This is a genomic window from Kitasatospora sp. NPDC059462, from assembly GCF_042749955.1.
In the GTDB taxonomy this organism is placed as follows: Bacteria; Actinomycetota; Actinomycetes; order Streptomycetales; family Streptomycetaceae; genus Kitasatospora.
Genome location: NZ_JBHYUU010000029.1, coordinates 8,012 through 53,367 on the forward strand (window position 1 = coordinate 8,012; position 45,356 = coordinate 53,367).

41 protein-coding genes are annotated in these 45,356 nt (G+C 73.0%); 12 read left to right on the forward strand and 29 right to left on the reverse strand.

Annotated elements, in window-relative coordinates; all coding sequences use genetic code 11:
* Positions 1-143 precede the first annotated feature (143 nt).
* The 8 genes from ACFXAM_RS10960 to ACFXAM_RS10995 all read right to left on the reverse strand — a co-directional run bounded on the left by ACFXAM_RS10960 (position 144) and on the right by ACFXAM_RS10995 (position 11,362).
* Entirely contained in the window at positions 144-1,226 is a 1,083-nt protein-coding gene (locus ACFXAM_RS10960) for a substrate-binding domain-containing protein (RefSeq protein WP_380289680.1), read from the reverse strand.
* Between the two features lie 377 nt (positions 1,227-1,603).
* A complete protein-coding gene (locus ACFXAM_RS10965; protein WP_380289682.1) occupies positions 1,604-2,008 on the reverse strand; it encodes a hypothetical protein in 405 nt (134 codons plus the stop codon).
* Positions 1,998-2,327: a hypothetical protein gene (locus ACFXAM_RS10970; RefSeq protein WP_380289684.1), complete on the reverse strand. Its 330-nt coding sequence runs from the start codon at positions 2,325-2,327 to the stop codon at positions 1,998-2,000. The genes ACFXAM_RS10965 and ACFXAM_RS10970 overlap by 11 nt, the downstream gene beginning before the upstream one ends.
* A 325-nt stretch (positions 2,328-2,652) precedes the next feature.
* Positions 2,653-4,461: a GAF domain-containing protein gene (locus ACFXAM_RS10975; protein WP_380289686.1), complete on the reverse strand. Its 1,809-nt coding sequence runs from the start codon at positions 4,459-4,461 to the stop codon at positions 2,653-2,655.
* Positions 4,462-4,529: 68 nt separating this feature from the next.
* Complete coding sequence (gene cydD, locus ACFXAM_RS10980) at positions 4,530-8,018, reverse strand: thiol reductant ABC exporter subunit CydD (RefSeq protein ID WP_380289688.1); 3,489 nt, start codon at positions 8,016-8,018, stop codon at positions 4,530-4,532.
* 4 nt (positions 8,019-8,022) lie between these two features.
* The gene (gene cydB / locus ACFXAM_RS10985) at positions 8,023-9,048 is read right to left on the reverse strand and encodes a cytochrome d ubiquinol oxidase subunit II (RefSeq protein WP_380289690.1); all 1,026 of its coding nucleotides are present in this window, start codon (positions 9,046-9,048) and stop codon (positions 8,023-8,025) included.
* 31 nt (positions 9,049-9,079) lie between these two features.
* Complete coding sequence (locus ACFXAM_RS10990) at positions 9,080-10,624, reverse strand: cytochrome ubiquinol oxidase subunit I (RefSeq protein ID WP_380289692.1); 1,545 nt, start codon at positions 10,622-10,624, stop codon at positions 9,080-9,082.
* Positions 10,625-10,963: 339 nt separating this feature from the next.
* On the reverse strand, positions 10,964-11,362 hold the full coding sequence (locus ACFXAM_RS10995) for a VOC family protein (RefSeq protein ID WP_380289694.1): 399 nt from the start codon (positions 11,360-11,362) through the stop codon (positions 10,964-10,966).
* A 149-nt stretch (positions 11,363-11,511) separates the two neighbouring features.
* On the opposite strand from ACFXAM_RS10995, the gene ACFXAM_RS11000 reads away from it, so the two are divergent.
* Entirely contained in the window at positions 11,512-12,321 is an 810-nt protein-coding gene (locus tag ACFXAM_RS11000; protein ID WP_380289696.1) for a DUF4037 domain-containing protein, read from the forward strand.
* A 7-nt stretch (positions 12,322-12,328) separates the two neighbouring features.
* On the opposite strand, the gene ACFXAM_RS11005 is transcribed toward ACFXAM_RS11000, so the two are convergent.
* Together ACFXAM_RS11005 and ACFXAM_RS11010 are read right to left on the reverse strand one after the other, a co-directional pair.
* Positions 12,329-13,714: an oxygenase MpaB family protein gene (locus ACFXAM_RS11005; protein WP_380289698.1), complete on the reverse strand. Its 1,386-nt coding sequence runs from the start codon at positions 13,712-13,714 to the stop codon at positions 12,329-12,331.
* A 97-nt stretch (positions 13,715-13,811) separates the two neighbouring features.
* Positions 13,812-14,693 carry an aldo/keto reductase gene (locus ACFXAM_RS11010; RefSeq protein ID WP_380289700.1) on the reverse strand — a complete coding sequence of 294 codons (882 nt, stop codon included), beginning with the start codon at positions 14,691-14,693 and terminating at the stop codon, positions 13,812-13,814.
* Between the two features lie 57 nt (positions 14,694-14,750).
* On the opposite strand from ACFXAM_RS11010, the gene ACFXAM_RS11015 reads away from it, so the two are divergent.
* The gene (locus tag ACFXAM_RS11015; protein WP_380289702.1) at positions 14,751-15,431 is read left to right on the forward strand and encodes a DNA-binding response regulator; all 681 of its coding nucleotides are present in this window, start codon (positions 14,751-14,753) and stop codon (positions 15,429-15,431) included.
* An 11-nt stretch (positions 15,432-15,442) separates the two neighbouring features.
* Here ACFXAM_RS11015 and ACFXAM_RS11020 read toward each other — a convergent pair whose 3' ends face one another.
* From ACFXAM_RS11020 to hisC, 7 genes are all read right to left on the reverse strand, one after another.
* Positions 15,443-16,972 carry a sensor histidine kinase gene (locus tag ACFXAM_RS11020; RefSeq protein ID WP_380289704.1) on the reverse strand — a complete coding sequence of 510 codons (1,530 nt, stop codon included), beginning with the start codon at positions 16,970-16,972 and terminating at the stop codon, positions 15,443-15,445.
* Positions 16,973-16,982: 10 nt separating this feature from the next.
* Positions 16,983-17,738 carry a response regulator transcription factor gene (locus tag ACFXAM_RS11025; protein WP_380289706.1) on the reverse strand — a complete coding sequence of 252 codons (756 nt, stop codon included), beginning with the start codon at positions 17,736-17,738 and terminating at the stop codon, positions 16,983-16,985.
* Between the two features lie 282 nt (positions 17,739-18,020).
* Positions 18,021-18,638: a hypothetical protein gene (locus ACFXAM_RS11030; protein WP_380289708.1), complete on the reverse strand. Its 618-nt coding sequence runs from the start codon at positions 18,636-18,638 to the stop codon at positions 18,021-18,023.
* Positions 18,639-18,654: 16 nt separating this feature from the next.
* On the reverse strand, positions 18,655-19,866 hold the full coding sequence (locus tag ACFXAM_RS11035) for an ABC transporter permease (RefSeq protein WP_380289710.1): 1,212 nt from the start codon (positions 19,864-19,866) through the stop codon (positions 18,655-18,657).
* Positions 19,863-20,654, reverse strand: coding sequence for an ABC transporter ATP-binding protein (locus ACFXAM_RS11040; protein WP_380289712.1), 792 nt, complete (start codon positions 20,652-20,654; stop codon positions 19,863-19,865). Before ACFXAM_RS11040 ends, ACFXAM_RS11035 begins: the two co-directional genes overlap by 4 nt.
* Positions 20,654-22,162 carry an efflux RND transporter periplasmic adaptor subunit gene (locus ACFXAM_RS11045; RefSeq protein ID WP_380289714.1) on the reverse strand — a complete coding sequence of 503 codons (1,509 nt, stop codon included), beginning with the start codon at positions 22,160-22,162 and terminating at the stop codon, positions 20,654-20,656. Before ACFXAM_RS11045 ends, ACFXAM_RS11040 begins: the two co-directional genes overlap by 1 nt.
* Before the next feature lie 244 nt (positions 22,163-22,406).
* Positions 22,407-23,477 carry a histidinol-phosphate transaminase gene (gene hisC / locus ACFXAM_RS11050; RefSeq protein WP_380289716.1) on the reverse strand — a complete coding sequence of 357 codons (1,071 nt, stop codon included), beginning with the start codon at positions 23,475-23,477 and terminating at the stop codon, positions 22,407-22,409.
* Positions 23,478-23,807: 330 nt separating this feature from the next.
* On the opposite strand from hisC, the gene ACFXAM_RS11055 reads away from it, so the two are divergent.
* Both ACFXAM_RS11055 and ACFXAM_RS11060 read left to right on the forward strand, forming a co-directional pair.
* A complete protein-coding gene (locus ACFXAM_RS11055; RefSeq protein ID WP_078879728.1) occupies positions 23,808-24,965 on the forward strand; it encodes a LacI family DNA-binding transcriptional regulator in 1,158 nt (385 codons plus the stop codon).
* A 147-nt stretch (positions 24,966-25,112) separates the two neighbouring features.
* Positions 25,113-26,336: a metallophosphoesterase gene (locus ACFXAM_RS11060; RefSeq protein WP_380289718.1), complete on the forward strand. Its 1,224-nt coding sequence runs from the start codon at positions 25,113-25,115 to the stop codon at positions 26,334-26,336.
* A 96-nt stretch (positions 26,337-26,432) separates the two neighbouring features.
* Here ACFXAM_RS11060 and ACFXAM_RS11065 read toward each other — a convergent pair whose 3' ends face one another.
* Complete coding sequence (locus tag ACFXAM_RS11065) at positions 26,433-27,761, reverse strand: hypothetical protein (RefSeq protein WP_380289720.1); 1,329 nt, start codon at positions 27,759-27,761, stop codon at positions 26,433-26,435.
* A 222-nt stretch (positions 27,762-27,983) separates the two neighbouring features.
* Between ACFXAM_RS11065 and ACFXAM_RS11070 the strand changes: the two genes are divergently transcribed.
* The 3 genes from ACFXAM_RS11070 (at position 27,984) to ACFXAM_RS11080 (ending at position 30,482) form a co-directional block, all read left to right on the forward strand.
* On the forward strand, positions 27,984-28,376 hold the full coding sequence (locus tag ACFXAM_RS11070) for a VOC family protein (RefSeq protein WP_380289722.1): 393 nt from the start codon (positions 27,984-27,986) through the stop codon (positions 28,374-28,376).
* A 222-nt stretch (positions 28,377-28,598) separates the two neighbouring features.
* Positions 28,599-29,588: a hypothetical protein gene (locus ACFXAM_RS11075; protein WP_380289724.1), complete on the forward strand. Its 990-nt coding sequence runs from the start codon at positions 28,599-28,601 to the stop codon at positions 29,586-29,588.
* Between the two features lie 63 nt (positions 29,589-29,651).
* Positions 29,652-30,482 carry an alpha/beta fold hydrolase gene (locus ACFXAM_RS11080; protein WP_380289725.1) on the forward strand — a complete coding sequence of 277 codons (831 nt, stop codon included), beginning with the start codon at positions 29,652-29,654 and terminating at the stop codon, positions 30,480-30,482.
* Positions 30,483-30,552: 70 nt separating this feature from the next.
* Here ACFXAM_RS11080 and ACFXAM_RS11085 read toward each other — a convergent pair whose 3' ends face one another.
* Positions 30,553-31,368 (reverse strand): helix-turn-helix transcriptional regulator, encoded by an 816-nt coding sequence (locus ACFXAM_RS11085; RefSeq protein WP_380289726.1) that lies wholly within the window; start codon positions 31,366-31,368, stop codon positions 30,553-30,555.
* A gap of 111 nt (positions 31,369-31,479) precedes the next feature.
* On the opposite strand from ACFXAM_RS11085, the gene ACFXAM_RS11090 reads away from it, so the two are divergent.
* Positions 31,480-31,926: an SRPBCC family protein gene (locus ACFXAM_RS11090; RefSeq protein WP_380289727.1), complete on the forward strand. Its 447-nt coding sequence runs from the start codon at positions 31,480-31,482 to the stop codon at positions 31,924-31,926.
* Positions 31,923-32,342 carry a nuclear transport factor 2 family protein gene (locus tag ACFXAM_RS11095; RefSeq protein ID WP_380289729.1) on the forward strand — a complete coding sequence of 140 codons (420 nt, stop codon included), beginning with the start codon at positions 31,923-31,925 and terminating at the stop codon, positions 32,340-32,342. Before ACFXAM_RS11090 ends, ACFXAM_RS11095 begins: the two co-directional genes overlap by 4 nt.
* A 184-nt stretch (positions 32,343-32,526) precedes the next feature.
* On the opposite strand, the gene ACFXAM_RS11100 is transcribed toward ACFXAM_RS11095, so the two are convergent.
* Positions 32,527-33,537 (reverse strand): DUF5937 family protein, encoded by a 1,011-nt coding sequence (locus ACFXAM_RS11100; RefSeq protein ID WP_380289731.1) that lies wholly within the window; start codon positions 33,535-33,537, stop codon positions 32,527-32,529.
* 102 nt (positions 33,538-33,639) lie between these two features.
* On the opposite strand from ACFXAM_RS11100, the gene ACFXAM_RS11105 reads away from it, so the two are divergent.
* Positions 33,640-34,932 (forward strand): MFS transporter, encoded by a 1,293-nt coding sequence (locus ACFXAM_RS11105; RefSeq protein ID WP_380289733.1) that lies wholly within the window; start codon positions 33,640-33,642, stop codon positions 34,930-34,932.
* A 304-nt stretch (positions 34,933-35,236) separates the two neighbouring features.
* Here the strand turns inward: ACFXAM_RS11105 and ACFXAM_RS11110 are convergent, their stop codons facing one another.
* The 5 genes from ACFXAM_RS11110 to ACFXAM_RS11130 form a co-directional block, all read right to left on the reverse strand.
* Positions 35,237-35,782 carry a GNAT family N-acetyltransferase gene (locus tag ACFXAM_RS11110; protein ID WP_380289735.1) on the reverse strand — a complete coding sequence of 182 codons (546 nt, stop codon included), beginning with the start codon at positions 35,780-35,782 and terminating at the stop codon, positions 35,237-35,239.
* On the reverse strand, positions 35,721-36,416 hold the full coding sequence (locus ACFXAM_RS11115; protein ID WP_380289737.1) for a lasso peptide biosynthesis B2 protein: 696 nt from the start codon (positions 36,414-36,416) through the stop codon (positions 35,721-35,723). The genes ACFXAM_RS11110 and ACFXAM_RS11115 overlap by 62 nt, the downstream gene beginning before the upstream one ends.
* Positions 36,413-38,110: an albusnodin/ikarugamycin family macrolactam cyclase gene (locus tag ACFXAM_RS11120; RefSeq protein ID WP_380289739.1), complete on the reverse strand. Its 1,698-nt coding sequence runs from the start codon at positions 38,108-38,110 to the stop codon at positions 36,413-36,415. The genes ACFXAM_RS11115 and ACFXAM_RS11120 overlap by 4 nt, the downstream gene beginning before the upstream one ends.
* Before the next feature lie 81 nt (positions 38,111-38,191).
* Positions 38,192-38,320: an albusnodin family lasso peptide gene (locus ACFXAM_RS11125; RefSeq protein WP_350755147.1), complete on the reverse strand. Its 129-nt coding sequence runs from the start codon at positions 38,318-38,320 to the stop codon at positions 38,192-38,194.
* 318 nt (positions 38,321-38,638) lie between these two features.
* Positions 38,639-38,770 carry a hypothetical protein gene (locus ACFXAM_RS11130; RefSeq protein ID WP_380289742.1) on the reverse strand — a complete coding sequence of 44 codons (132 nt, stop codon included), beginning with the start codon at positions 38,768-38,770 and terminating at the stop codon, positions 38,639-38,641.
* A 399-nt stretch (positions 38,771-39,169) separates the two neighbouring features.
* Here ACFXAM_RS11130 and ACFXAM_RS11135 point away from each other — a divergent pair, with 399 nt between their 5' ends.
* Positions 39,170-40,483, forward strand: coding sequence for a hypothetical protein (locus ACFXAM_RS11135; protein ID WP_380289743.1), 1,314 nt, complete (start codon positions 39,170-39,172; stop codon positions 40,481-40,483).
* On the opposite strand, the gene ACFXAM_RS11140 is transcribed toward ACFXAM_RS11135, so the two are convergent.
* The 4 genes from ACFXAM_RS11140 to ACFXAM_RS11155 all read right to left on the reverse strand — a co-directional run bounded on the left by ACFXAM_RS11140 (position 40,484) and on the right by ACFXAM_RS11155 (position 44,366).
* Positions 40,484-41,017, reverse strand: a complete 534-nt coding sequence (locus tag ACFXAM_RS11140; RefSeq protein WP_380289745.1) for an NUDIX domain-containing protein — start codon at positions 41,015-41,017, stop codon at positions 40,484-40,486.
* Between the two features lie 496 nt (positions 41,018-41,513).
* Positions 41,514-41,666 (reverse strand): thiamine biosynthesis protein ThiC, encoded by a 153-nt coding sequence (locus ACFXAM_RS11145; protein ID WP_380289761.1) that lies wholly within the window; start codon positions 41,664-41,666, stop codon positions 41,514-41,516.
* A gap of 71 nt (positions 41,667-41,737) precedes the next feature.
* Positions 41,738-42,355 carry a hypothetical protein gene (locus tag ACFXAM_RS11150; protein WP_380289747.1) on the reverse strand — a complete coding sequence of 206 codons (618 nt, stop codon included), beginning with the start codon at positions 42,353-42,355 and terminating at the stop codon, positions 41,738-41,740.
* Between the two features lie 253 nt (positions 42,356-42,608).
* On the reverse strand, positions 42,609-44,366 hold the full coding sequence (locus ACFXAM_RS11155) for an ice-binding family protein (RefSeq protein ID WP_380289749.1): 1,758 nt from the start codon (positions 44,364-44,366) through the stop codon (positions 42,609-42,611).
* A 408-nt stretch (positions 44,367-44,774) separates the two neighbouring features.
* On the opposite strand from ACFXAM_RS11155, the gene ACFXAM_RS11160 reads away from it, so the two are divergent.
* Positions 44,775-45,206: a hypothetical protein gene (locus ACFXAM_RS11160; RefSeq protein ID WP_350560481.1), complete on the forward strand. Its 432-nt coding sequence runs from the start codon at positions 44,775-44,777 to the stop codon at positions 45,204-45,206.
* Positions 45,207-45,356 lie beyond the last annotated feature (150 nt).

The following is a 45,356-nucleotide window of genomic DNA, read 5'->3' on the forward strand; positions in this document are numbered from 1 at the left end:
TGGGGCGGTGTTGTCGTTGCGGGGGGGGGCCCCGCCCCGGGGGGGGGGGGGGGGGGCGGGGGGGGGGGGCCGGGGGGGCGGGGCGGGGGGGGGCGGGGCCCCGGGGGCGCGCCCCCCGGCCCCCCGGGAGTACGGGGGTGCGATCAGCTGGTGGCGTGGGTGGTGCTGCCACAGGCGCCGACCGGCAGGGTGCGGAAGCCGTAGCTGGTGATGTCCGCGGCGGCGACGGAGTTCTTGCAGATCCAGCCGTTGGTGCCGAAGATCGCGCGCAGCGCGGTGCCCTGGGTGTCGGTGGCGTTCCAGTTGGCCTCACGGACGACGTTGTAGATCACGCGGCCGAAGGAGGTGTTGGAGAAGGCCAGGGTCAGGACGTGGGTGGTGGGGTCGATCGGGACGACGTTGTCGATCGAGCGGACGGTCAGGGCCCCGGCCTGGTCGCTACCGGCACCGTGGCCGTTGTAGACCTGGCCGATGTAGTGGGCGACGGAGTAGGGGACGATCGCGTCGGCGTCGTTCAGGATCGGGTCGGTGCCCTGGTTCTCCTGGACGGTGGGGTTGGCCGTGACGCAGGCGCCACCGTTGGACAGGCCCAGCGCCTGGAGGAAGAAGGAGCGGGTGCCGGAACCGTTCTGCGGGAGGTAGGCCTTGATGGTGCCGCCCACGCCCGTGTAGCCCGGGATCTGGTTCCAGTTGGTGTAGGTGCAGTTGTAGATGTTGACCAGGTCGGCCTTGCTCAGGTTCGCCGGGGCGTGGCTGCCCGTGGTGGTGGTGGCGTAGCTGACGGCGTCCTTGGCGAAGGCCACGAACAGGTCGGTCAGCGGGTCGCCGGCGGCGCCGCCCGGGACGCTGTTCTTCGGGCCGCGCGAGGAGCGGGCGAAGTCGACCGTGGCCTTGTTGGTGGCGTCCAGCGCCGAGATGCCGGCGGACGAGCCGTTCGGGCGCGCCAGCGAGGTGGCACCGGTCTTGGTGGTGATCGGCGAGGAGCCGGTCGCGTCCCAGCTGTACAGACGCGGCAGGGTGCTGCTGGCGCCCAGGAACGCGTTGTAGTCGGTCGAGAACTGGTTCAGGACGGCCTGGGTGGTGTCCGAGCCGACACCCACGATGTCCTGCGCGAGCGGCAGGGTGGGCAGGGTCGACGGGTCGGCGACGGCGGTGCCGCTGGCGACGGTGGCGACCGAGGTGGCGATGGCGGCGGCGGCGAGCAGCTTGGCAGCGGTCTTGCGCATGTTCCTGTTCCTCCGGTGGGAGAGACGTACATCGCTTGCCCGGGTACTGGTCGTCAGTCCCGGGGCCGTGAGCCGCGTCCGCGGCGGCCCGTTCCGGCAGTGCCGATCCTGTCGGTCGGCGCGGTTCCGTCGGAAGGGCGGACGACCGCCGCGGGCAATTGTCGATTTCTCGGTTCGGAGAGGTTTAGCAACAGGTCAGCGCGGCCGTGAAGGGGGGGAAAGCCGCAGGTCAGGGGCCGGTGACGTTCTTCTCCAGGTGGCGACTCGGGGGGTTGCCGGATACCTGTGCTTCACCGGAAGAGGGGGAAACGGGGGCGCGGCGGGGGCCAACGCGAGAAGCCGCCCGAGGGCGGCTGGAGGCGGCGGTTCACGACCCGTCAGAACGGCCAGGCGTCGTCCCGTCCGGAGCGGCGCAGGTCCTGTCCCAGGCGCTGGAGTCCGGCGAGGAACCCGGTCACGCCGGCCTGGCACTGGTCGCGCCGCAGGTACCCGCGGGCGCTTCGGGCCACCGGTCCGGCGGCTTCGGCGCCCGGGCGGGTGGTGCGCACCGGCAGGTACGCCGTCCACACCCACAACCGCGCCTCGGACTGGCCGACGGTACATCGCAGCGCGGTCCGCTCGATGATCAGCTCGCGGACCGCATCGGCGAGTTCAGCCTCACCGCGGTAGGTCCGCACGCCGACGCCGAGCTGCCGCCCGTTGGCCGCGCGCAGCGCCCAGGAGAGCGAGCGGTCCCCCACCGGGACGGTCAGCAGACGCGGACCGCGCCGGTCAGCGGACATCGGACGTTCTCAACGACGGCCCGCGTTCCGTGAGTTCGGGAAGCTCCAGGGCCGGCTGCTTGGCCAGCAGCACGACGAAGCGCCGGAAGGCGTTCTGACAGGTGGCGTACCGCTCGTAGGCACGGCTGGACCGCACCTCCGGCAGGGTCCGCGACCCGGGGATCACCCAGATCCAGCCGATGCCGTCCCGGACGTGCGTGATCCGGGCGGTGAGCCCGTCCGCGCCGGCCCGTAAGCCGTCGAAGACGCGCTCCGCCTCCCCGGCCGTCTCGTACGCGGCCGGGGTGACCGCGACGACGCGTCCGTTCGGTGCTTTCAACTGCCATCGGTACCGCCCGTCCGGTGCCCGTTCGGCCCGGAACCCCCCTCGACCTGCCCCTGCTGCGGTGTGACCGCGGCTCGACGCGTCCACTGCTCCCCCACAGTCCGGTTTCTCTCCGAGACGGGAGTAAAGCTATGTGTGCACACGAGAGCGCCGGAAGGCCGTGAAAAGCACAACTTGCTCCGTTGGCCGGGAAGTTCTCTCTCGTTAAACTTTCACCGGGTGCACACCAACCGCGCGCCAACCGAACCCGGCACGGATCCCCGTCGTTTACAAACTGTTCGAACGGACCCCGGCGGGGCCCCATCGGCCGTACGGGTGTTCAGAGCCGGGCCGTCCACCGCACCCGGGTGCCCCGGCCGTACGGGCCGGGCTCGTGCCAGGCGTCGCCGCCGAGCGCCTCGGCCCGCCGCGCCAGGTTCCGCAGGCCGCTGCGCCGCCCGCCCTCGGGGATGCCGACGCCGTCGTCGGTGACGGTCAGCAGGACCCCGGGGCGCCCGCCGCGGTCCAGCGACTCCGGATCACCGCCGACCGGGCGTCCGCCGTCGTCCAGGTGCACGGTGGCGTCGACCTCGACGCCGACCCGGGAGGCCCGGGCGTGCCGGGCCGTGTTGGAGAGCATCTCCCGCAGCGCGGCGAGCAGTTGACGGCCGGTCTTCTCGCCGACCAGGCTCTCCACCGGGCCGACGAACGAGACCGAGGGCTTGAAGCCGAGCGCCGCCGCGGTCTGGCTGCACTCGCGCAGCGCCCGGGTCCGCAGGGTGTCCGGCTCCTCGCCGTGGTCGTCGTGCTGGAGCGCGTAGATGGTGGTGCGGACCTCCTGGATGGTGGCGTCCAGTTCGTCCACCGCCTCGCCGATGCGGACCTTCACCTCCGGGACGATGGCCCGCCGGGCGGCGCCCTCCAGCATCATCCCGGTGGCGAACAGCCGCTGGATGACCAGGTCGTGGAGATCCCGGGCGATCCGGTCGCGGTCCTGGAAGACGGCGAGCCGCTGCTGGTCGCGCTGGCCCTCGGCGAGCCGCAGCGCCAGCGCGGCCTGCGAGGCGAAGGTCTCGGCGAGCTGCTTCTCGGCCTCGGAGAACGGCACGGCCCCGCGCGAGCGCCAGACGCAGAGCCCGCCGAGCACCCGCCCGGCGGCGACCATCGGCACGGCCAGCGAGGGCCCGAAGCTGCGGGCGAGCCGGATCACCACGGTCGGGTCGGTGGACATGTCGTCGAGGTGGACGCTCTCCCCCTTGAGCAGCCGGGAGGCGAAGCTGTCCGGCGGCAGCAGCTCGCCGCGGACGAACTCGGCGGCCTCCCCGGAGGCGTGGGCGACCCGCAGCTGACCGTCCCCGGTCGGCAGCAGGATCATCCCGAGCGCGGCGTCCGCCAGCTCCCGGACCTGCTCGGCCGCGACGGTGAGGGCGACCTCGGCCTCGTCGGTGGAGAGCAGCGCGGTGGTCACCGCGGCCGCGCCGGCGATCCACCGCTCCCGGCGCCGGCCCTCCTCGTAGAGGCGCGAGTTCTCGATCGCGACCCCGGCCGCGGCGGCCAGCGCGTGCACCACCTGCTCGTCCTCGGGGGTGAAGGCGCCGCCCCCGCGCTTCTCGGTGAGGTAGAGGTTGCCGAACACCTCGTCGCGGATCCGGATCGGCTCGCCGAGGAAGGTCCGCATCCCGGGGTGGTGCGGCGGGAAGCCGTACGAGCGCGGGTCGGCGGTGAGGTCGGTGAGCCGCAGCGGCTCGGGCCGGTCGATCAGCGCGCCGAGGATGCCCCGGCCGACCGGCAGCTCGCCGATCTCCCGGACGGTCTCCTCGTCGACCCCGACGTGGATGAAGTCCTGCAGCCCGTGGCCCCCGGGGGCGACCACCCCGAGCGCGGCGTACCGGGCGTCCACCAGTTCGGCGGCGCCGGCCGCGATCCGGTGCAGGGTGGCGTGCAGGTCGAGCCCGGCGCCGACCGACACCACGGCCTCCAGCAGCCGCTGCATCCGGTCGGTGACGGCGGCGGCCGACTGCAGCCGCTCCGACACCTCGGTGACCAGCGTGTCCAGCCCGAGCGAGGAGATCTCGGGCACGCGGTGCGGCGCCTGGTCGGGCTCCGGCTCCGGCGGGGTGAAGTCGGGCAGGTCTGGCGTGGGGTCCATGAGGACGAGCGTAGTTTGTACGCTTTTCAGTGGAAGTAGCGACGCGACGGCGCGGCCGCTCCGCCCGGTCAGCCGACCGCGAGCGGCAGCCCGTCGGTCTCCCGCTCGCGCTCCCGCATCCCCCGCAGGCGCCCGCCCGGGAGGGCGAGGAGCTCCGACCAGCGGCCGCGCTCGACGACCCGGCCGGCGTCCAGGACGAGCACCTCGTCGACCGTGGTGTCGTCGAGACCGGCCAGCCGGTGGGTGATCAGGACGGTGGTGCGGCCGGCGGTGGCGGTGAGCAGGTCGGCGGTGAGGGCGTCGGCGGTCGGCAGGTCGAGGTGTTCGGCGGGCTCGTCCAGGACGAGCACCGGGAAGTCGGCGAGCAGCGCCCGGGCCAGCGCCAGCCGCTGGCGCTGGCCGCCGGAGAGGCGGGCGCCGTGCTCGCCGACCATGGTGTCCAGGCCGTCCGGCAGGGTCTCGGTGAAGTCCAGCAGCCGGGCGGCGGCGAGGGCGGCGCGCAGCTCGTCCTCGTCCGCGTCCGGGCGGGCGAGGCGGAGGTTCTCGCGCAGCGAGCTGTCGAAGACGTGGGCGTCCTGGGCGCAGAGCCCGATCACCCGGCGGACGTCCTCCCCGGCGAGCTCCCGGCTGTCCACGGCCTGCGGGCGGCCGGCCGCGAACACCACACTCCCGGCGTCCTGGTCGAGGAAGCGCAGCAGCGTCCGGGCGAGGGTGGTCTTGCCGGAGCCGGAGGGGCCGACCACGGCGATCCGCCGGCCGGCGGCGAGGTCGAGGTCGATGCCGGACAGCGCGTCGCCCGTCCGGCCGGGGTGGCGGGCGGTCAGCCCGCGGACGGCGATCGGCAGCGGCCGCTCGGGCAGGGCCTTCGGCGCGGCGGGTTCGGCGACGGCGGCGGGCGCGTCCAGCACCTCGTCGAGCCGGGCCGAGGCGGCCAGGCTGCGCCGGCGGGCCTGGACGGCGAGCGGCATGCCGGTGACGGCCTCGAAGGCGGCCAGCGGGGTGAGCACGACCACGGCCAGGCAGACCGGGGCGAGCGCCCCGGACTCGACCCCGCGCAGGCCGACGGCCGCGGCGGCGGCCACGGTGAGGCCGGTGAGCAGGGTGATCAGCCCGGTGCCGAGCGCGGCGGTGGTGGCCGAGCGGGCGGCCAGCCCGGTGAGGGCGTCGTCGGCGGCGCGGACGGCGGCGAGCCGGCCGGGCAGCGCGCCGGCCACGGTGAGTTCGGCCGTCCCGCTGAAGGCGTCCAGCACGGTGGTGGCGAGCCTGCCGCGCGCCGGGGCCTGGCGGCGTTCGGCGGCGGCCGACCAGCAGGCGGTCAGTGCGGGCACCACCAGGCCGGCCAGCAGCAGGCCGAGTCCGAGCACCACCCCGGCGGCGGGCAGGAAGGCGCCCGTCGCGACGGCGGCGGCCAGCGAGACCACCGCGGCCACGGCGGCCGGCAGCCGCCAGCGCAGGTGGTGGTCCTGGACGGCGTCGACGTCGGCGACCAGCCGGGAGAGCAGGTCGCCGCGCCGGAACGCGGGCAGCGCGGCCGGGGCGAGCGCGGTGAGCCGGCGGTAGACGGCGGCGCGCAGGGTGCCGAGGGTGCGCAGCACGGCGTCGTGCGAGACCAGCCGCTCGGCGTAGCGGAAGACGCTGCGGCCGATGCCGAAGGCACGCACCGCGGTGACGGCCATCATCAGGTGGAGGACCGGCGGCATCTCGGAGGCGCGGGAGATGAGGTAGCCGGAGGTGGCCATCAGCGCGACGGCGCAGCCGAGGGCGAGGGAGCCGAGGAGCACGGAGAGGGCGAGGCGGGGCCCGGCCGTGTCCCGGGCGGGTGCCGGCCCCTCCTGCGCCGGGGGCGGGGTGGGCCGGCCGCGGTGCGCGAGCACGGGGACGGCCGCCGGGGCGGCCGGGGGAGCGGCCGGACCGGCCAGCCGGACCCGCCGGTCGGCGGCGGCCAGCAGCGCGGGCCGGTGCGCGACCAGCAGCACGGTGCGCGCCGGGTCGGCGGCCAGCGCCCGGACGGTGTCCACCACGGCCGCCTCGGAGGCGCCGTCCAGGTTGGCGGTGGGCTCGTCCAGCAGGACGAGCGGGCGGTCGTCGGCGAGCAGCACCCGGGCGAGCGCGAGCCGCTGGCGCTGGCCGGCCGAGAGTCCGGCGCCGTCCTCACCGAGGGGGGCGTCCAGCCGGGTGACGAAGTCCAGGGCGTGGGCGGAGCGCAGGGCCGTCCACAGCTCGTCGTCGGTGGCGTCGGGCCGGTGCAGCCGCAGGTTGTCGGCGACGGTGCCGGCGAACAGGTGCGGGTGCTGGGGCACCCAGGCGATCTGCCGCCGCCAGCTCTCCGGCTCCAGGTCGGCCAGGTCGTAGGTCCGCCCGTCGGCGGCGGTGATCCGGACGCGGCCGGCGTCCGGGACGGTGAGGCCGAGCAGGACGCCGAGCAGGGTGGACTTCCCGGCGCCGGACGGGCCGGTGAGCGCGACGCTCTCGCCCGGGCCCAGCACCAGTGCGGCGTCGTCGAGGGCGGGCACGGTGCGGCCGGGGAAGCGCACGGTGAGGCCGTCGGCCGTGAGGCGGGCCCCGGCGAGGGCGGGCGCGGGCACCGTGCCGGCGGCGGGCAGCGGGGTCTCCAGCACCTCGAAGATCCGGTCGGCGGCGGTCAGGCCCTCGACGCTGGAGTGGTAGAGCGCGCCGACCTGGCGGATCGGGAAGTAGACCTCGGGGGCGAGGATCAGGACCAGCAGCCCGGTCTCCAGGTCGAGGCTGCCGTTCACCAGCCGGAAACCGATCGAGACGGCGACCAGTGCGACCGAGAGGGTGGAGAGCAGTTCCAGGGCGAAGGAGGAGACGAAGGCGATCCGCAGGGTGCGCAGGGTGGCCCTGCGGTAGTCGGCGGTGATCCGGGCGATGGTCCCGGCCTGGGCGCGGGCCCGGTTGAAGACCTTGAGCGTGGGCAGCCCGGCGACCACGTCCAGGAAGTGGTGGGAGAGCCGGGAGAGGGTGCTCCACTGGCGGTCCATCCGGGCCTGGGTGGCCATCCCGATCAGCACCATGAACAGCGGGATCAGCGGCAGGGTGCCGGCGATGATCGCGGCCGAGGTGGCGTCGGCGCCGACGATCCGCAGCAGCACGGTGGCCGGGACGACCACGGCGAGCGCCAGCTGCGGCAGGTAACGGGCGAAGTAGTCGTCGAGCGCGTCGACGCCCCGGGTGGCGAGGGCGGTGAGTTCGCCGGTGCGCCGGCCCGCCAGGTGGGCCGGGCCGAGCGCGGTGGCGTGGTCGAGCAGCCGGCGCCGCAGGGTGGACTTCACCCGGGCGACGGACCGGTGCGCGGTCAGTTCGGTGAGCCAGCCGACCAGCCCGCGTCCGACCGCGGTGAGCACCAGCAGCGCCAGCGGCGCGGTGAGCTCGTCGAGCCCGGTCCGCTGCTGGAAGCCGCGGACCACGAGCTCGGCGATCAGGCCCGCCTGGGCGACCACCAGGGCCGCGTTGGCGGTGCCCAGGAGGACGGTCCCGGCGAGGAAGACCCGGGTGGTGCGGGCGTACCCGAGGAGTCGGGGGTCGACCGGCTTCACGGCGTCAGGCCTTGTCGAGGGCGGCGGCCGGGTCGTGCCCGGGGATGTGCTGGACACCGATCCGCTTGCGGAACACCCAGTACGTCCAGCCCTGGTAGAGCAGCACGAGCGGGGTGAAGATCACCGCCACGACGGTCATCAGCTTGAGCGTGTAGGCCGAGGAGGCCGCGTTGGTCACCGTCAGGCTCCAGTCCGGGTTCAGCGTGGACGGCATGACGTCGGGGAAGAGCGAGAGGAAGAGCATCGCGACGGCGGCCACGACGGTCGCGCCCGAGAGGACGAACGCCCAGCCCTCGCGGGCCACCTGGTTGGCGGCGAGCGCGCCGACCAGGGCCAGCACGGCGATCACCAGGGCGGCGAGGCTCCAGCCGTTGCCGTGGTCGGCCTGGGTCCAGATCAGGAAGACCGCGGCGAGCGCCGCCGTCGCCAGTCCGGTCCGCAGGGCACTGGCCCGGGCCCGGTCGCGGATGTCGCCGACCGTCTTGAGCGCGGCGAACACCGAGCCGTGGAAGACGAACAGGAACAGCGTCACCAGGCCGCCGAGCAGCGCGTACGGGTTGAGCAGGTCCCAGACGCTGCCGGTGTAGTTCTTCTCGGCGTCGATGTCCACGCCGCGCACGATGTTGGCGAAGGCGACGCCCCAGAGGAAGGACGGGAGCAGCGAGGTCCAGAAGATCGCCTGCTCCCAGTTGCGCTGCCAGCGCGGCTCGGGCCGCTTGGCCCGGTACTCGAAGGCGACGCCGCGCACGATCAGGCAGACCAGGATGACCAGCAGCGGGATGTAGAAGCCGCTGAACAGGGTGGCGTACCAGTCCGGGAAGGCCGCGAAGGTGGCGCCGCCCGCGGTCAGCAGCCAGACCTCGTTGCCGTCCCAGACCGGGCCGATGGTGTTGATCAGCACCCGCCGCTCGGTGGTGTTCCGGGCCAGCGTCCTGGTCAGGATGCCGATCCCGAAGTCGAAGCCCTCCAGGAAGAAGTAGCCGATCCAGAGAACGGCGATCAGGACGAACCAGACGTCGTGAAGTTCCATGGTGTGTCGGTCCTATCGATCCTCGGGGGCCTCAGTAGGCGAAGGCGAGCGGCTTGTCGGCGTCGTCGTCGGAGGCCGGGCCGCGCAGGGACGGGTCCTTGGCGGGCGGCTGCTCGTCGGTGGCCGGACCGGCCTTGGCGTACTTCACCAGCAGCTTGACCTCGATGACGGCGAGGATCGCGTACAGCGCGGTGAAGGTGCACAGCGCGCCGATCTGGGTGCCGACGCTCACGTTGGGCGAGACGGCGCTGGCGGTGGTCATCAGTCCGAAGACGGCCCAGGGCTGGCGGCCCATCTCGGTGAAGATCCAGCCGAAGCTGTTGGCGATCAGCGGGAAGCCCATGGTGAGGATGCCGATCCGCCAGCTCCACTTGGTGAGCAGGGGGCCGAGCTCCCGCTTCGGGGTGATCATCAGCCTCGGCACCTCGTCGTCGCCGGTACGGAACTCCGGGGCCAGGAAGCGCTTCTTGCGGGTGGTCCAGAGTCCGATCAGGCCGGCCACGAAGGAGGTCATCCCGAAGCCGATCATCAGGCGGAAGCCCCAGTAGGTGACGAAGATGCTGGGGATGTAGTCCTTGGGGTCGCCGCCGTACTTGGCGGCCTCGGCGGCGGCGGTGTCGTTGATGCCGGGGACGGCGGAGCTGAAGTCGCTGTTGGCGAGGAAGGACAGCGCCGCGGGGATCTCCAGCTCGACCGAGTTGTGGCCCTTGCTGACGTCGCCGACCGCGAAGATCGAGAACGGCGCGGGGGCCTTGGTGTCCCAGAGCGCCTCGGCGGCGGCCATCTTCATCGGCTGCTGGCGGAACATGACCTTGGCGAGCTGGTCGCCGCTGAGCGCGGTGCCGAGGCCGGCGATCACGGCGAGCACCAGGCCGAGGCGCAGCGAGGTGCGCATCGCGGCGACCCGCTTGGGGTTGGCGCTCTCCGGCTTGCGCTTGGCCTTCCAGAGGTGGAAGGAGGCGATGCCGACCACGAAGGCCGCGCCGGTGAGGAAGGCCGCGGTCAGGGTGTGCAGGACGACGGTGACGGTGGTGTCCTGGAACAGCACCCGCGCGATGTCGTTGAGCTGGGCCTTCCCGGTGGCCGGGTCGATCGCGTAGCCGACCGGGTGCTGCATCCAGGAGTTGGCCGCGAGGATGAAGTAGGCGGAGAGCACGGTGCCGAGCGCGACCATCCAGATGCAGGCGCAGTGCAGCTTGCGCGGCAGCTTGTCCCAGCCGAAGATCCACAGGCCGATGAAGGTCGACTCGAAGAAGAAGGCGATCAGTGCCTCCATCGCGAGCGGGGCGCCGAAGACGTCACCGACGAAGCGGGAGTAGTCGGACCAGTTCATGCCGAACTGGAACTCCTGGACGATGCCGGTGACCACGCCCATCGCGATGTTGATCAGGAAGAGCTTCCCCCAGAACTTGGTGGCGTGGAAGTACTTCTCCTTGTTCGTCCGCACCCACGCGGTCTCCAGCCCGGCGACGATCGCGGCGAGGCTGATGGTGAGCGGGACGAAGAGGAAGTGGTAGACGGTGGTGATGCCGAATTGCCATCGCGCGATGGTCTCGTGAGCGATTGCCAGTTCCACGTCGCCCTCTCTCCAACCGACCCTCTGAGGTCACATATCAGACAAACTTCATGTATAGCCGGGGACCGTCGTCCAAGCGCGCAAGCTTGTCCGCTTGTGAACGTGAACACGTTCACAAGCACAGTATCCATCACCCTTACGCGGGAGGTGCGGGCGGGGTGGGCCCGGGCGGGCGACTGACCAGCGGCGATGCCGTGCGCACAGTCTGTAAGGGCACCCGCCCGGCCACAACGAGCGGCCGGGCGGGTGGGGTGGGAGATCTGGACGATCCGTAGCATTGACAGCCGCCGGATCCTCCACGGCGGCCCGGTCGGGACCGCGGGGCGTCCGCCGGGGCGGCTACTCCCCCGCCACCGGGTGGCTGCCGTAGGGGCGGGTGATGAGCTCCATGCCGTGGCCGGCCGGATCGAGGAAGTAGACCCCCCGGCCGCCGTGGTGGTGGTTGATCTCGCCGGGCCGCTGCATCCCGGGATCGGCGAAGTGGTCGACGCCCTCCGCGAGGAGCCGGGCGAAGGCCGCGTCGAACACCTCGTCCGGGACGAGGAAGGCGTAGTGCTGGAGGACGATCGCCTCGCCCGGGACCGAGGCGAAGTCGAGGGTGACGCCGTTGTCGGTGGTCACCGGGACGAACGGGCCCCAGGCCGTTCCGACCTCAAGGCCGAGGATCCTCGCCAGGAACTCGGCGGACTCCCGGTTGTCCCGGGCGTGGACGATGGTGTGGTTGAACTGCACGGACATGTGTGGAATGCCTCCGTAAGGCACTCACGGGCTACCTCCATGCCTCACCCGGACGGTGACCGACACGCGATGCCGTGCCCACGATCCTAGGCCGCCGGATCCGGATCGCACCAGGCGTTCTCCGCGCCTCCGTGCCAGACTTCCACCCCATGCGGACGATCGTCGAAGCGATGGCCGGGCGACTGGCCGCGGTGCCGGGTGTGGTCGGCGTCATGCTGGGCGGCAGCCGGGCCCGGGGTGAGCACCGGCCGGACTCCGACTGGGACCTCGGCGTCTACTACCGCGCCGGACTCGACCAGGACGCCCTGCGCGCGGTGGCGGGACCGGGCGTGGAGGTGACCGGCCCGGGCGGCTGGGGGCCGTGGGTCGACGGCGGTGCCTGGCTCACCGTCGAGGGCGTCGGCCGGGTGGACTGGATCCTGCGCGACCTCGACCGGGTCGACCGGGTCCGGGCCGACTGCCTGGCCGGCCGCTACGAGGTGGGCATCCAGGCGGGCCATCCGCTCGGCTTCTGGTCGCCCTGCTACGTCGGGGAGTTGGCGCTCGGCGAGGTCCTCGCCGATCCGTCCGGCGCGCTGACGGAGCGCCGGGCCGCCTACGGCGCGTACCCGGAGCCACTGCGGGCCGCCCTGATCGCCGGCACCTGGGAGGCCGGGTTCCTGCTCGACGGCGCCGCCAAGGGCGCGGCCCGCGGCGACACCCTGTACGTCGCGCTCTGCCTCTCGCGCGCCGTCGGCGTCCTGGTGCAGGCGCTGTACGCGGCCGACCGCCGCTGGTGCCTCAACGAGAAGGGCGCGCTCGCCGTCGCCGAGGCACTGCCCGGCGCCCCGGACGGCTTCGGTCCGCGCGCCCGGGCGCTGCTCGCCGCCCCCGGCGACGGCCCGGCGGCGCTCGCCGCCACCGTGGACGCCGCCCGAGCCCTGGTCGACGACACCGTGGCAGCGCTGCAAAGGGGTTGACGAACCGTCAGGCGCGACCGAGGAGCTGGGTGCCGGAGGCCGAGGGCGCGCGGGCGGTGAAGTAGTCGACGAAACCGCGCAGGAGCTCCGCCGCGGTGATCACGCCGTCCCCGTCCGTGTCCAACTGCCGGAACCCGTGCGAGAGTTCGGCCGGGTGCACGCGGCGGCCGCCGAACAGCACCCGGTACTCGGCGAAGTCCAGCAGACCGTCGCCGTCGGTGTCGGCCGCCGCGAACACCGCCCGCAGCGCGGGCAGCAGGCCGCCCTCCAGGTAGGCCGGGTCGCGGTCGCAGCCGGCCAGGGTGGCGGCGACGTACTCGGCCCGGCTGATCCGGCCGTCGCCGTCGGCGTCCATGCCCGCCCGCAGGTGCTCCCACCACGCCTCGAACGCGGCGTGCACCCGGGCCTCGCCGTCCTCGGACAGCTCCAGCTGCCAGCAGACGTTGTGCGCCATCGCCTCCAGGTCGCGGGCGGTGAGCCAGCCGTCCCCGGTCTGATCGAGGACCTCCCGGAAGAACCGGTCCAGCCGGGGCGGCCGGGTGTCCTGGCGCGGCATCCGCCGGGGCCGGGAGGGCGGGCGGACACCGGGGGCCCGGTAGCGCAGACGGTCCGGCAGCCGGGTCAGCACCACCCGGGCGCCGCGGTGCAGCAGCCGGGACAGCAGCGCCCCGCGCCGGGTGGGGACCAGGCCGAACCGGTCGCGGTAGAGCGCCGGGAGGTCGGCGACGGTCAGCTCGGTGACCACCCGGGCCACCACCGACCGCAGCAGCCGCCAGCCGGCCGGCCCGAGGAAGCGCAGCCGGCGCGGGCAGGGCGCCTCGTGCAGCATGTCGTACAGCAGGTGCCGCGCCGTCCCGGTGAACTCCAGCCGCTCGGCGGTCGTCCGCCGCAGGAAGCCGGGCAGTTCGGCGGCGCTCGCGGGCAACTCCCCGGCGGGCAGCCCGAACACCGCCGCGATGTCGGCGAACTCCCGGTAGAGCGCTTCGAGTTCGTCCGGCGTGTACGGCTCGCCGCTCAGCTCCCGCATGGCGGCGACCGCTTCGAAGAGGGTGAGCAGCACCCAGGCCCGGGTGGCCGGGTCGTGGGCGTCGTACGACCGGCCGTCCCCGGTGGTGCCGCGGATCCGCCGGTGTGCCCGGTCGAGCCGCTGGATCTCGCGCCAGAGCTGCTCCTGGTCGGACTGGAAGAGCCGCCGCCCGCTGCCGAGGGTGTGCTCGATCCGGCGCCAGGGGTGCCCGCGGTAGGTGGAGTGGGCGTCCATCCCGGCCGCGACCACCGGATGGGACGCCTGGAGCACCAGCAGCCGCCAGGCGACGAGGACGATCCGCCACTCCGAGAGATCCCGGCGGAAGGACACCTCGGGACGTGGTGCTGACGCTGCTGACGCTGCCATCCGGGAATCTCCTGGGAGTTGCGGGACCTTCGCGTACGGGCGGGGCCCTTCCCGGCCGTCCGGCGGGGAAACCAGGCGCAGGATTGGTCGGACAGTCCTACGTGGCAGGCACTGTCAGCTCCGCCAGCTCCGCGAGGTCCGCCGCGTCCAGACGCAGCGCGGCGGCCGCGACGTTCTCCTCCAGATGGGCCGGCGAGGAGGTGCCCGGGATGGCGAGGATCGCCGGCGAGAGGGCCAGCAGCCAGGCCACCATCACCTGGGCCCGGGTGGCGCCGTGCCGCTCGGCCACCCGGCGCAGAGCCGGGTGGTCGGGGACCCCGGTGCCGCCCAGCGGGTAGAACGGCACGAAGGCGATGCCCCGTTCGGTGCAGTCGGCCAGCAGCCGCTCGTCGGCCTCGTCGTGCTCCAGCACGCTGAACCGGTTCTGCACCGCGGCCACCGGTGCGATCGCCTCCGCCTCGGCCAGCTGGGCGGCGTTCACGTTGCTGACGCCCAGCTGCCGGATCAGCCCCTCCGTGCGCAGCTCGGCCAGCGCGGCGAAGGGCTCGGCGATCGAGGACTGGCTGGGCAGCCGGCGCAGGTAGACCAGGTCGAGCCGGTCCACGCCGAGCTCGCGCAGATTGCGGTGGACCGCCGCGCGCAGCGCGTCCCGGTCGGCCGGGTCCAGCCAGCGGCCCTCCGGGTCGCGGCCGGGGCCGACCTTGGTGGCGATCACCAGGTCGTCCCGGTAGGGGTGCAGCGCCTGCCGGATCAGGTCGTTGGCGGAGACGTCGCGGAAGAAGTAGAACCAGGCGGTGTCGATGTGGTCGATGCCCAGCTCCGCCGCCCGGCGCAGCACCCGCAGGCTCTGCGCGGGGTCGCAGGCGGGGCCCTCCCAGTCGTGGGAGGGCAGCTTCATCGCGCCGAAGCCCATCCGGGAGACCGGCAGTTCGCCGCCGAGGAGGAAGGTGCCGGCCGCTGGTGCCTGAGGAGTCGTCATGGCCTCCACCCTCACCCGGGCTCGCCGGACCGCCGGCCGATCTGGCAGCTTGCTGCCATGAGCACCGATCAGATCATCACCCTGCACGGCGAGGACGAGCTCGTCCAGCGGGCCGGCCACCTCTTCCTGGCCTCGCGCGAGGAGTTCCTGGTCGCCGCCGCCGACCTGGTGACCTGGTCGGCGGGCGTCAACGCGGCCTTCCGCGAGGGGAAGCGGCCGCGCGTCGTCCCCGGCCTGACCATGCGCAAGCTGTACAGCCGGCGCGCCCTGGCCGACCCGGAGTCGCTCCGGCGGCTGCGGCGGATCGCCGCGAGCGGCATCGAGGTCCGGATCTCCGACGGGCCGATCGCCCGGGAGGCCATCGTCATCGACCGCCGCACCGCGATCCTGGCCGGAGCCCCGGTGCGCGGCGTCCGCGCCTACACGGTGGTGCACACCCCGGAGGTCGTCGAGGGCGTGCGCTCGCTGTTCCGGGCCACCTGGGAGAGCGCCACCGTCCTCGCCGACTGCGCCGCGCCGCCGCCCCCGCTGACCGGCCGGGCCCGGGACATCCTGCGCACCCTGGCCGCCGGCCACACCGACGAGACCGGCGCCCGCCTGCTCGGTGTCTCCCTGCGCACCTACCGCCGCCGGGTCGCCGAGCTCATGGACGCCCTCGGCGCCGGCTCCCGCTTCCAGGCCGGTCTGCTCGCCCGGGGCCTCCTGGACGGGGACGCCGGCCCGGACGGCCCCCGGTGATCCTCCGGGCCTCAGCGCTGGTGCGGGAGTTCCAGGCGGAAGGTGGCGCCGTTGCCGGGGGCGGTGTGCAGGGTGAGGGCGCCGCCGTGGGCGTGGGTGAGGGCGGTGGCGATGGCGAGGCCGAGGCCCGCGCCGCCGCGCCGGTCGTTGCGGCTGCGGGAGCCGTCCACGCGGTAGAAGCGGTGGAAGACCAGGGCGGCCTGGTCGGCGGTGAGGCCGGGGCCCGCGTCCGCGACCTCCAGGAGGCAGAGGCCGTCGTCGGTGCCCACGCCGATCCGCACCGGGGTGCCGGGCGGGGTGTGCTTGACGGCGTTGCCGACCAGGTTGGTGACCACCTGGCGCAGCCGGGCCTCGTCGCCGAGGACCGGCGCGGGCCCGGGCGGGCCGCTGCCGGCCGGGCCGGTGAGCGCGACCGGGCGGCTCGGGTCGAGCGCGGTGAGGTCGTGCAGGGCGTCGGCGGCGAGTGTGCGCAGGTCCATCGGGGCGAGGTCGAGCGGGCGCTCCTCGTCCAGCCGGGCGAGCACCAGCAGGTCCTCGACCAGGGCGCCCATCCGCACCGCCTCGTTCTCGATCCGGCCCATGGTGCGCCGTACGTCGGCCTCGGTCGGCAGGGCGCCCATCCGGTACAGCTCGGCGAAGCCGCGGATGCCGGCCAGCGGGGTGCGCAGCTCGTGCGAGGCGTCCGCGACGAACCGCCGCATCCGGGCCTCGGACTCCTGGCGGGCGGCGAACGCCGACTCGATCTGCGCCAGCATGCCGTTCAGCGCGACGGAGAGCCGGCCGACCTCGGTGTGCGCCGGGAGCACGGGCATCCGGTGGGAGAGGTCGCCGTCGGCGATCCGCTGGGCGCCCTCCTCGATCCGGCGCAGCGGCCGCAGCCCGGTCCGCACCGCGAAGAAGCCGAGCGCGGCGATCAGCAGCAGGACGGCGCCGCCGATGCCGAGGAAGGCGGTGCGCAGCCGGGCGACGGTGCCGTCGATGTCCTCCCGGGAGACCGCGACCATCACGTACGCGGAGTTCGGCGCGGGTGCGGCGAAGGGGCTGACCGGCGTGCTCTGCCGCTGGACCGGCAGCACCAGCGCCCGCCAGCGGTTGCGGCCGCCGCGCTGGTCGGGCAGGTCGAAGGGGGTGTCGGGGTCGAGCCTGGCGGGGTCGAAGCCGGCCGGCTGCGGCGCCGGGTCGTTCTCGGAGACCGGTTGGCGCACCACGAACTGCACCTTGCCGTCGGCGGACAGGTACTGCACCAGGTACTGGCTGGGCAGGGTGGCCAGGTACTGGGTGGAGGTGCGCTTGCCGCCGGCCACCGGCACCTGCTGCTGCTTGGCGTCCGGCCAGCTGAGCCGGGACGGCGCCCGGCGGGCGAGCGGCTCGGCGTAGCGTTCCAGCTGCTCGTCGAGCCGCTGCAGCAGCTGGTGGCGGACGCTGCCGAGCACGACGGTGTCGCTGACCACCAGCCCGGTGGTGACCAGCACGAGCACCAGCACCAGCAGCCGGGCGCGCAGGGACAGCCGGCCGAGCCGGCGGGGCGGGGCGACGATCACTGCGTGGTGCTCAGCCCTGCGGCGGGCGGCGCAGGGCGTAGCCGATGCCGCGCACGGTGTGGATGAGCTTGGGCCCGTGCGCCGGTCCGGAGTCGAGCTTGCGGCGCAGGTAGGAGATGTAGGACTCGACGATGGAGAGGTCACCGCCGAAGTCGTAGGCCCAGACGTGGTCGAGGATCTGCGCCTTGGAGACCACCCGGCCGACGTTGGCCATCAGGTAGTGCAGCAGCTTGAACTCGGTCGGGGAGAGCGCGACGACGCTGCCGCCGCGGGTGACCTCGTGGGCTGTCGGGTCGAGGAGCAGGTCGGCGACGATCAGCCGGCCGTCCTCGGCCGGTCCGCCGGAGCGGCGCAGGATGGCGCGGATCCGGGCGATCAGCTCCTCCAGGCTGAACGGCTTGGTCACGTAGTCGTCGGCGCCCGCGGCGAGGCCCTGGACCTTGTCGCCCACACCGTCCTTCGCGGTGAGGAAGAGCACCGGCAGGTGGTCGCCGGGGTGGCCGTGGGCGGGGCCGGCGATCAGGCCGCGGCTGGTCTGCTCGCGCAGCCGCTCGACGAGGGTGAAGCCGTCCAGGTCGGGCAGCATCACGTCGAGGACGACCAGGTCGGGGCGGTCGGCGGCGATCAGCCGCAGCGCCTCCGCGCCGGTCCCGGCGGAGGCGACCCGGAAGCCCGAGAAGCGGAGCGAGGCGGACAGCAGTTCGCGGATGTTCGGTTCGTCGTCGACGACGAGGAGGTAGGCCTCCCCAGGGCCGCCGCTGTTCACCGCCGAAGTTCCTGGTGTCGACACAGTGCCTTGCACGGGGGTTCCGCCTCCCGGTCGGACGATGGCGTTCAGCTTGAGGCTAGCCCGGGGAGGCTATGGGCCATCGATGAATGTTGGATTAACACCTTATCGGGCGGATTTGTACGGACGGACCGGCAGGGCGGGCCTCGATGGTGTGCGGACGGCTCGGGCGGCGGTCCGGCGCGAGCCGCGACGGGGGTGCGCGGCCCGGCCCCCCGGAGGAACCGGGGCCGGGCCGCGCGGGCGTCCGGGGCGGCCGGGTCAGCCGCCGGACGCGGACCGGGAACCGCCGCCGGGTCCGGCGGCGCCCCCGATCAGCTGGGTCGCGGCGTAGCCGCCGTCGCCGGACGGGGTGCCCACCACCGTGACGCTCTGGCCGGGCTGCAGGTCACCGACCGTGCCCTCCTTGTTGAGCTGCACCTTCGTGGTGTCGGCGGTGGTCACCTTGACGGTGTTGCCGTTGCTGTCGGTGAGGTAGACGGTGGTGCCGTCCACGGCCTTGACCGTGCCCCGGGTGAAGCCGCCCTGGCCGCCCTGCACCTCCTTGCCTGCGCCCGCGCCGCCCTGCCCGCCCTGCCCGCCCTGCCCGCCCTTGCCGGGGACGCCGCCGGGGAAGCCGCCCGCCCCGCCCCGCGGCTGCTGGGCCCCGGCGGCGCCCGTCCGGCCGCCGGCCCGGTCGGAGCCCTGGTCCTTCTGGTACCAGACGCCGCCGGCGAAGGCCGCCGTGGCGATCACCACACCGGACAGCACCAGCGGGACCCACGGCAGCCGCCGGCGCGGCGGCGCGGCCGGCTCTCCGCCGACGTCCCGGGCGTCCGGGGCGGGGGCGAGCAGGACGACCTGCTCGGCGGGGGTGTGCGGCTCGGTCTCGTCGCTCATGTTCAGCGCTCCTTGGTCACTCGTGGCGGAGGGCGTCGATCGGGCGCAGCGCGGCGGCCCGGTTGGCGGGATAGCTTCCGAAGAACAGACCGATGGCGACGGCGATGCCGAACGCCCCGAGCACCGACTCGGGTATCACCACCGGCTCGATGCCGACGATCGTGAAGCGGGCGCCGGCGATCCCGGCCAGCACGCCCAGTCCGGCGCCGATCACCGACAGCAGGGTGGCCTCGGCGAGGAACTGCCCGAGGATCACCCCGCGCGGGGCGCCCAGCGCCTTGCGGATGCCGATCTCCCTGGTCCGCTCGGTGACGGTGACCAGCATGATGTTGGTGATGCCGATCCCGCCGACCAGCAGCGAGATCGCGGCCACCGCGCCGAGCAGCACCGTGAAGGTCCTGCTGGTCGACTCGCGGGCGCCGAGCAGCGAGGTCTGGCTGCTGATCCGGAAGTCCGCCCTGCTCGGGTCGGCGATCGCATGGGTGCCGAGCAGGACGCGGGTGATCTCGGACTGGGCCGGCGCCGTGCGGTCCGCCGAGCCCGCCTGGACCAGGATCTGGTTGACCGGGCCGAAGCCGGTGAACGCGTTCTGCACCGTCGGCAGCGGGGCGATCAGCACGTCGTCGGGGTCGGTGAAGCCGGTGCCGCCCTTGGCCCGCAGCACGCCGACCACGGTGAACGGGGTCCCGCCGACGGTGATCGTCCTGCCGACCGGGTCGGCGGTGGCGAACAGCTGCTTGGCGGTGGTCGCCCCGAGCACCGCCACCTTGCGGGAGTTCAGCACGTCGTCCGCGGTGAAGTACTCGCCGTGCCCGACCTTCTGGTTGGCGGTCTCGAAGTACGCCGGGTAGGTGCCGACGATCGAGCCGGGGCTGTACGCGATGTCCCCGTACAGCGCGGTGCCGCTCGTCGTCACCACCGGCGCCACCGACCGGACGGCGTTCGCGTCCGCCTCGGTGGCGAGCGCCCGGGCGTCGGCCACGGTGAGCTTCTTGGCGGTGCCGGCCGAGCGCGCGCCACCGGTCGCCGAACCGGAGGTCACGGTCAGCGCGTTGGTGCCGAGCGAGGTGATCGACTCCTTGACCGCGACCGAGGAGCCGTTGCCGACGGCCAGCAGCAGGATCACCGAGGCCACCCCGATCAGCACCCCCAGCATGGTGAGCGCGGAGCGCACCTTGTTGGCGGCCAGGCCGCCGGCGGCGAAGCGGAGCGTCTGCCAGAGGATCACGCCGGCACCCCCGCCCCGGGCAGCGCGGGCGGCGGACCGTCCACCGGGGCCTGCCGGACGTCGGCGACGACCGCGCCGTCGACCAGCCGCAGCACCCGTTTGGCGTGCCGGGCGACCTCGTCCTCGTGGGTGATCAGCACGATCGTGCGGCCGGTGGCGTTGAGGCCGTCGACGAGCGCCAGCACCTCCTCGGTGGAGCGGCTGTCCAGGTTGCCGGTGGGCTCGTCGGCGAGCAGCATCGCGGGCACGGTGACCAGCGCCCGGGCCACCGCGACCCGCTGCTGCTGGCCGCCGGAGAGCTCGTTGGGCCGGTGCCCGGAGCGGTCGGCCAGGCCGACCAGGGAGAGCGCGGCGAGCGCCCGGCGGCGGCGCTCGGCGGAGCGCACGCCCGCGTAGGCGAGCGGCAGCTCGACCTGGGCCAGCGCGGTGGTGCGGGGGACGAGGTTGAAGGACTGGAAGACGAAGCCGATCCTGCGGTTGCGGACCAGCGCCAGCTGCCGTTCGTCCAGGTGACCGACGTCGGTGCCGTCCAGCAGGTAGCGCCCGGAGGTCGGCACGTCGAGGCAGCCGAGGATGTTCATCAGGGTGGACTTGCCGGAGCCGGAGCTGCCCATCACGGCGACGTAGTCGCCCTGCTCGATGTCCAGGTCGACGCCCAGCGGGGCGCCGGTGGCCGGGTCGTCGGGGCCGCGCAGGGCGTGCACGGTGGCGTCGCCGCGGCCGTAGGACTTGGTGAGGCGGCGGATCCGGATCACCGGAGCCGGCGCCCCGGCGTGGTCGTGGGACATCAGCGGCCACCGCCCCGGCCGGCGCCCGCGCCGCCCGTGCCACCGCCGCCGGGGACCTCGATCACCGGCACGCCGCCCTTCACGCCCGGGAAGGAGCCGCCGGGGAAGCCGTTGGAGCCGCTGGTGGAGACCAGTTCGACCCGGTCGCCCTCGGCCAGCCCGGAGACCACCTGCACGGTGGTGTCGCCCTCGACGCCCACCTCGACGCCGACCCGCTCGGTGCCGCCGTCCGGCCGCACCACGGTGGCCGTGCGGCTCGCGCCGGTGCCGGACAGGGCCGCGGTGGGCAGCGAGAGGGCGTTGTCCGCCTCACCGGTGACCACCGAGACGGTCGCGCTCAGACCGGTGCGCAACGCGCTGACGTCCCCGGAGAGCTGCAGCGTCGCCGTGTACTGGACGGCGGCCGACCCGCCGCCGGAGCCGCTCACCGGCAGCGGGCTGACCGACAGCACGGAGGCGTTGAACCTGCGGTCGGACTGCGCGTTCAGCGTGACGGTGGCGGCCTCGCCCTTCTTCAGCTTGAGCGAGTCCAGCTCGGAGAAGTTCGCGGTGACCTGCATCCCGGTCGGGTTGGTCAGCACGATGAAGCCGCTGGGGGCGGTGGAGGAGCCGACCGACGCCTTGGAGCCGGACGAGGAGCCGCCGGAGGAGCTCCCGGATCCGCCGGTCGGGCCGACCGTGTCGCCGGGCTTGCCGCCCACCGAGGCGACCGTGCCGTCCACCGAGGCGGTGAGCGTCGTCCCGGCCAGCGCCGCCTGGGCGTTGGCGAGGTTGGTCTGCGCGGTGGAGAGCTGCTGCTCGGCCTGGGCCACCGCCGCGTCGTCGACCTTGGTGGTGGTGATCGTGGTGGTCCGCGGCTCGGGCACGGTGGTCTGCGCCGCCGGGACGGTGGCCTTCGCGGACGGGCTGATCTGCGCGGACGGGTCGGCCTTCGCGGAGGGGTCGGCCTGCCCGGACGGGTCGTCCTGCGGGGCGGGGTCGGCCTGTGCGGAGGGATCGGCCTGCGGGGCGGGCGCGCTGCTCCCGCCCGCCCCGCGGCCGCTCGCCCCGGACGATCCGGACGATCCGGACGAGGCGCCGGACCTGGCCGGCAGCTGCTGGACGGTCGTCGTGGTGACGCCGGCGCGGGCCTTGGTCAGGTTGGCCGTGGCGGTGTTCAGCGCCGACTGCGCGGCGTCCACCTGCTGCTGGGCCGTGGTGGTGTCGACGGTGGCGAGCACCTGCCCCTTGGCCACCATGTCCCCGACGGCGACGTTGACGGCCGTGAGCCGCCCGCCGGTGGTGAAGTCCTGGGCCGCGTCGGTGGGCGAGGCCAGGGTGCCGGTTCCGGACACTGTGGCCAGGACCGTGCCCTTGGTGACGGTCGCCGTCCGGACCGGGGCCTTGGCGGCCGCCGTGCCGGGGTCGTCGTCCAGCACGGTGTACGCCAGGGCGGCGGCACCCAACAGGGCCACGCCGAGCGCGGAGTTGACGAGGACGGCACCTCGCCGTCGCGGGAACACCTTCATGGCGCCCAGCATCCCGGGGCGCTCTTGCACCGCCCTGGACACCGTCTGGGAGGCGGCTGACCGCCCGAACCGGGTCATAGGCCGCGGTCCGGGCGCCGCCGGGCACCGGCCCGGCGGGCCGTGGGCGAAGTGTTGACCGACCTCCCAGCCGCCTCCCACGGGATCCCCAGCCGCTCCTGAGCCGCCGGACGGCCGGCCCGTGCCCCGCCGGGCCCGGACGCCCCCGCGAACGCCGCGGAAGGGGTCACAGCTCCTTGCGGAACGCCTCCGCCACCGCGAGGAAGATCGAGTTGCCCTCGACCTCGCCGATCGAGATCCGCACGCCCTCCGGGAACGGCCGGACGATCACGCCGGCCTCGGCGCACGCCGCCGCGAACTCCTGCGAGCGCTCGCCGAGTTCCAGCCAGACGAAGTTGGCCTGCGAGTCCGGGATCTCCCAGCCCTGGGCGCGCAGCCCGGCGACGACCCGGTTCCGCTCCTCGACCAGCGCGTCCACCCGGACCATCAGGGCGTCCTCGGCGCGCAGCGAGGCGACGGCGGCGTCCTGGGCCAGCTGGGTGACGCCGAACGGCACCGCGGTCTTGCGCAGGGCGGCCGCCACCGGCTCGTGGGCGATCGCGAAGCCGACCCGCATCCCGGCCAGGCCGTACGCCTTGGAGAAGGTGCGCAGCACGCAGACGTTCGGGCGGTCGCGGTAGAGGTCGATGCCGTTGGGCACCTCGGGGTCGCGGATGAACTCGATGTACGCCTCGTCGACGACGATCAGCACGTCGGCCGGGACGGCGTCCAGGAAGCGCTCCAGCTCGGCGCGGTGGATCACGTTGCCGGTGGGGTTGTTGGGGTTGCAGACGAAGATCAGCCTGGTCCGCTCGGTGACCGCGGCGAGCATCGCGTCCAGGTCGTGGTCACCGCCGGCGGTGAGCGGGACCGGGACCGGGGTGGCGCCGGCGACCTGGGTGATGATCGGGTAGGCCTCGAAGGAGCGCCAGGCGAACATCACCTCGTCGCCGGGGCCGGCGGTGGCCAGGATCAGCGACTGGGCGACGCCGACCGAGCCGGTGCCGGTGGCGATGTGCTCGGCGGGCACGTCGAAGTGCTCGGCGAGCACGGCGGTCAGTTCGGTGACGGCCATGTCCGGGTAGCGGTTGAGCTTGCCGGCCGCCGCCACCGCCGCCTCCAGCACGCCGGGGAGCGGCTCGTAGGGGTTCTCGTTGGACGACAGCTTGTACGCGTCGGCGCCGGCGGGCTTGCCCGGCTTGTAGGTGGGAATGCCGTCCAGGGTCGGCCTGAGGCGAGGGCCCTGTGCTGCGGTCACGGTCGGTCTCCTTCTGTCTTTCCGCTGCGTTCGCCCGCCACGGCCGGGATCGCCGCCGTGCCCGGGATCGGAACGCATCCGGTCCACCCCGGTCGGGTGCCCCGAACGATACCGATCGCACTCACCCGTAGGAGTGAGATGCCCGGTCGGGCTACAGGTGCAGATCAGCCATTCTGCCGGGTTCCTTTGGCACATGTCAGAGGTGAACCGGCAGGTTTCGTCCGGGGATCGAAGGGGCGCGCGCGGGCTCACTCATGGAGAAACGTATCTCCACAGGCTCCCAATGCGCCGGTCACAGACCCTTGTCAGGAGCCATACGATCGGTCCGCCATGACAGCAGCAGCCAACCAGAGCGGTCGGCGTCCCACCACCTCACGGCGTCTGGAGCGGGCCGGCATCCGGGATGTGGCAGCAGCCGCCGGAGTGTCGATCACCACCGTCTCCGACGCGCTGAACGGGAAGGGCCGCCTGCCCGACGAGACCAGAAGCCGGGTGCGCGAAGTCGCCGAGCGCCTCGGTTACCGCCCCTCGGCGGCCGCACGGACCCTGCGCACCGGACGGTCCGGCCTGATCGGGCTGACCGTCACCACCTACGGCGAAGAGCCGTTCACCTTCACCGAGTTCGCCTACTTCGCCGAGATGGCCCGGGCCGCGACCAGCGCCGCCCTGGGCCGCGGCTACGCGCTGGTGGTGCTGCCCGCCTCCTCCCGGCACGACGTCTGGGGCAACATCGCCCTGGACGGCACCGTGGTGATCGACCCGCCCGACCAGGACCCGCTGGTGAGCGAGCTGTACCGGTCCGGCGTCCCGGTGGTCAGCGACGGCAAGCCGGGCAACTGCCCGGTCACCGCCTGGGTCGACAACGACCACGAGGCCGCCGTGCTCGGCATCCTCGACCACCTCTCCGAGGCCGGTGCCCGCCGGATCGGCCTGCTCACCGGCACCAGCACCGACACCTACACCCGGCTCTCCACCGAGGCCTACCTCGGCTGGTGCGCCAAGGTCGGCCAGGAGCCGGTCTACGAGACCTACCCCGCGCACGACCCGGCCGCCGGCGCCGTCGCCGCCGACCGGCTGCTCGCCCGCCCCGACCGGCCGGACGCCGTCTACGGCCTCTTCGACCCCAACGGCACCGACCTGCTCGCCGCGGCCCGCCGCTACGGCCTGCGGGTGCCCGACGACCTGCTGCTGGTCTGCTGCAGCGAGAGCGACGTCTACGCGACCACCGAGCCGCCCATCACCACCCTGTCGCTCAAGCCGCGGCGGATCGGCACCACCGTGGTGAACCTGCTGATCGACGCCATCGAGGGGGTGGACTCCGGCACCGGCGTCGACATCGCCCGGCTCTTCCCGCCACGCTTCCGCACCGCCGGCACCGGCCCGCCGCCCGGCACCCTGATGCCCACCGAACTCATCGTGCGCGCCTCCTCCCAACGGCGGAGCCCGCGCACCACGGTCAGCCCGCCCCGCCCGCCGGGCGAGGTGTGACCCCGGGCCGCACCCCTCCGGGTGCGCGGCCCACCCCCTGCCGAGTCGGGACAAAACGGACCTGACGGACCGACCGGCTGACGCTCCGGAGGATTGGATACCCACCAGGTGACGACGCCGGGAGAGTGGTCTTCCTATGATGGGCGAATGACACCCGAGGACCGCTTCCCCGGGCCTGAACACCCGGACTCAGGCCCCCGCCACCAGCCGGACCTCGACGTGCTGCCGTACGGCACCTATTACGAACCGGAACCCGCCGCCGGCTACTCCGGGGGCGGCTACGAGGCCGAGACCTACAGCGGCTACGGCGGCGCCCGCTACCTCGAACAGCACTGGCCGGCCGCCGGCCCCGAGCACGGCCACACCGTGCACGCCCCCAACGGCCACGACGGCCACGGCGGTTACGAGCCCACCCTGACCGACCACCCGTCCCCCGCGCACGGCGGCCACCAGGGCCCCGGCAGCGGCGCGCAGAGCGACGACCCGCCGACCATCGAGCTCGGCCCCCCGCTCGCCGAACCCGGCCTGCCCTACCACCCGTACCCGGCCCCCGGCCCCGGCGAGCCGCCCGGCCCGCTCTACGTGGTCGGCGACGTGCACGGCTACCTCGACGAGCTCCGCGCCGAGCTGCGCCACCAGGGCATCATCGACGCCGACGGCCACTGGTCGGCCGGCCGCGCCCGGATCTGGTTCCTCGGCGACTTCACCGACCGCGGCCCGGACGGCATCGGCGTCATCGACCTGGTCATGCAGCTCGCCGCCGAGGCGGCCGCGGCCGGCGGCTACTGCCGTGCCCTGATGGGCAATCACGAGCTGCTCTTCCTGGGCGCCGCCAAGTACGGCGACGAGCCGGTCCAGTCCACCGCCGGCACCGCCTCCTTCCTCGCCGCCTGGCGGCTCAACGGCGGCCAGCAGAGCGACCTGGAGCGGCTGGAGGGGCACCACATCAGCTGGCTCTCCCGGCTCCCGGCGATCGCCCTGGAGGACGGCCACCTGCTGCTGCACTCCGACACCACCGCGTACCTGGAGTACGGCGAGTCCATCGCCGAGGTCAACGACGCCGTCCACGACCTGCTCGCGGACGAGGGCGTCGACGAGTGGTGGGACTGCTTCCGCCGGTTCACCAAGCGGTTCGCCTTCCGCGGCGACGCCGGCCCGATGGCCGTGCGCGAACTGCTGGACACCTACGGCGGGGCGCGCGTCGTGCACGGACACAGCCCGATCCCGTACCTCACCGGCGCGGTGCACGCCGACGACGGCATGCCGCCGCACGTCCCGGGCCCGTACGTCTACGCGGACGACCTGGCCGTGGCCATGGACGGCGGCGTGACGATGGAGGGCCGTCTGCTGGTCTCCCGCCTGCCGATCTGAGCCCGCGGGCCCGCGCCGCCCGGGGCCGGGACGCGCCCCGCCCCGCAGGGCGGGCCCTGCGGGGCGGTGCGGATCGTGCGGCCGGGCCGCGGCGGATCAGCCGCGGCCGGCGCGCCGGGCGCGGCGGGTCAGCGCGACGGCGGCGGCGCCGACGGCGAGCAGGGCGGCGGCGATGCCCGCCGTGGCGAGGGAGCCGGAGGAGCCGGTGTCGGCCAGCTCGGACTGCCGGCCGCCGGTCGCGGTCGGGGAGGGCTTGGCGGCGGCCTTGACCACCGACGGGGTCGCGCTCGGCGTGGCGCTCGGCGCGGTGGACGCGCTCGGGGCGGCGCTCGGCGCCGCCGCGGAGCCGGTGGCCGTCGGGGCCGGCGCGGTGGTCGCGGTCGTGGTCGTGGTGGGCCGGACGCTCGGCGTCGGCGCGTCCGGGTTCACGCAGTCGGGCGCGCCGTCGACCGGGGTCGTGGCGACCGGCTGGGTGGTCCAGAAGGTCACCGGGCCGGCGCCCGGGTAGTAGCCGAAGCCGAGCTCCGGGTCCGAGGAGCCGAGCTTGAAGTTCCTGCCGAGGGTGATCCGGGCGTTGAGCACCTTGTTGTCGACCGGGCCCGCGGCCCACTTCGCGACGTCGACGGTGCCGCCGACCATGCCGACCGCTCCCAGGCCCACCCGGTGCCAGCTGCCGTCCTTCGGGTCCTGGACGTCCACCTGCGCGTCGCAGGCCGGCGGGCCCTCCATCGAGCCGACGCCCTGGCCCGCCCACAGGAAGAACGAGGCCGTGGTGATGTGCCAGTCGAACGCGTTGGCGGTCTTGATCGAGACCTTGAACGGGTGCGGCCTGCCGTCCGCCGGAATCGACTTCGGCAGCCCCTCGATGGTCGTGGTGAGGCCGTTCACCTTGGCCACCCGGCCGGTCCGCGACACCCACTCCTCGGCCTGGCCGCCCGTCCCCAGCCGGGGGCCGATGAAGGCCTCCACGCCGAAGTCCGTCGCCGGACCCCGCCGCTCGGTCTGCACCAGCTTGAACCGCAGCTTGAAGATCCGCTCGGCGTGCGGCTGCACCTCGACCCCGGCCCCGGTGAGGTCCGCGGCGGTGCCCTCGTGCCCGCCGGTCTTCCCGCCGAGGTCCTGGGCCGTCAGCTTCAACGGCTGCCACGCCCCGGAGGCCCCGTCGGCGTACTCGGCGACGATCTCGTCCACGCCGATCATCTCGGAGCCGAAGTAGACCAGCACGTGGTCGGCGGAGACCTGGTCGGTGTCGTTCCTGACGGTCACCGACCCCTCGGACCAGCCGCCGCCGGGCTCGACGGAGGCGAACCCGTCCATCCGGATGCTGCGGGCCGGATCGCTCCCGGCCGCCTGGGCGGCGGGGGCGGTCAGCGCGATCGGCGACGCGACCAGCGCCGCCGCCATGAGCGCATGGCGAATTCTCACATGTACCTCAATGGTCCGAAATCGACGCAATTCCCGGCGATTGCGCGGGGATTCCCCCCCGTCGCGCGGGCGGCAGACTATCCGACCTTCATATTGGAATGTCAACCAACTATTTTTGAACGACAATTCCCTACACGTCGACAAAGCGGGCCTTGATCGCGGAGCCCGTCCGGCGGATCGTGGAAGGCACCATCGACCGCGCCCACCCCGACTGGAGCGACCATGACCGCCGTGCGCGTGAAGGCCTTCGACCACCTCGTGCTCAACGTCCGCGACGTCGAACGTTCACTGGAGTTCTACAGCGGACTGCTCGGGCTGGAGCCGGTCCGCGTCGACGAGTGGCGGGCCGGCCGGGCCCCCTTCCCCTCGATCCGGATCACCCCCGAGACGATCATCGACCTGACGGCCCGCCCGCGCGGCGGGTCCAACGTCGACCACCTCTGTCTCACCGTCGAGCCGCTGGACTGGCAGGAGGTCATCGACGCCGGCACCTTCACCGTCCTGGAGGGCCCCGTCACCCGCTACGGCGCCCGCGGCGACGCCACCTCCGTCTACGTCCAGGACCCGGACGGCAACACCGTCGAACTCCGCTGGTACCCCGAGGACGCCGCCTGACCGACCGCCTCGGCCCGGGGCGTTCCCGCCGCCGACGGGGCCGCCGGGGCGGGGCTCCGGCGGCCGCCCGACGCACCGTTACACGGTGGTGACACCGCTGTGTAGGTGCGCGAACGATCCGTCTGGGAAGCTCTTCCCATCGCAGCCGCCGGGCCCGCACCGCAAGCGGGCCGACCCCGGCACCAGGGCTGCATCCGACTCTGTTTCCGGGGGGAAATAGCCATGTCCGCTCGCCCGTCCGCCCGCCGTTCCCGCACGCTCGCCGCCGCCACCCTGGTGGCCGTGACCGCCGGTGCCGTCCTCGTCCCGACGGCCGCCTTCGCCGACGCTCCGGCGCCGGCCGGCACCCTGCCCCTGGTCGCCACCCTGGAGGCGAACGCCGGGCAGGCCCCGCTGACCCGCGGCGGCAACGGCGCGGAGCTGACGATGACCGTCACCAACAACTCCGACCAGGAGCAGCCGTTCCACCCGGCGGTGACCGTCAAGCCGGTGGGCTCCGCCCCGACCGGGTGGACCTGGATCGACTTCAGCGCCAAGGCGATCTCCGCGCCGGCCACCTACGGCCTGCGGTCCTGGGGCGCCGGCAACAGCTTCTCCGGCTACGTCCTGCCCGAGAACAGCATGTACTTCGTGCCCTTCAAGGTGCCGGCCCACACGACCTACAGCTGGGCGGTCTCCTTCAAGCTGAAGGCCGCCCTCCCGGCGGACGACACCGCCGTCGAGGTCGGGCTGGTGAACGACCAGAACGACAGCACCAACAGCGGCCCGGTGACGCTGCCGGTCGCCTCCCCCACCGGCGCCCTCGTCCAGAGCTTCAGCAACGTCTCGGGCGGCGTCTCCTACACCAAGCCGTTCGAGACCGACCTCAAGCTGACCAACAACGGTGCGGCCATCGGCTCCACGATCAACCCGACGCTGCGCCTCGGCGACGGTTCCCGCCCGGTCCCGGCCGACCTCAAGCTGGACGTGCTCCAGGGCGGCCAGTGGGTCACGGTCCCCGGTTCGGGCAGCGTCTGGCAGCTGCCGCCGGTGGTCGGCGGCCTCGGCCAGGGCGCGACCCAGCACTACAACGTGCGGCTCTCGCTCACCGGCTTCAGCGGCCCGGGGAGCTACTTCTCCGACTCGCTCGGCCTCGTCCCGGACACCGACCAGGGCCCGGTCGACACCACCGTGAAGGCGACGCTCTCGGTGGACGGCTCCCCCGTCCTCTAGGACCGTCCGGGGAGCGCACCGTGTGGTTGACGTCCGGGGGGCCGTCAACCACATGATCGTTCCATGACGACGCAGCGATCGAGCGACCGGTACCCGTCCGAGCACACCGTGGTCCGTGACGGCGTCCGGCTCCTCTGCCGCGACACCGGCGGCCCGGGCCGGCCCGTCGTCCTGCTGCACGGCCTGGCCGGCCACGGCGGCGAGTGGGACGCGCTCGTCGCACGGCTGGGCCCCGGACACCGCGTCGTCACGGTCGACCAGCGCGGCCACGGCGCCTCCGAACGCCGGCCCGGCGACGTCTCGCGCGCCGCCTACGTCGCCGACGCGGCGGCCGTCCTGACCACCCTCGGACTGCGCGGGGCCGTGCTGGCCGGCCAGTCGCTCGGCGGCCACACCGCCATGCTCACCGCTGCCGCCCACCCGGGCCTGGTGGACGCGCTCGTCCTGGTCGAGGCCGGCGCCGGCGCGGCGGACCCCGGCCTCCAGGCCGAGGTGGGCGGCTGGCTCGACTCCTGGCCCTGCCCGTTCCCCTCCCCGGAGGCCGCCGCCGAGTTCTTCGGCGGCGGTGCGGCCGGAGCCGGCTGGGCGGCCGGACTGGAACGGCGCGCCGACGGCTGGTGGCCGCGGTTCGACCGGGACGTCATGATCGGCTCGCTGGCCGAGAACGCCCGGCGCGACTTCTGGCCGGAGTGGGCCAAGGTCTCCTGCCCCACCCTCGTCGTCCTCGCCCGGCGCGGCATCGTCGCGCCCGCCGAACTCGCCGAAATGCTCCGCCTCCGCCCGGACACGATCGCCGTCAGCATCCGCGACGCCGGCCACGACGTCCACCTGGAACAGCCCGGGGAACTGGCCCGCCTGCTGCTCGGCTTCCTCGCCACCCGCCCGGCCCCCTGAGCGTCGCCGCGCGGAACGTCCGGGGGGGACGTCCGGGGGGGAACGTCCGGGGGGACCCCTGCGCCGGACGTCACGGACGCGGGGATCCGTCGGTCCCACGGCGGTGACCGGCGGGGGCCGGGGCGAGCAGGCGACGCAGCGCCGCGGGGGTGTGGCCGACGTGCTCGCGGACGACGCGGGTCAGGTGCGCCTGGTCGGCGAAGCCGAGCCGGGCCGCGAGGTCGGCGAGGCCGGGCTCGCCGGCGGCGAGCCGGTCCATGGCCCGGGCGACCCGCACCCGGTTGCGGTAGCGGGTCAGCGAGACGCCCGTCTCCCTGGAGAACACCCGGCTCAGCCGGTAGGGCGACACCTCCAGCAGCGCGGCCAGTGCGCAGAGCCCCCCGGCCTCCGGGGCCTCTTCGACGATCGCCTCGCGCGCCGCCGCGGCCAGCGCCCGGTCGGCGGGCCGGGAGCGGACGGCCGGCTCACCGGCCGCGGCCGCGACGAGGCGGAGCAGTTCCTCCGTCAGCGCGTAGTCGACGTCACCGGCGCCCGCGGCGGCGACCAGCCGGCGGTGGGCGAGATCGACGCGCGCGTCGACGTGCACCGTCGCCGCGGCGGGCGGGCGCCCGAGGAGGGAGGGCTCGAAGTCGACCGACGTGCAGACGTCGCCGCCGGCCGGGTGGGCGAAGCGTTCCTGCTCGCCGGGCGCGCCCAGGTAGGCCATGGTCCGGTCCAGATCGGTGTCGACCCCGTCGGCCGACCGCCGGAACCTGCCGCGACGCACCAGCACCAGGCGGTGGCCGTCGCGGATCTCCGGCCGCGACCACCGGACGTGGTCGGAGCGGCACCCCACCACGGCGACGGTGAACTCCGGGCGCGCCGCGAGGGTCGAGGCGGACAGCATGCCGCGAACGGTACCCGCCGGGTACGACGGAACGGCCCGCAAGGATCTTCAAGACCGCCGGTGTCCCCGCCCCGGATGCTGGGGCCACCCGAGGACACGAAGGAGCCCCCCATGGCCTCGATCCACAAGGAACTCGTCATCGACGCCCGTCCCGAGGCGGTGTGGTCGGTGCTCAGCGACTACGGCGCGGTGCACACGCGACTGGCGCCCGGGTTCGTCACCGGCACCCGGCTGAGCGCGGACACCCGCACCGTCACCTTCGCCGACGGCACGATCGTGCTCGAACGGCTCGTCGACCTCGACCACGCGGCGATGCGGGTCGCCTACACGGTCATCGGCGGCAGCCTCCACCCGTCCCACCACCACGCGTCCATGCAGGCCCTTCCGGAGCCCGGCGGCCGGACGCGGTTCGTGTGGCACACCGACGTCCTGCCCGACGCCCTGGCCGCACCGATCGCCGAGTCCGTCGAGCACGGTTCGGCGGTGATCCGCCGCACGCTGGAGGCCGCGCCACCGGCCCCGTCCGGAGCGGCGCCCGCCTCGGACGCGCTCCGATGAACGGCCTCGACGTCGTCCGGGCCGCCTGGAGGGCGTTCGCCGCCCACGACGCCGACCGGATCTCCGCGGTCCTCACCGAGGACGCCGAGTGGCTGGCACCTCCGGGGAACGCCACGGCCACCGCGCTGGACCGCCCCAGCCACATGATCGGCAGGGAGGCCATCACGCGCTTCCTCGCCGAGGACTTCTCCCGCCTGTTCGCCGCCGACGTCGACGTCACCTTCCACGCCTTCCACCTCGCCGGCGAGCACGTGATCGTGGAGGAGACCATGACCGCGACCCTCTCCGACGGCCGCCCCTACGCCAATGACTATTGCCTGGTCTTCGAACTCCGCGACGGTCTGGTCCACCGCGTCCGCGAGTACCTGGACACCGCGCGCGGACACCGCATGGTCTTCGGCGACACCGCGCGGTAGCCGAGGACGACGAGGCGCCGCCCCGGGGTGACCCCGGGGCGGCGCTTCGCTCTCCCGGGGTCGGCCGGCCAGGGGGAGGCAGACCTTGTTGCCCTCGGCGCCGTAGCCGGACTCGACGGCGGTGGCCCCGTCCCCGTGCTCGTCGCGGATCCGCCGGGAGATCTTCATCGAGCAGAGCAGGACTTCAGCCCGGGACCACCACATCCGCCTCGTCACCCTGGGGATCCGCAGCAGCCAGCAGGACTTCCGCCGCCTCGGTGCGGACGTAGAGCACGTACCGGCCGCTGCGGTGTGCGTCGACCAGGCCGGCGGAGCGGAGAGCGGTCAGGTGCTGGGAGACTCCGCCGGGGGTGATCCCGGTGCGGCGGGCCAGGTCGGTCGTCGAGGCGGGGGTGTCGAGTTCCGCCAGCAGGCGGGCCCTGGACCGGCCGATGACCGCCGCCAGTGCCTGCGGGACGGCGGATCGCCGTTCCCAGAGCGCGGCCACGCCGCGCGGCGGATAGCGCAGGGTGGGCTGCCAGTTCGGGCTGATCACGGAGAAGACCCGGGGCCAGACGAACACCGACGGAACGAGGAGGAGCCCGCGCCCGCCGAGTTGCCGGCTGCCGCGGACATAGCGGTGCCCGACGTACAGGGTGTCCTCGTCCCAGGCCACGCCGGACGCCAGGTCGCCCAGCAGCTGGTCCGCTCCGTGCTCGGCGAACAGCCGGGCCCGGTGCAGCACGTCTCCCTCCAGGAGGGAGCGCAGCCGGGGCCAGTGCGGCGCGAGTGCGATCTCCCAGTAACTCTCCACCTGTTCGGCGAGTTGGGCGAGACCGCGGCGCGGATCGCCGCGCAGCCGGTCGATCCGCTCGGAACGCGGCGCACGTGGGCCGCTGAGGCCGGACCGGACCTTCTCGGGTGGCGTCGCGCGCAGAACGGCGAGCTCAAGCCCCAAATCAGCGACCGAGGTTGTCGGTGGTGGTGCGATGAAGACCGGGATCGACCGGGGCGGGTCCGGGACCAGATCGGCGAGCAGGCGCCAGTCCAGCCCCGAGGCTGCCAACCGGCGACGAACCTGATCGATCCACGGGCGGTGCAGCGGGTGCTCGGCCGGATGCTTCAGCACCCTGACACTGGCCACCACCTCCCACAGCGGCGAAAGAGCGAACCGGGTGCGGGCCAGGTCACGGACGGAGAATGCCAGGTCCAGCACGGTGCAGCCCCTCTGCGGCGGAGGACCCGGCGGCCGACGGGTCAGGATTCAGCCCAGCCTAAATTCCTCGCCCGCCGGGCGGCGCGGCAGGAACCTCGCTCCATGACCAGCACTGATCTCGCCCACGGGCCGGACACGGCCGCTCCCACGCCCGATCCGCATCCTTCGGTCCTCCGAAACCCGGACTTCCGCCTGCTCATCGGTGCCGCCGCAGTGAGCAGACTCGGCACCGCGGTGAGCTCCTTGGCGATCCCGCTGACCGCCGTCCTGGCCCTGCACAGCTCGGCCGGACAGGTCGGCCTCCTGGCGATGCTGAGCACCGTCGCCTTCCTGTTGATCGGTCTGCCGGCCGGAGCCTGGGTGGACCGGATCCGCAAGCGACCCGTGATGATCGCCGCAGACCTGGCCAGGGCCGCCCTCCTCGGGTCGGTGCCGGCCGCCTGGCTGCTCGGCTGCCTGACGATCCAGCAGCTCTATGTGGTGGTCCTGCTGGCGGGCGCGGCCACTGTCTTCTTCGACGTGGCCACGCTGAGCCGACTGCCCGACCTGGTCGGGCGGGACCAGCTCACCCGGGCCAACGCCCACCTGGTGACAGTGGACGCCCTCACCCTGATCGGCGGGCGCAGCGCGGGCGGCTTCCTGGTGGCGCTGTTGTCCGCCCCGACCGCGATCGTGGTCGACGCGGCCGGCTACCTGGGATCGGCGATCCTCCTGCTGCGCATCCGCCGGCCGGAGCCGCAGCCGCGGCACCGGCGCGACACCCGCCTCGGCGGCGAGATCCGGGAGGGCCTGCGCTTCGTGTTCGGCCACCCGACCCTCCGGGCCGTCGCGCTCGCCGGAGCCTGCACCAACCTGTCCATCCAGCTCTGCCAGACCATGCTGCCGGTGCTGTTCGCCCGTGAACTCGGCCTCTCCGACGGCATCATCGGCCTGTTCTTCGCGGCCGGTGGCGTCGGGGTGTTCATCGGTTCGCAGTCGGCCCGCCGGCTGGCTCACCGACTCGGCGCGGGTCGGGTGCTGTGGCTGATGGGCCTGGCCGTCGCGCCGCTCGGCGGCCTGCTGGCGCTGGCCGATCGCGGCCCGGCCCTCTGGCTCGCCGCGGCGGCCTGGCTGATCACCACCTGCAAGGTCGGCATCGACAACGTGATCACGGTCAGCTTCCGCCAGAGCGTGACACCGGACCACCTGCTCGGCCGGATGAACGCCACCATGCGGGTCGTCCTGACCGGCTCGCTCGCCGTCGGCGCCGCCCTGGCCGGCCTGCTGGGCGAACTCGCCTCGGTGCGAACCGCCCTGTGGGTCGGCGCGGCCGGGCTGGCCACGGTCTGGGTACCGATCTTCTTCTCACCGCTGCGCACCCGGCGCGAACTGTCCGGTCCCGGCGCCCTGCGGTGAAGGGGTGACCACGGCGAAGCGCCGCCCCGAGAAGCGACAGCTCTCGGGGCGGCGCCCGGGCGCGGTGTGTCAGTCGGCCAGGGGGAGGTAGACCTTGTTGCCCTGGGCGGCGAACTCGGCGGACTTCTCGGCCATGCCCGCGAGGGCCTCGGCGTCGTAGCCGGACTCGACGGCGGTGGCCCCGTCGCCGTGCGGCGCCGAGGTTGGTCACCGAGGGCAGTTCGTGGCCGGATCGCCCCTCCCGCCGGGTCGGGGGCGATCCGGTGTGCTCATGGAGTTGTTCAGGCGCCTCTGCCGGTCAGGCCTACGCGTTGGTGAGCAGGAAGTCGTCGGCGGTGGCGTCCATCAGGAGTTCGTCGCAGGGACGGCCGCGCCAGTAGCCCGACTGCCGCAGCCGGCCCGCGGGCCGGAAGCCGGCCTTCTGGTAGGCGGAGACGCCCGCCACGTTCGGCTCCAGGACCTTGAGCCACACCATCCGCAGGGCCGTGTACTCGAACGCCCAGCGGAGCGTCAGCTCAGTGGCCTCGGCCGCGAAGCCCTTACCGCGTGCCTCCGGGGCGAGGAGGATGACGTACTCGGCCGTCCTCACGGCGGGGTCGATCGAGAGGGTCGTGATGCCGACCGGCGTGTGGTCGTCGCCGGCGACCACCTCGAACTGGGGGTAGTCGCGGTTGCGGCCCTGACCTTCCCAGCCGCCCGCGCGGACCTCCCAGGACTGGGCGACCTGCGTGCCGAAGCCGAGGATGGTGCCGGGGTCGTTCTCCCATCGGTGGTAGTCGGCCAGGTGGTCACGGTTGGTCATCGCCAAGCTGACGCGCTCGCCGGGCAGCAGGATGTGAGGGGTGGGCATCGATGCCTCGTTCCGGGTCGGTCGGTGCGTTGATCGGTGTGCAGTCGCCAGTCTGCTCGGGTTCCTCCACCGGCAGGCCGTGAACGTCGTACATCCAGGCGTGCAGGCGTATCGGGTCGGTGGCCACGCCGTGGCGCCAGGCACCACCACGGCCGCCGAGCAGGAGAAGGAGGGAGGCCGCCACGCTCTCCTCCAGGCAGGCGACACGGGCGGGAAACGCGCGGGCGGCCCAACGGACCGAGCGCACCGCGAGGCCGGCGTGGCGTGCGCCCGGGAGCGGCAGGTGGCCGCCGGCCTCGGCAAGACGGCGAAGGCGACCGAAGCTTCTGCCAGGACGGCCTGCCGTACGTACGACCAAGGTCGTCGCCACGACGGCCGCCGCCGCCAGCCGCCATGCCCACGGTGGCGGGGCGACCCCCTCCAGACGGGCAGGGGATTCGCGGGTTCCCCAGGAGACCTGCGAGTCGCGCGGGGAGACCGGGGCCGGCGCCGCGCTGTGCTTCAGCGCGTCGAGCCAGCGGGTGAGCGTGTCGCCCGTGAGGAGGACCGTCCGGCCGGTCCGGTAGTCGACGACCACGCCCGCGCGAGCGGTCAGCGCGGTACGCGTGTGCTTCGTCGGCGTGGGAATCGTCATGGCCTCTCCTCCCAGCGAACCGCCTGTCCGGCCGCGGCCGAGGACCGGAGCCAGAGTTCCGTACCGAGAACCGGTTCGATCAGGCCCCACGGGATGTCGACGCCGAGCACGGCATGGCCCAGCAGCGAGCGCACGGCCGCCGGACGGATGAGCCCGAGGCCGGCGAGGTGCCCGTCCACCAGATCCAGGACCCGGGCCTTGTTCGCGCGCAGCCCGTGGTGGTGATCGGCCGCGAACACCCCCTTGGCGCCCCGCTGAAGGACCCCTTGAGGCAGGAGACCGGTCACGGCGTCGGTCAGCAGCGGCTTGTAGCGGCGTGCGGACCATCGTTGCGTCGCGGACGTGGCGAGGACGGTCTCCACGATGCGGGCGTCCGTGTAGGGGTTGTGCATCTCGATGCCGTGCGCGGCTGCGAGTTGGTTCTCCGTCGCAGCGGTCCGGCCGACGTAACGTGCTTCTCCCAGGAGGTAGCGGTCGGCGTGGCCGAGGGTGAGCGTGTCCGCGTGTGGAGCGGTGACGGACCGGGCCAGGTCGAGCGTGCGGCGGGTGAGCCACGGCATCGGCGCCGTCGCACCGCCGAGCTTTCCGGGGTCCTTCCAGGCCGCGGCCACCACTGTCCAGGGGCTCGACCGGTAGAGCCGTGCCCATGCCTGCGCGTCGTCGGCCAGGCGGAGGAACCGACCCGATCGCGCCAGGTCGGCCATGTGCACCGGGGGCGGCATGAACAGGGAGTCCCCGCCGTCCCCGGTCAGGTGCACGTTCATGCCGTCAACCGCCAACAAACGGAGTTGGGCGGAGAGTTGGGCGTGGACCATGGCCGACGGCGCCGGTTCGTCCGTCAACGGGACGGAATCGAGGTCCGCGAAGGGCAGGTGCTCCGGGCCCAGGGGCATGAAGCGGTGGCGGATAGCGGGGAACGCACGGGCGACGGCGCGGGCGTGGTCGATGTCTCCGCCGCTCTCCCGCCCCTTGGGGTGGTAGGTGAGGCCGGTGACAGGACCGGACGTTGCGGCGATCGCCGCAAGGGTACTGGAGTCGAGACCACCCGACAGATCGGAGGACGCCGCTTGTCCGGAAACCCGGATGAGCACGCTGTCCTCCAGGTCGTCGCGCAGCCGCTGTACGGCGTCGCCCCAGGCGAGGCGGGGCGCCCGCCAGAACGGAGCGAAGGCGGAAGCGCCGTGCGCGTTGGCGGTCCAGCGATGCCCCGGCGGTACCTGTTCCACTCCCTTCCAAGCCGACCGGCCGGGAACCCACGCGGTCGGCTCGGCCAGGTGCGCGGCCAGCCAGGTTTCGTCCGGCTCGGCGCCGATCAGCGAGGCCAGCGCGAGCGCACTCGATGCCCAGACCAAAGTCCCGTCAGCCTGGGTGATGTAGACCGGGGCCGCGCCGGCAGGGTCGGCCCACACCGTGAGCTCGCCGCGGCCGTCGTCGAAGACCAGGGTGTACGCCCCCGTCCAGGCGGTTGCCGCCATGTCCAGGACGCGCAGACCGGTTGAACGGACGAGGCGATCCAGGTCCGCGTCCGTGGCACCGCACGGGCCGAAGACCGCCAACCGCTCACCGGCGCCCTCCGCCAGGCGTACCCGGGCGTCGACCGACCAGGCCGACGGGCCGCGCCACAACACCCTTGCGCCGACAGGCGTTCGGGACGTGGCGGCCGGGGGGGTGATTGATCCACCGAACAGGCTCATGCGATCACCTCCAAGGATCGAGCCCGAGCAAGGTGCGGCGGCACCCCCGGGGGTCAGGGTGCCGCCGCCGTGCCGTCAGCGTCAGGCGTCGTACGGCGCGCGCTTGCCCTCGACGCTGTTGTTGTTGCTGCCCTTCGTCAGGAACGTCGCGTCGCCCAGGACGACGACCTCCTCCTCCTGCTCGGGGTCGAGCTGGACCAGGTTCTCCATGTCGTTCACCTCCCTCCGCTGGTGCAGGCGTGACGGTCGATCCCGTCACGGTGGCGCACCCCGGGCCCCGGTGTCGTCGTCGGGGCCTGGGGAGTCTTGGGGGACCCGCCTGTCAGGTCGGCGGCTCGCGATCGGGTGCCGACCGCGCGGGGTGTGCGAGGCCCTGATGGTCGGCAGCCTCCAACTGGTTCAACACCGAAGCACCGAGGAGGAACACGGTGACCGCGTGGCCGAGCACCCAGACCCCCGCCAGTACCGCACCAACCGGGTCACGATGCTCGCCACGATGAAGACCGTGGGTCCCTGGTCCATTCACGTTCACGCCGCCACCGTCCTCAGCTCGAACCAGACCCACTTGCCGAGCGCGGCGAGGTCCACACCCCAGCGAGAGGCGAGCGTGTCCACCAGGCCGAGGCCGTACCCGGACTCCGCCTCACCCTTCGGCTCCATGCGGCACGGCAGTTCAACGGACGAATCCCGGCCCCCCACACGTACCGACGGCTGCCGCCGGCGGCCACCAACTTGCGCGCGGCACCGGCCGATTCGGGGATACAGGGCAGTTCCACCCGGCACCGCCAGTCACCAGGAAGCACCACCGGAATCTCGATGGGCACGTCGATCGGGCGACCGGCGGAGGAGGGATGGACTGTCGAGGCGGAATTGATCACGCTCATCAGCCCGGCCACCCTCTCCATCGCCCTCCGGGCATCTCCCGAAGGTGACTCCACAGTCCCCGAGCGGACAGCTTCGAGAAAAGGCCAGCGTGTGTACCCACGATGGGTAAACTCGCGGTCGGTTATCTCGCGTGACACTGAGCGATGATCTTCCTGGCGCTGAGGGGTGGCAGCCATGAGCGAGTCCACAGAGCCGCAGGGGCTTCCGCGCAGACTGCTCGCGGACCCCGACATGCTGCTCGCCTGCGCGGAGCGCGACTTCGCGCGGATCTTCCAACTCGCCGCGCGCAAAGGCGGGTTCCACCCGTCCCGCATCGCCCGCGCATGCGAGCTGACGCCCAGCAGGGTGGGCGAGGTGATGAAGGGCCGCCCGAAGATCACCAACATGGGCGTCATCGAGCGCATCGCGGACGGCTTACGGATTCCCGGGCGGGTGCTCGGCCTGGCCGACCGCAGTTGGGAACAGCCCGCCGTCCTACGCCAGGGGCTCTCACTCCAGGTCGAGGTGGCGCATCTCCCCCGGCCGGCTCCCGAAGCCCGAGCAGGAACCGAGCTGGACGACATCCTCGCCATAGCCGCAGGTACAAGGGTCACGCCCAACGTCCTGCGTTCCCTGCAAGCGTCCATCGAGGACTATTGGCGACGCGACGACCAGCATGGCGGTGAAGCCCTACGGCCGGCGGTGATCGGCCAGCTCGGGTACGTCACGGGCATCATGCGCGACACGGCGGACCCCAACTTCCGTCGAAGCCTCCACGGCATCGCTGCCGAACTCGCGCGCCTCACCGGGTGGACGTACTTCGACGCACGGCAGTTCAACACCGCCCAGAGCTACTTCACGGAAGCACTCCGGTTCGCGCGCGAGATCGGCGACCGCCCGTTCATCGCCAACGTGCTCGCCTGCCTCAGCCTCCAGGCGACCTACCAGGAGAGAGCCCAGGACGCGATCACGCTGGCCCGAGCCGCCCAGGACAACGCCCACCTCGACGGTGGTACGCCGAGGCTGCTGTCGATGCTGTCGATGCGCGAAGCCTTCGGCCACGCGAGCGCGCACGACCAGGAGGCGACCCACCGGGCGATCGCCACAGCGCACAACCACTTCGAGCGGATCGCCACCACCGACGACGACCCCGTGTGGGTCCAGTACTTCGACCACACCAAGCTCACCGTGGACACCGGGATCGCCCTTGGCCAGCTGGGCGATGCGACGGCCGCCGAGCCCCTCATCGCCGAAGCCCTTCGTGCCGAGCCGAAGACGAACCTCCGAGGCCGCGCGTTCCACAGCTTCTGGCTCGCCCGCACGCAACTCCAGCGGCAGGAAATCGAACTGGCCTGCACGACCGCGACGGCAGCCCTCGACCTCGCGGCGGCCGTCGAATCACCCAGGGTGGTCGCCCATCTCCAGGAGTTCCGGCAGCTGCTCAAGCCCTACCGCGGCCACACCCGGGCCGAGGAACTGGTCGACCGGATCACCGGCTCGGCCGGATGATCAGAGGCCGGCCTCGTCGAGCAGCAGGTAGAGCACACCCACGAGCGTGCCGCTGCTGACGATCTCGCGACGGTCGATCATGCCGCGCAGCTCGGACAGGGCGACCCATTCGATCCGGTCGGACTCGTTGCGCTCGGTCGGCGGGCCCACGTACTCGACGGCATCGGCCCGGAACACGAAGTGCTCGGAGTCGGTGATCCCGTTCGCCGGCTGGGCGTAGATCAGCGGCTTGACCTCACCGACCCTCCAGCCGGTCTCCTCCAGCGCTTCGCGGGCCGCAGCCTCCGCCGGGGTCTCGTCCGGCTCGATCAGCCCCATCGGGAGCTCCCAGGCCCAGGTGTTGGTGATGAAGCGGTGTCGCCACATCATGAGCACCTGCTTCTCGCTGTTCACGATGGCCGCGACCGCCAGGTGCCGCAGCTTGACCACGTGATGCTCCCAGCGGTGCCCGTCGGGCTGCTCGACATCGGCCAGCCACAGGTTCACCCAAGGGTTCTCGTAGATCGGACGTTCCCCGTGGACCTTCCACTGCATCGCTGCGGCCCCTCTCGACGGACCCTCAGCATGTCAGACCGTGAGACTCACCGGGTCCGATTCGGCGAATTCTCGTCAGAGTGACGCAATGTGCCCGGACCTGGGCCATCTGCGCTGTACTCGGAAATTAGGTGCGCCGTCCCGGACACGCGAGGAGACTCCCGCCATGGATGCATCTGACGAGATGACGGGTTTAGCCGACCTGTGAAGGCCGCAGAAGTGATCGTTCGTTCCCCATGCAGACCGAACCCGACGAGTCAGTGACACTGGCCGCTCCAGGGGTTGGGGCGATCGAGGTCGCAAGCTCTCTCGCGCACCAGTTGCTCTCACAGCATCCGTCCAACAGGTAGGCCTGCCCCGGTCGCCTCACCGCAAGGGGAGGCGACCGACAGGAGACCATGCACACCCGCTCCGTGTGCACGAAGCTTCATACAAGAAGCCAACGTCTACCGAGCGCCGTCCCGCGTCGGTCGGGACGGCGCTCGGGTGTGGTGTGTCAGTCCGCGAGAGGCAGGTAGACCTTGTTGCCCTGGGCCTTGAACTCCTCGGACATGGCCTTCATGCCCGCGAGGGCCTCGGCGTCGTAGCCGGACTCGACGGCGGTGGCCCCGTCGCCGTGCTCGTCGCGGATCTTCTGGGAGATCTTCATCGAGCAGAACTTCGGGGCGAGACCAGCACCTTGGCGCTGGGCCGGCGCCCCGATCGGCCCGCCCACGCGGCTCAGTGCCAGCGAGTGAACGGGAGACGCCCAGGCCGGCGCCGGCCGCATGGGTGCAACACCCGGAGCGGGGCATCCAGCAGGTCCCCGGCCACGAACCCGGGGTCATCACCCGTGCCGGTCATCCACTCGGCAATCCGGTGGAGGACATCGGCGCACCGTTCGCCGTCGAGCCGCAGAGCCTGTTCGGCACCCGGAAGCGCAATGCGTACCCCGTCGGCGATCAGCTGGAAATCGCCGAACCAACCTGGCAGGAGGGTGGCCGAGTCGGCGCCGAGCGCGTAGAGGAGAGCGGCCGCAGGACTGGCCCTGCGCGCCGCCGGCGTACACATCCCGTCGAAACCACTGCCGGCCGTCAGAGCCAGGCTTGCGTCCCGCATCGCCTTCGTCGTGGCGGTCTCCGAGTTGGCTCCGTGGACGAAGTCCGCGAACCGGATCCCCGCAGCGGTCGGCAGACGGACCGCAGGATGCCTTGCATCGGGCGCGAGGAGGGTCTCCCCGTCGCAGTCCCGCCGCCACCACGCGAGAGTCTCCGTGTAGCCCGTCGGCTTGCGGAAATCGTCGGCCGTGACGAGGTGCGCGAACCTCCCCGGCAGCGCCGCAGCCTCCTGGTCGGGCACGGCCCCGATGACCCATGCGCCGGTCGAGCCCACCGTTACTTCCGCCTCGCCGCCGCGACGGACAGTACCGGGTCAGGCGGATCAGCCCGCGCACGAGGCCGGGAACACCGATCCGACCGCCGTTGCGGCCAAGGGCGTGGCGCTGTCTCGGAACGGCCTTCCGGCTGTCCGGGACAGCGCCACGTGGTCGAGCGTCAGTCCGTCGGCGGGAAGTGCACCCGCTCCGGACGCGCGCCGCCCATCACGGCGAGGGCTAGTCCCGACGGCGAGCTGCGGCTCGTCCGTTGCGCCTCACGAGGATGAGGATCGAGCCTCCCAGCACGACGGCGGCCGCCGAGCCGACCGCCATGGCGATCGACTTGCCGGAGCCGGTGGCAGCGAGTGCCTGCCCCGACTCGTGCGGACGCACGACCGGTACACCCTGTTCGTGACCGCCCTTGCCGTTGCCGTGGTCGGCCGGAGCGTTGCCGTGGTTGCCTTGGTCCTGCCCGTGTTCACCTTGCTCGTGGCCGCCGTGACCCTGACCGCCGTGACCGCCCGGAGACTGGGGCGGTCCGGCAGGGCCGGGAGGACCGGCAGGACCCGATGGGCCGGCCGGACCAGCAGGACCGGCAGGGCCGGGCGAGCCGTTCGCACCGGGCGAGCCGTTGGCGCCCGGCGATCCATTGGCACCAGGCAAGCCGTTAGCGCCCGGCGATCCGTTGGCACCAGGCGATCCATTGGCACCAGGCAAGCCGTTAGCGCCCGGCGAACCGTTGGCACCAGGCAAACCGTTGGTGCCCGGCGAACCGTTGGCACCAGGAGCACCAGGAGCACCCGGAGCACCCGGAGCACCGTTGGGGCCAGGAGCCCCGGGAACGCCGGGCGAACCGTTGGCACCGGGAGCGCCGGGAGCGCCGGGAGCGCCGGGAGCGCCGTTGGGACCGGGAGCACCCGGAGCGCCCGGGGAGCCCGCCACGCCCGGAGCACCATTGGGGCCGGGTGCACCGGGGGCGCCAGGAGCACCCGGAGCACCGTTGGGACCGGGAGCACCGGGAGCACCGGGAGCGCCGGGCGAACCGTTGGCGCCGGGAGCGCCGGGAGCACCGTTGGGACCGGGAGCACCCGGAGCGCCCGGGGAGCCCGCCACGCCCGGAGCACCGTTAGGTCCAGGTGCACCCGGGGAACCCGAGGCACCGGGAGGACCAGCGGGCCCACTCGGTCCAGGGGGGCCACTCGGTCCGGGCGGGCCGCTCGGTCCGGGCGGCCCGACGGTGCAGGCCGCCCTCGTGATGGTGTTGTCGTCGAGAGTGACGGCGCCGTTGCGCGCCAGGGCGCGGCCTTCGATCACCGAGGCGTGGTTCACGCTGATGGACGTGAGAGCCAGGATGTTGCCCTTGAAGAAGGAGTCGACGTCGATGGTGGCGGAGCTACCGACCTGCCAGAACACATTGCAGGGTTGTGCTCCGTTGACCAGGCTGACGACGCTCGACGGAGCCGTGATGAGGGTGGAGCCGATCTGGAAGATGAAGACGGCGTTCGGGTCGCCCATCGCGTCGAGGGTGACGGTCCCGGTGAGGTTCAGCGACGAACTCGCCTTGTAGACGCCGGGCGTCAGCGTCAGCCCTCCGATGTCGCCGGGCGAGGTCAGGATGGCCGTGGGGGCCCGGCCGGCAGCATCGTTGTAGGCGATGACGAGGTCGGACTGGGCCTGCGCCGCCTGCGCGTCGTTGACGTGCTGAACCCCGTTCACGGTTCCGGGGGGAAAACCCGTCACGCTGGTGCCCGGGAAGAGCCCCAGGTCGCCGTTGATGACGCTGGGTCCGGTGTTGGTGACGGTCGAGCCCGCCAGGATCGCATAGCTGGTGTCAGTCCCCAGCCCCACCGGTGCGGTTGCTGCGTGCGCTGGGCTGGCGACCAGGCCGGCCGCCGCGAGCAATGTCAGTCCGGACAGCAGGACGGACGCCCCCGCGAGTCGAGCGCGTCTACGCCCTCGCCCCGGTGGAGCGGACAACATGGCATCGACTGCCATAGGACAGGACCTTTCTTGTCACGTTGAACTCCGTCACCCGAAGTGGGCATGCGGAGCGCTACTGGTGGTTTCCGGTCAGACCTCACGCCCTCGCACTCGCGCCGGAGGGCTTTCGACGAGCGGAGCCGACCAGGACAGGTGATGGAGAGTCACCAACTCACTACACCGTGCAACAACAACATGAAAAGAAGAGAGTGATAAAGATGCAATGGAGTGACACGCCAGCGCCGATCGAGGAGCGCCCCCACCCCCGCAGCATCGTTCGCCTACGCACTAAATGCCCGGATCTGCCCTCCCCTGGCAGCCGCCGGCCGCCGCCAGCGCCGTAGCAGTACCGTTCTTTCCTCGTGGCCGCGTCCAGGCCGGTGAATCACGTATCGCCCCGTGATCCCAATTGTTGGCCCGATCATGAACGACCTAACGAATCCGCTGGAAGAGGCGCTCACTACGGCCACCGGTGACGTCGGCACGGTGGCCGAGCGCTGCCGCGCCGCAGGCGGCCTGCTCAGGGTCACCCTGGGTGAACTGCGCGCGGAAGTCGGCTACCGAAGACTCGGCAAGTACGTCCTGGAAGAACTGGCCGAGCGTCTCACCGAAGAGGGGCTCGGCTGGTTCCCGACGTGGCGGCTCTCCCCGAGGGAGAACGGCGAGCCGCGGAAGGATCACGACGTGTGGGTGTTCATCCGGAACGGCGGCCTGCGCTGCCAGATCATCGATGCCATCCAGACCCCCGACGGTTCCGACATCCCAGCGGTCCTGAACGGCCTGCTCAAAGGCCGTCCCCAGGATCTCTCCCCGGAGCGCAAGCTCGGCCTCATTCGCGAAATCCTCGGACTCTGACCCACACCCGGGAATCCGCCGACCGGATTCCACCTGCACACCCGAACGTTCGCGGCGCTGCGCCGGACACCCTTTAGGGGGCCCCGCGCCCCCGCGCCCCACCAGCCCAGCATACCCCACCCGGAGGGAGACCCCGTTGCCCCGGGCCGT

Coding starts and splice junctions, on each gene's coding strand:
- ACFXAM_RS11015 (WP_380289702.1), top strand. CDS start 14,751: ATGAGCACCGATCAGATCATCACCCTGCACGGCGAGGACGAGCTCGTC.
- ACFXAM_RS11090 (WP_380289727.1), top strand. CDS start 31,480: ATGGCCTCGATCCACAAGGAACTCGTCATCGACGCCCGTCCCGAGGCG.
- ACFXAM_RS10975 (WP_380289686.1), bottom strand. CDS start 4,461: ATGGACCCCACGCCAGACCTGCCCGACTTCACCCCGCCGGAGCCGGAG.
- ACFXAM_RS11060 (WP_380289718.1), top strand. CDS start 25,113: ATGACACCCGAGGACCGCTTCCCCGGGCCTGAACACCCGGACTCAGGC.
- ACFXAM_RS11005 (WP_380289698.1), bottom strand. CDS start 13,714: ATGGCAGCGTCAGCAGCGTCAGCACCACGTCCCGAGGTGTCCTTCCGC.
- ACFXAM_RS11145 (WP_380289761.1), bottom strand. CDS start 41,666: ATGAAGATCTCCCAGAAGATCCGCGACGAGCACGGCGACGGGGCCACC.
- ACFXAM_RS11160 (WP_350560481.1), top strand. CDS start 44,775: ATGAACGACCTAACGAATCCGCTGGAAGAGGCGCTCACTACGGCCACC.
- ACFXAM_RS11120 (WP_380289739.1), bottom strand. CDS start 38,110: ATGAGCCTGTTCGGTGGATCAATCACCCCCCCGGCCGCCACGTCCCGA.
- ACFXAM_RS10965 (WP_380289682.1), bottom strand. CDS start 2,008: ATGTCCGCTGACCGGCGCGGTCCGCGTCTGCTGACCGTCCCGGTGGGG.
- ACFXAM_RS11115 (WP_380289737.1), bottom strand. CDS start 36,416: ATGACGATTCCCACGCCGACGAAGCACACGCGTACCGCGCTGACCGCT.
- ACFXAM_RS11045 (WP_380289714.1), bottom strand. CDS start 22,162: ATGAAGGTGTTCCCGCGACGGCGAGGTGCCGTCCTCGTCAACTCCGCG.
- ACFXAM_RS11080 (WP_380289725.1), top strand. CDS start 29,652: ATGACGACGCAGCGATCGAGCGACCGGTACCCGTCCGAGCACACCGTG.
- ACFXAM_RS11055 (WP_078879728.1), top strand. CDS start 23,808: ATGACAGCAGCAGCCAACCAGAGCGGTCGGCGTCCCACCACCTCACGG.
- ACFXAM_RS10960 (WP_380289680.1), bottom strand. CDS start 1,226: ATGCGCAAGACCGCTGCCAAGCTGCTCGCCGCCGCCGCCATCGCCACC.
- ACFXAM_RS11095 (WP_380289729.1), top strand. CDS start 31,923: ATGAACGGCCTCGACGTCGTCCGGGCCGCCTGGAGGGCGTTCGCCGCC.
- ACFXAM_RS11125 (WP_350755147.1), bottom strand. CDS start 38,320: ATGGAGAACCTGGTCCAGCTCGACCCCGAGCAGGAGGAGGAGGTCGTC.
- ACFXAM_RS11085 (WP_380289726.1), bottom strand. CDS start 31,368: ATGCTGTCCGCCTCGACCCTCGCGGCGCGCCCGGAGTTCACCGTCGCC.
- ACFXAM_RS11135 (WP_380289743.1), top strand. CDS start 39,170: ATGAGCGAGTCCACAGAGCCGCAGGGGCTTCCGCGCAGACTGCTCGCG.
- ACFXAM_RS11040 (WP_380289712.1), bottom strand. CDS start 20,654: ATGTCCCACGACCACGCCGGGGCGCCGGCTCCGGTGATCCGGATCCGC.
- ACFXAM_RS11000 (WP_380289696.1), top strand. CDS start 11,512: ATGCGGACGATCGTCGAAGCGATGGCCGGGCGACTGGCCGCGGTGCCG.
- ACFXAM_RS11070 (WP_380289722.1), top strand. CDS start 27,984: ATGACCGCCGTGCGCGTGAAGGCCTTCGACCACCTCGTGCTCAACGTC.
- ACFXAM_RS11155 (WP_380289749.1), bottom strand. CDS start 44,366: ATGGCAGTCGATGCCATGTTGTCCGCTCCACCGGGGCGAGGGCGTAGA.
- ACFXAM_RS11105 (WP_380289733.1), top strand. CDS start 33,640: ATGACCAGCACTGATCTCGCCCACGGGCCGGACACGGCCGCTCCCACG.
- cydB (WP_380289690.1), bottom strand. CDS start 9,048: ATGGAACTTCACGACGTCTGGTTCGTCCTGATCGCCGTTCTCTGGATC.
- ACFXAM_RS11130 (WP_380289742.1), bottom strand. CDS start 38,770: ATGGAGCCGAAGGGTGAGGCGGAGTCCGGGTACGGCCTCGGCCTGGTG.
- ACFXAM_RS11140 (WP_380289745.1), bottom strand. CDS start 41,017: ATGCAGTGGAAGGTCCACGGGGAACGTCCGATCTACGAGAACCCTTGG.
- ACFXAM_RS11075 (WP_380289724.1), top strand. CDS start 28,599: ATGTCCGCTCGCCCGTCCGCCCGCCGTTCCCGCACGCTCGCCGCCGCC.
- ACFXAM_RS11110 (WP_380289735.1), bottom strand. CDS start 35,782: ATGCCCACCCCTCACATCCTGCTGCCCGGCGAGCGCGTCAGCTTGGCG.
- ACFXAM_RS11030 (WP_380289708.1), bottom strand. CDS start 18,638: ATGAGCGACGAGACCGAGCCGCACACCCCCGCCGAGCAGGTCGTCCTG.
- ACFXAM_RS10995 (WP_380289694.1), bottom strand. CDS start 11,362: ATGTCCGTGCAGTTCAACCACACCATCGTCCACGCCCGGGACAACCGG.
- ACFXAM_RS11010 (WP_380289700.1), bottom strand. CDS start 14,693: ATGACGACTCCTCAGGCACCAGCGGCCGGCACCTTCCTCCTCGGCGGC.